Source organism: Rhodococcus sp. AW25M09, from assembly GCF_000333955.1.
Taxonomy (GTDB): domain Bacteria; phylum Actinomycetota; class Actinomycetes; order Mycobacteriales; family Mycobacteriaceae; genus Rhodococcoides.
This window is the reverse complement of sequence record NZ_CAPS01000112.1, coordinates 1-57,671: the sequence shown is the minus strand read 5'-3', so window position 1 is coordinate 57,671 and position 57,671 is coordinate 1. Positions and strand designations below refer to the sequence as shown.

At 64.0% G+C, this 57,671-nt stretch carries 50 protein-coding genes (1 of these 50 running past the window's edge); 22 read left to right on the top strand and 28 right to left on the bottom strand.

Annotated features, from left to right (window positions below):
- From RHODMAR_RS21320 to aztB, 10 genes are all read right to left on the bottom strand, one after another.
- Positions 1 to 1,538: the 5' portion of a thiamine pyrophosphate-binding protein gene (locus RHODMAR_RS21320; RefSeq protein WP_008718711.1), read on the bottom strand. Its footprint begins 127 nt before the window's first position; 1,538 of the gene's 1,665 nt are visible here — the first part of the coding sequence; it begins with the start codon at positions 1,536 to 1,538; its stop codon lies off the left edge, out of view.
- On the bottom strand, positions 1,535 to 2,323 hold the full coding sequence (locus RHODMAR_RS21315) for a cyclase family protein (RefSeq protein WP_008718709.1): 789 nt from the start codon (positions 2,321 to 2,323) through the stop codon (positions 1,535 to 1,537). Before RHODMAR_RS21315 ends, RHODMAR_RS21320 begins: the two co-directional genes overlap by 4 nt.
- A 55-nt stretch (positions 2,324 to 2,378) precedes the next feature.
- Positions 2,379 to 3,467 (bottom strand): LLM class flavin-dependent oxidoreductase, encoded by a 1,089-nt coding sequence (locus RHODMAR_RS21310; RefSeq protein WP_008718708.1) that lies wholly within the window; start codon positions 3,465 to 3,467, stop codon positions 2,379 to 2,381.
- 71 nt (positions 3,468 to 3,538) lie between these two features.
- Positions 3,539 to 5,173, bottom strand: a complete 1,635-nt coding sequence (locus RHODMAR_RS21305; RefSeq protein ID WP_008718705.1) for a phytoene desaturase family protein — start codon at positions 5,171 to 5,173, stop codon at positions 3,539 to 3,541.
- A complete protein-coding gene (locus RHODMAR_RS21300) occupies positions 5,170 to 6,696 on the bottom strand; it encodes a flavin-containing monooxygenase (RefSeq protein WP_008718704.1) in 1,527 nt (508 codons plus the stop codon). The genes RHODMAR_RS21305 and RHODMAR_RS21300 overlap by 4 nt, the downstream gene beginning before the upstream one ends.
- On the bottom strand, positions 6,693 to 7,508 hold the full coding sequence (locus RHODMAR_RS21295; RefSeq protein ID WP_008718701.1) for an SDR family oxidoreductase: 816 nt from the start codon (positions 7,506 to 7,508) through the stop codon (positions 6,693 to 6,695). Before RHODMAR_RS21295 ends, RHODMAR_RS21300 begins: the two co-directional genes overlap by 4 nt.
- A gap of 223 nt (positions 7,509 to 7,731) precedes the next feature.
- Entirely contained in the window at positions 7,732 to 8,937 is a 1,206-nt protein-coding gene (gene aztD, locus RHODMAR_RS21290) for a zinc metallochaperone AztD (RefSeq protein ID WP_008718700.1), read from the bottom strand.
- Between the two features lie 32 nt (positions 8,938 to 8,969).
- Entirely contained in the window at positions 8,970 to 9,905 is a 936-nt protein-coding gene (gene aztC, locus RHODMAR_RS21285) for a zinc ABC transporter substrate-binding protein AztC (RefSeq protein ID WP_008718698.1), read from the bottom strand.
- Between the two features lie 2 nt (positions 9,906 to 9,907).
- Positions 9,908 to 11,116: a hypothetical protein gene (locus RHODMAR_RS29210; RefSeq protein WP_051048218.1), complete on the bottom strand. Its 1,209-nt coding sequence runs from the start codon at positions 11,114 to 11,116 to the stop codon at positions 9,908 to 9,910.
- Entirely contained in the window at positions 11,113 to 12,003 is an 891-nt protein-coding gene (gene aztB / locus RHODMAR_RS21275; protein WP_008718693.1) for a zinc ABC transporter permease AztB, read from the bottom strand. Before aztB ends, RHODMAR_RS29210 begins: the two co-directional genes overlap by 4 nt.
- Before the next feature lie 52 nt (positions 12,004 to 12,055).
- On the opposite strand from aztB, the gene aztA reads away from it, so the two are divergent.
- Both aztA and RHODMAR_RS21265 read left to right on the top strand, forming a co-directional pair.
- A complete protein-coding gene (gene aztA, locus RHODMAR_RS21270; protein WP_008718691.1) occupies positions 12,056 to 12,703 on the top strand; it encodes a zinc ABC transporter ATP-binding protein AztA in 648 nt (215 codons plus the stop codon).
- A gap of 148 nt (positions 12,704 to 12,851) precedes the next feature.
- Positions 12,852 to 14,027 (top strand): epoxide hydrolase family protein, encoded by a 1,176-nt coding sequence (locus RHODMAR_RS21265; protein ID WP_008718689.1) that lies wholly within the window; start codon positions 12,852 to 12,854, stop codon positions 14,025 to 14,027.
- Between the two features lie 54 nt (positions 14,028 to 14,081).
- Here the strand turns inward: RHODMAR_RS21265 and RHODMAR_RS21260 are convergent, their stop codons facing one another.
- Both RHODMAR_RS21260 and RHODMAR_RS21255 read right to left on the bottom strand, forming a co-directional pair.
- A complete protein-coding gene (locus tag RHODMAR_RS21260; protein WP_008718687.1) occupies positions 14,082 to 15,395 on the bottom strand; it encodes a lipase family protein in 1,314 nt (437 codons plus the stop codon).
- Complete coding sequence (locus RHODMAR_RS21255) at positions 15,392 to 15,955, bottom strand: TetR/AcrR family transcriptional regulator (RefSeq protein WP_042940027.1); 564 nt, start codon at positions 15,953 to 15,955, stop codon at positions 15,392 to 15,394. The genes RHODMAR_RS21260 and RHODMAR_RS21255 overlap by 4 nt, the downstream gene beginning before the upstream one ends.
- Before the next feature lie 77 nt (positions 15,956 to 16,032).
- Between RHODMAR_RS21255 and RHODMAR_RS21250 the strand changes: the two genes are divergently transcribed.
- The 5 genes from RHODMAR_RS21250 (at position 16,033) to RHODMAR_RS21230 (ending at position 21,422) form a co-directional block, all read left to right on the top strand.
- Entirely contained in the window at positions 16,033 to 16,830 is a 798-nt protein-coding gene (locus RHODMAR_RS21250) for an SDR family NAD(P)-dependent oxidoreductase (protein WP_008718683.1), read from the top strand.
- A 41-nt stretch (positions 16,831 to 16,871) separates the two neighbouring features.
- Positions 16,872 to 17,822, top strand: coding sequence for an alpha/beta hydrolase (locus tag RHODMAR_RS21245; RefSeq protein ID WP_008718681.1), 951 nt, complete (start codon positions 16,872 to 16,874; stop codon positions 17,820 to 17,822).
- A 42-nt stretch (positions 17,823 to 17,864) separates the two neighbouring features.
- Entirely contained in the window at positions 17,865 to 18,410 is a 546-nt protein-coding gene (locus tag RHODMAR_RS21240) for a DUF6924 domain-containing protein (RefSeq protein WP_042940026.1), read from the top strand.
- Positions 18,403 to 18,873 (top strand): hypothetical protein, encoded by a 471-nt coding sequence (locus RHODMAR_RS21235; protein WP_008718675.1) that lies wholly within the window; start codon positions 18,403 to 18,405, stop codon positions 18,871 to 18,873. Before RHODMAR_RS21240 ends, RHODMAR_RS21235 begins: the two co-directional genes overlap by 8 nt.
- Positions 18,874 to 18,947: 74 nt before the next feature.
- A complete protein-coding gene (locus RHODMAR_RS21230; protein ID WP_008718673.1) occupies positions 18,948 to 21,422 on the top strand; it encodes an excinuclease ABC subunit UvrA in 2,475 nt (824 codons plus the stop codon).
- Between the two features lie 52 nt (positions 21,423 to 21,474).
- Here the strand turns inward: RHODMAR_RS21230 and RHODMAR_RS21225 are convergent, their stop codons facing one another.
- From RHODMAR_RS21225 to RHODMAR_RS21215, 3 genes are read right to left on the bottom strand one after another with little or no spacing between them, the layout of a single operon-like run.
- A complete protein-coding gene (locus tag RHODMAR_RS21225) occupies positions 21,475 to 22,884 on the bottom strand; it encodes a phytoene desaturase family protein (protein ID WP_008718671.1) in 1,410 nt (469 codons plus the stop codon).
- A complete protein-coding gene (locus tag RHODMAR_RS21220) occupies positions 22,881 to 24,623 on the bottom strand; it encodes a DUF3556 domain-containing protein (RefSeq protein WP_008718669.1) in 1,743 nt (580 codons plus the stop codon). The genes RHODMAR_RS21225 and RHODMAR_RS21220 overlap by 4 nt, the downstream gene beginning before the upstream one ends.
- A 33-nt stretch (positions 24,624 to 24,656) precedes the next feature.
- Positions 24,657 to 26,135 carry a class I adenylate-forming enzyme family protein gene (locus RHODMAR_RS21215; RefSeq protein WP_008718667.1) on the bottom strand — a complete coding sequence of 493 codons (1,479 nt, stop codon included), beginning with the start codon at positions 26,133 to 26,135 and terminating at the stop codon, positions 24,657 to 24,659.
- 168 nt (positions 26,136 to 26,303) lie between these two features.
- Between RHODMAR_RS21215 and RHODMAR_RS21210 the strand changes: the two genes are divergently transcribed.
- The 3 genes from RHODMAR_RS21210 (at position 26,304) to RHODMAR_RS21200 (ending at position 29,435) form a co-directional block, all read left to right on the top strand.
- Positions 26,304 to 27,599 carry a PucR family transcriptional regulator gene (locus RHODMAR_RS21210; RefSeq protein WP_008718665.1) on the top strand — a complete coding sequence of 432 codons (1,296 nt, stop codon included), beginning with the start codon at positions 26,304 to 26,306 and terminating at the stop codon, positions 27,597 to 27,599.
- A gap of 335 nt (positions 27,600 to 27,934) precedes the next feature.
- The gene (locus tag RHODMAR_RS21205; protein ID WP_042940025.1) at positions 27,935 to 28,525 is read left to right on the top strand and encodes a TetR/AcrR family transcriptional regulator; all 591 of its coding nucleotides are present in this window, start codon (positions 27,935 to 27,937) and stop codon (positions 28,523 to 28,525) included.
- Positions 28,526 to 28,643: 118 nt separating this feature from the next.
- Positions 28,644 to 29,435, top strand: a complete 792-nt coding sequence (locus RHODMAR_RS21200; RefSeq protein WP_008718661.1) for an SDR family NAD(P)-dependent oxidoreductase — start codon at positions 28,644 to 28,646, stop codon at positions 29,433 to 29,435.
- A 54-nt stretch (positions 29,436 to 29,489) separates the two neighbouring features.
- Here RHODMAR_RS21200 and RHODMAR_RS21195 read toward each other — a convergent pair whose 3' ends face one another.
- Complete coding sequence (locus tag RHODMAR_RS21195) at positions 29,490 to 30,311, bottom strand: alpha/beta hydrolase (protein ID WP_008718658.1); 822 nt, start codon at positions 30,309 to 30,311, stop codon at positions 29,490 to 29,492.
- 64 nt (positions 30,312 to 30,375) lie between these two features.
- On the opposite strand from RHODMAR_RS21195, the gene RHODMAR_RS27115 reads away from it, so the two are divergent.
- The 3 genes from RHODMAR_RS27115 (at position 30,376) to RHODMAR_RS27110 (ending at position 32,904) form a co-directional block, all read left to right on the top strand.
- Entirely contained in the window at positions 30,376 to 30,873 is a 498-nt protein-coding gene (locus RHODMAR_RS27115; RefSeq protein ID WP_008718656.1) for a MarR family winged helix-turn-helix transcriptional regulator, read from the top strand.
- Positions 30,874 to 31,015: 142 nt separating this feature from the next.
- Entirely contained in the window at positions 31,016 to 31,507 is a 492-nt protein-coding gene (locus RHODMAR_RS21185) for a nucleoside deaminase (protein ID WP_008718654.1), read from the top strand.
- An 8-nt stretch (positions 31,508 to 31,515) separates the two neighbouring features.
- Entirely contained in the window at positions 31,516 to 32,904 is a 1,389-nt protein-coding gene (locus tag RHODMAR_RS27110; RefSeq protein ID WP_198289503.1) for an alpha/beta hydrolase, read from the top strand.
- 10 nt (positions 32,905 to 32,914) lie between these two features.
- On the opposite strand, the gene RHODMAR_RS21175 is transcribed toward RHODMAR_RS27110, so the two are convergent.
- From RHODMAR_RS21175 to RHODMAR_RS21165, 4 genes are all read right to left on the bottom strand, one after another.
- Positions 32,915 to 33,667, bottom strand: coding sequence for a ferredoxin reductase (locus RHODMAR_RS21175; protein WP_008718649.1), 753 nt, complete (start codon positions 33,665 to 33,667; stop codon positions 32,915 to 32,917).
- A gap of 1 nt (position 33,668) precedes the next feature.
- Positions 33,669 to 34,268 (bottom strand): sulfite oxidase-like oxidoreductase, encoded by a 600-nt coding sequence (locus RHODMAR_RS21170; protein WP_008718647.1) that lies wholly within the window; start codon positions 34,266 to 34,268, stop codon positions 33,669 to 33,671.
- A 104-nt stretch (positions 34,269 to 34,372) separates the two neighbouring features.
- A complete protein-coding gene (locus RHODMAR_RS28750) occupies positions 34,373 to 34,528 on the bottom strand; it encodes a hypothetical protein (RefSeq protein ID WP_198289502.1) in 156 nt (51 codons plus the stop codon).
- Positions 34,529 to 34,771: 243 nt separating this feature from the next.
- Positions 34,772 to 36,058, bottom strand: a complete 1,287-nt coding sequence (locus RHODMAR_RS21165; RefSeq protein ID WP_008718645.1) for a competence/damage-inducible protein A — start codon at positions 36,056 to 36,058, stop codon at positions 34,772 to 34,774.
- 278 nt (positions 36,059 to 36,336) lie between these two features.
- On the opposite strand from RHODMAR_RS21165, the gene RHODMAR_RS27105 reads away from it, so the two are divergent.
- Together RHODMAR_RS27105 and RHODMAR_RS21155 are read left to right on the top strand one after the other, a co-directional pair.
- A complete protein-coding gene (locus RHODMAR_RS27105; protein WP_008718643.1) occupies positions 36,337 to 37,551 on the top strand; it encodes a hypothetical protein in 1,215 nt (404 codons plus the stop codon).
- A 582-nt stretch (positions 37,552 to 38,133) separates the two neighbouring features.
- Positions 38,134 to 38,781, top strand: coding sequence for a hypothetical protein (locus RHODMAR_RS21155; protein WP_008718641.1), 648 nt, complete (start codon positions 38,134 to 38,136; stop codon positions 38,779 to 38,781).
- A 277-nt stretch (positions 38,782 to 39,058) separates the two neighbouring features.
- Here RHODMAR_RS21155 and RHODMAR_RS21150 read toward each other — a convergent pair whose 3' ends face one another.
- Positions 39,059 to 40,780 (bottom strand): cholesterol oxidase substrate-binding domain-containing protein, encoded by a 1,722-nt coding sequence (locus tag RHODMAR_RS21150; RefSeq protein WP_008718639.1) that lies wholly within the window; start codon positions 40,778 to 40,780, stop codon positions 39,059 to 39,061.
- 208 nt (positions 40,781 to 40,988) lie between these two features.
- Between RHODMAR_RS21150 and RHODMAR_RS21145 the strand changes: the two genes are divergently transcribed.
- The 4 genes from RHODMAR_RS21145 to RHODMAR_RS21130 all read left to right on the top strand — a co-directional run bounded on the left by RHODMAR_RS21145 (position 40,989) and on the right by RHODMAR_RS21130 (position 45,517).
- Positions 40,989 to 41,648, top strand: a complete 660-nt coding sequence (locus RHODMAR_RS21145) for a response regulator transcription factor (protein ID WP_008718637.1) — start codon at positions 40,989 to 40,991, stop codon at positions 41,646 to 41,648.
- A gap of 1 nt (position 41,649) precedes the next feature.
- Positions 41,650 to 43,050, top strand: coding sequence for a sensor histidine kinase (locus tag RHODMAR_RS21140; RefSeq protein WP_008718636.1), 1,401 nt, complete (start codon positions 41,650 to 41,652; stop codon positions 43,048 to 43,050).
- Positions 43,051 to 43,188: 138 nt separating this feature from the next.
- The gene (locus tag RHODMAR_RS21135; RefSeq protein ID WP_008718634.1) at positions 43,189 to 44,568 is read left to right on the top strand and encodes an MFS transporter; all 1,380 of its coding nucleotides are present in this window, start codon (positions 43,189 to 43,191) and stop codon (positions 44,566 to 44,568) included.
- 10 nt (positions 44,569 to 44,578) lie between these two features.
- Complete coding sequence (locus RHODMAR_RS21130) at positions 44,579 to 45,517, top strand: TAXI family TRAP transporter solute-binding subunit (protein WP_042940044.1); 939 nt, start codon at positions 44,579 to 44,581, stop codon at positions 45,515 to 45,517.
- A 19-nt stretch (positions 45,518 to 45,536) separates the two neighbouring features.
- On the opposite strand, the gene araA is transcribed toward RHODMAR_RS21130, so the two are convergent.
- The 3 genes from araA to araB are packed head-to-tail and all read right to left on the bottom strand — an operon-like array spanning position 45,537 to position 49,405.
- Positions 45,537 to 47,021 carry an L-arabinose isomerase gene (araA, locus tag RHODMAR_RS21125; RefSeq protein ID WP_008718630.1) on the bottom strand — a complete coding sequence of 495 codons (1,485 nt, stop codon included), beginning with the start codon at positions 47,019 to 47,021 and terminating at the stop codon, positions 45,537 to 45,539.
- Positions 47,022 to 47,057: 36 nt separating this feature from the next.
- A complete protein-coding gene (locus tag RHODMAR_RS21120) occupies positions 47,058 to 47,735 on the bottom strand; it encodes an L-ribulose-5-phosphate 4-epimerase (protein ID WP_008718628.1) in 678 nt (225 codons plus the stop codon).
- A complete protein-coding gene (gene araB / locus RHODMAR_RS21115; protein WP_008718626.1) occupies positions 47,735 to 49,405 on the bottom strand; it encodes a ribulokinase in 1,671 nt (556 codons plus the stop codon). Before araB ends, RHODMAR_RS21120 begins: the two co-directional genes overlap by 1 nt.
- Before the next feature lie 286 nt (positions 49,406 to 49,691).
- Here araB and fdhA point away from each other — a divergent pair, with 286 nt between their 5' ends.
- Positions 49,692 to 50,909, top strand: a complete 1,218-nt coding sequence (gene fdhA / locus RHODMAR_RS21110) for a formaldehyde dehydrogenase, glutathione-independent (protein WP_008718625.1) — start codon at positions 49,692 to 49,694, stop codon at positions 50,907 to 50,909.
- 134 nt (positions 50,910 to 51,043) lie between these two features.
- Here the strand turns inward: fdhA and RHODMAR_RS21105 are convergent, their stop codons facing one another.
- On the bottom strand, positions 51,044 to 52,201 hold the full coding sequence (locus RHODMAR_RS21105) for a beta-ketoacyl synthase N-terminal-like domain-containing protein (protein ID WP_042940043.1): 1,158 nt from the start codon (positions 52,199 to 52,201) through the stop codon (positions 51,044 to 51,046).
- 191 nt (positions 52,202 to 52,392) lie between these two features.
- On the opposite strand from RHODMAR_RS21105, the gene RHODMAR_RS21100 reads away from it, so the two are divergent.
- The gene (locus RHODMAR_RS21100; protein ID WP_008718622.1) at positions 52,393 to 54,000 is read left to right on the top strand and encodes a sensor domain-containing protein; all 1,608 of its coding nucleotides are present in this window, start codon (positions 52,393 to 52,395) and stop codon (positions 53,998 to 54,000) included.
- Positions 54,001 to 54,091: 91 nt separating this feature from the next.
- Here RHODMAR_RS21100 and RHODMAR_RS21095 read toward each other — a convergent pair whose 3' ends face one another.
- The 3 genes from RHODMAR_RS21095 to RHODMAR_RS21085 all read right to left on the bottom strand — a co-directional run bounded on the left by RHODMAR_RS21095 (position 54,092) and on the right by RHODMAR_RS21085 (position 57,033).
- A complete protein-coding gene (locus RHODMAR_RS21095; protein WP_008718619.1) occupies positions 54,092 to 55,117 on the bottom strand; it encodes a phosphotransferase family protein in 1,026 nt (341 codons plus the stop codon).
- On the bottom strand, positions 55,114 to 56,325 hold the full coding sequence (locus RHODMAR_RS21090) for an acyl-CoA dehydrogenase family protein (protein WP_008718617.1): 1,212 nt from the start codon (positions 56,323 to 56,325) through the stop codon (positions 55,114 to 55,116). The genes RHODMAR_RS21095 and RHODMAR_RS21090 overlap by 4 nt, the downstream gene beginning before the upstream one ends.
- Positions 56,326 to 56,415: 90 nt before the next feature.
- On the bottom strand, positions 56,416 to 57,033 hold the full coding sequence (locus tag RHODMAR_RS21085; protein ID WP_008718616.1) for a TetR/AcrR family transcriptional regulator: 618 nt from the start codon (positions 57,031 to 57,033) through the stop codon (positions 56,416 to 56,418).
- Positions 57,034 to 57,110: 77 nt separating this feature from the next.
- On the opposite strand from RHODMAR_RS21085, the gene RHODMAR_RS27100 reads away from it, so the two are divergent.
- Positions 57,111 to 57,671: helix-turn-helix domain-containing protein (locus RHODMAR_RS27100; RefSeq protein WP_008718614.1), on the top strand; the 561-nt coding region annotated here is incomplete at its 3' end.

Sequence of the window (57,671 nt, the reverse complement as noted above, 5' to 3'; positions counted from 1 at the left end):
CGTACCGTCACGCCGCGGGCACCGAGTCCTCGTGCTGCAGCGGCGATATCGACGTCAGGGAAGGTGACGGTGGTCAGGTCTGCAGGCGCTCCGTCGTCTGGCAGGTGTTGGAAGTGGTGCACCTCCGCGCCGTAGGCCGCGTCGTTGTACACCGCTACCAACATCGGCCGTCCCAGTCGGACCGCGGTCTCGAGTTCCGAGATGCCCATCATGAAGCCGCCGTCGCCCGTACCCACCACCGCAAGACGATCGGGCTGAGCCAACGCTGCTCCGATGCCACTGGACAGCCCGAGGCCGATGGATTGAAACGCCTGCGTGAAACAGAAACCCATGTGATCGGGGACGCGGAGGTACGTCGACGGATACCCCATGAAATTTCCCGAGTCGATGGCCACGACGCGGTCCGTGGGCAGCATCTCGTCCAAGGCGTTCGTGAACGGACGCGGGTCGATGGTCTCGGACGTGGACAGGTCCGGAGTCTCGGTATCGTTCCACCATCGACGGGCAGCGAGCTGTGTCGACACGCGGGGCGTCCGGTAACCGGTGCGCGCCGCGGAGTGTCGACTCAGTTCGGTGCGAACGTCGATCGCGGTCGATGAGCAGTCGCCGTGAATTCCGAGGTCCACCGGGCGATGCGCGCCCAGCGCGGAGGCGGTGTCGTCGATCTGGACCACTCGGGCGTCTGCTCCGATCAACGATCCGTGCCGCATCGTCCACATGTTCAGTGCGCAACCCCACCCCACGACGAGGTCTGCGTCCGAAATCAATTGTGCGGTCAGCGGAGCCGAGAATCCGCCGGAGATTCCCAGATCGAATTCTTCGCCCCGAAACAGGCCGTTTGCCACTGCAGAGGTCGCCACGAGAGCCCCGGCGTGGTCGGCCAGGGCCGAGATCTCCGGGCCCGCACCGCGGCCGCCACGGCCGGTGACGAACACCGGTCGCGACGACCCCGCGAGCAGGGCCGCGAACTGCTCGACCGCCGACTGCGCCGGACGCACCGGTTCGGGAGCCGAGGGGCGCGCAAGCGTGCCGGCGTATTCCGGTGCGGGAGCGGACTGGACGTCGAGCGGCAGGTTGAGCACCACGGTGCGACGGTCGTGCACGGCGGTCTGCCACGCTCGGGTCACGTCGGCGATGGCGGTCGCCGCCGAGTGCACACGCTCGGAGACAGCGCCGACGCTGCGGGCCAGTGCGTCTTGGTCGATGCGGAAGTTCGACAATCGCGACGATGCCGCGACGTCTGCGGCCAACACGATGACGGGGGTGCGGCTCTTGGCGGCCTCGCCGATGCCGGTCATCGCGTTCGTCAGCCCGCAACCCTGGTGCACGCTGACGATTGCGGGTAGCGCTGCAAGGCGGGCGAATCCATCGGCCATCGACGCAGCGCCTCCTTCGTGGCGTGCCGCTGTGTAGGGGATGCCGCGTGCGATCAGGGCATTGGTGACGTCGAAGTTACCGCTACCGACGACACCGAAGATGTGGCCGACGCCGAGATCGGCGAGCACGTCCGCCACCAGGTGTGCAACCGTGCGCGTCATGCCGGGACGAATGCGAGAACGCGTGCAGGAGCACCGGTTCCGCCGACGATGGGTAGGGGTGACACCACGAGTACTGCACCCGTGACGGGGAGTTGGTCGAGGTTCTGCAGTTGGGTGACCCCGTACTTGTCCGCACCGAGCAAATGGTGGTGCACGGGAAACATCGGCTCCATCGCTGCCGCTTGGCCTGCGTCCACGCCCACGGTCTCGACGGCGAATCCGGAGATGGCCGACTGAGCCAGCCACTGCGCACCTGCCGTCGACACGCCGGGACTGTGCGGGCCGCTGTCGTCTGCGTTCAAGAACGCTTCTGCGTCCTGGTTACGAGCACTCCATCCGGTGCGGAAGACCAACCAGGCGTTGTCCGGAAGCGGACCGTTCTGTGCCACGAACTCGTCCAGATGGGCGGGCTCGAGCAGGAAATTCGGGTCCGACGCGACCTCGGCGGTGAAGTCCAGCACGACGGCTGGACCGACGAGTCGTGACGGAGGAATCGTATCGACGGTGTGACCGTACCGGCCGGTCGCCCAGTGGGCGGGCGCATCGACATGTGTTCCGGTGTGCTCGCCGGTGTGGATGTTGTTCCATCCCCAGCCGGGGCCTGCATCGTCGAAGTCGCTGACCGGCTCCAGTGACAACGAGATCGTGTTCGCGAACGGTGCGGGCAGTTGCAATACCGGAGTCGTGGAGGACAGGGGAGCCGTCAAGTCGACGACGCGTATCGCGCCGTTCGCCAGCTCGGTCAACAGGCTGGTGAGTGTCGCGGTTGTCGCTGGAGTGGTCATCGGTCGAGCCTTTCGTCGGTTCTGTGGAAGTTACTGTTCGGGCTGCGTCGGTAGCTCATACCCGCAGGCCGCGCTGTCGCAGACGTGGCAGAACCTGGTCGACGAAGTACGGCAATTCTGCTGCATAGTCGACGAATGCCAGTGTGGTCCCGGCCAGCCCGCTCGCTGCCAGCTTCTCGATGCTGTCGGCAATCTGGTCGGGAGTGCCGACCAGGGGGTAACTTCCGTGGCCTGCGGCGAATCGAGGACGGAAGTTGGCGAGCATCTCGGGTGAGAACGATTGAGCATGAAGGCCTTGAAGTGCCATGAGATTGTCGACGGCCTGCCAGTCTGCGTTGGTGTCCGCGTAGTACTCCAGGTAGTCCAGGGCCTCCTGCTCGGTCGGACGACACACAACATGTGACAGCGTCAACACGCCGATCGACCGGTCGTTCGTCTTGGCGGCGGCACGGACATCGGTCACCGTCGCGGCAGCATTGTCGAAGTCCTGCACCGGGGTGAACAGGAAGTCTGCATTTCTCGCCGCGAACGCGCGCCCCTGCGGTGAGGCACCCGCGTTGAGAACCGGCACCCGTCCCTTCAGCGGCTTCGGATCGGAGTGGACGCCTTCCAGATGGAAGAAGTCGCCGTCGAAATCGAACGGACCTACTTCGGTCCACAGCTTCGTCACGACGTCGAGCCACTCCTGCCCGAATGCGTACCGGTCGTCGTGGTTGGACGGTAGTTCCATCCCGAATGCGCGGTACTCGGGTTCGTTCCACCCGGCGACGATGTTCAGCCCCGCCCTACCGCCTCCGATTCGGTCGAGGGTGGCGATCTGCTTCGCGGTGACGATCGGGTGGTTGAACGCGGTATGCACGGTGGCGAACACAGTGATGTTCGACGTCCGGGCGAGCAACGCAGCTGCCCATGCAATGGGTTCGAGAACGCCTTCGTGGAAGTTGGTCTCGCCGCCGTAACCGATCCACCGGGCGATAGGAAGGAGGAAGTCCAGGCCTGCCTCATCGGCGATCTGCGCGGCTGCCAGATTGTCCTCCCACGACCCCGACCACCGTTCGGGAACCTTGGTCACGGCCAGACCGCTACTGCAATTCGCCGAGAACAAACCGAGCGCGAAGTGCCTGGAATCGGAAAGAGAGAGCATCGCTTCGTCCTATCGTTCGTGGGTGCTCGGTGACCGAGCAACATGACGATATAGCGGCTTGGTGACTGTCGTCATGTTTTCGATGTAAATTTCTCGATAGCGCTGCGAACGCGATCGACACCGCGTGTGCGACGAGTTGGCGCGAGCAGTTGTTGAGCAACCAGGTGGCCCGAGCCGCCGCCGAGTCCGGGTCCGGGGTGCGTGAAGGCACCGATGTGGAACAGTCCGTCGATTCCGGTTCGGTGGCCGGTGCCGGTGCCGGGGCGCCAGAGCAGCGATTGGTCGATTTCGGCCGCACCGCCGTAAGGATCGCCTGCGACGGCGTTTGCGTTCGCAGCCGTCAGCGCGGTCGGCGGGATGGAGTACGAATCCAACACGGTCGAACGCAGGCCCGGTGCGTAGCGCTCGATCGAGTCCAGGACGCGATCGACATATGCCGCCGTCGTCCCGGTACTCCACGTGCCGTCCGTCGAAATCGAGCCCGCGGCATCGCCTTCGGGCGCACACGGCAATTCTTGCAATTGCACCCACAGAGTGGCTTTTCCCGCTGGAGCTCGGCTCGGGTCCAGAACGCACTGTTGGCCGACCACGATCGTCGGATTCGCTGGAAGCAGGCCTGATTCAGCTTGCGCACAGGCGATCCCGGTGCTCGAAGCGCCGCTTCCGATGTGCACCAGCGGCACATCGTCCAGTCGCGAATCCGACCACCGAACGGGACGGTCCAGCGCAAAATGCAGTTGCATCGCAGCCCGCCCAGGACGATGCCGATCGGCCGCACGCCTGCCTGCAGCAGGTACGACCGCTGGATCGAGCAGGTTGTCGTACAGTCTGGGCGTTGCTGTCGACGCCACTACGGCCCGTGTCGCCGACAGTCGCTCGTCGGCCAGATGCACGGCAACGGCGCGACCGGACCGAATCTCGATGTGCGCCGCGGATTCACCGAGTATCACCGTCACCCCGCGCTCGCTCAGCACGCGATCGAACGCGGTGACGAAATTGTCCGCTCCGCCGGTCACCACCGGGAGTCCGGCCGCGTGCATGGTGAAGGCCATGATCGGCAGCATCAGCCCGCCGGTCGCGTGGTCGGGCGACAGGCCGGCATGCAGAAGCCACGGAGACCACAGGTGATCGACCTCGAAACCACGAAAGCGCTCTCGGATCAGCGCGCGTCCGCTCTGCGCCGAGACGCGCAGCATGTCGATGCTGCCGTCCTTGCCCAGCCCGCGCATCATCGATGCGCCCAGGCGAGCGAGATCGAACGGTCGCAGTTCCGAGCCCAAGGCACCGAACACATGGGGGGACCAGGACTCCAGCTCGGCCAGCATCGCTGCGTACGCCGCTCGATCGTGCTCGTGCTCGAAGCTTTGGGCGGTTTTCGCTGGGTCGCGATGTGCCACTGCGACGCCGCGATCCGACACCGCGCCCGTGACAGCTCCGGCGGAGTTGGAATACGTGAGGCCATGACGGTGCAGGTCGTCCCCGAGCGCCGCGTACGCGCCACCGGTGACGAAAAGGGGGTGCCAGGAACTGAAGGTGTCGTGTACGAAACCGGGACGAGTCAACGAGTCGGAGGCGATGAACCCGCCCAACCTGTCGCGCTCGTCGACGAGCGCGACCGACCATCCCGCGCCGGCAAGCTCTGCGGCAGCGACCATTCCATTGATCCCTGCACCGACCACAACGGCGTCGAACGTCCGGGTGGTCACCCGTGGATCCGCTTCTTCAGTGTCTGCACGATTCCACGGTAGTCACTCGGGTTCACCGGAAACAGCCATTGCTTCGCCCGCGTCAGCATCGACACGTTGATTCCGATGTCCGTGAGCGTTTCGTCGATGTTGTGCACCGAGAACGGAATGATGTTGGTCCCGCGCGCGTGATTGCCGTTGGTTCGTTCGCGCATCCAGGCAAGGCGTTTGGCAACGGACGCTCGCATGTCGTCATCCGAGGGAAGCGTGTGGTTGCCACCGAGCAGTGAACCGATCCACAACGCCGACGTCTCTGCCGACAGCGGCGAGAAGAACGAGGAGTTGTATCCGGCGAAGCTCAGGTCCGACACCCCGACGGGATGGATTTGCTGATGCAGAACGTAGTCACCGTTGGCGTCGGTGAATCGGCTCAGCACATCCGGGGACAGGAACGGGATGTTCTGCTTCCAGCCGGTCGCTGCGAGGACGACATCGGCTCGGATCACCGTGCCGTCCGACAATTCGGCTTGCGGGTGTCCGTCCTTTTCGAGCAGACGCACGATGGTGGTTTCGCGGCGCACGTCGATGGTTCCGTCCGCGATCCCCTCGAAGAATCCTTCCGAGACGAGTGAGACCGTCGAGCGGGCGATGTCGGCGAACGAACCTTGCGGGATCAGGCCGAGCTTCTTCAGTCCGAGCTGTTTGGTGGTGACGCTTCCCACGCTGGACACCATCGAGTCGGCGATCGTGGAATCGGCTGCATGGAGCAGTCTTTCGACACCATTTACCGAGTTGTATCGAAACAGACCCTCGCCGAGTCGAGTCAACATGATGAACTTGTAGTTGACGATGTTGCGAATCTTTCGAGGCAGCTTCCACAACAGTTCGCGTGCGACCACGGTCGTGGAGGACGCGACTTTCGACACCTCGACGGTGATGTCGCACGCCGACTTGCCGTATCCGACGACGATCGCGTGCTTGCCGTCCACCTGATCCAGGCTGTGTAGGTCCCCAGCGGGGAAAATCTGGCCTCCTGCAGCGAGAAAGACGTCTGCACCCTCGAATGCCGGCACGAAAGGCTCGGAGAAGATGCCGCTGGCGAGAATCAGATGGTCGACGTGTTCGGTGCTGGTGACCGGCTCGTCTCCGTGAACGGATGCATCCGTACGTTTCGTGGTGACGTCCCAGCCACCGGTGGGAGTCGGTGCGGCATCGATCACCTCGGTATCGCAGTGCACGCGATCCATGAGATCGAATGTGCGAGCGTAGTTCTCGAGGTACGACTGGACCTGCTCGCCCGAGGGCCATTCAGGGTAGTGCTTGGGCATCGGCATCTCGGACAACGCGTAGGTGCCCTTGTTGTTCTGCGTCTTCAGTCCCGGGTAACGACGCGTCGCGCTCCACACACCGCCGACGTCGGGGGCCTTTTCGTACACGACGACGTCGTGCCCCAATTCGCTCAGTACCCGTGCCGAGGACAGTCCGGCGAACCCGGCACCGACTATTGCGATGGTCTTGCTGGGATGGATGCTATGAACACTCATGAGGGATCCTGTTCGGCGAGAAGGGGAATGGCTGGAGTGGCTTGCTCGGGACCCATCGCGGAGTACCCGCCGTCCGCGGCCCAATCGGCTCCGGTGACGACCGAGGCCGCGTCGGATGCGAGGAAGGCGACGACGTTGCCGACTTCGCTGGGGTCACCGACGCGTCCGGTGAGGTGGAACGGCGCGGCAACCCGGTCGGTCTTGACCCGATCGCCGCCGGAGAGGTCGTCCATGATCGCGGACCACGTCCATCCCGGGCTCACCGAGTTGACCCGAATTCCGTCGGGGGCAAGGTCCATGGCCATCGATCGGGTGAGCTGAGCGATCGCAGCCTTGCCTGCTGGGTAGACCCAGCGACCGGTCTGCGCGACCGAGCTCGAGATCGACGTGAAGTTGACGACAGACGCGTGTCGGCTCGCCTTCAGATGGGGGTGCGCGGCTTGTACCAGGGCAACCATGCTCACGACGTTGACGTTCAGAGCCGTGAGCCAATCCGCTCGCGTGGTTGCGAATCCGTCGTCGATGTAGACGGCCGCCAGGTTGACCACGATGTCGAGGCCGCCGTTCTCGGCGACCGTCTCGGCGACGAGAGTCGCCAAGGCCGCATCGTCGGTGACGTCGACCCGACGAAAGGTGACAGTGGCCCCTGAGCTCGAAGCCTCCTGTGCGACGCGTCTGCCGTTCTCTTCGTCGATGTCGGCGATGACGACGGACGCGCCGTGATCGGCGAGCACCTGTACGACGCCGCGCCCGAGCAGCGTGGCTCCGCCGGTGACGATGGCCGTGCGTCCTGTCAGGTCTGCGGTTGTCACGGGGCCCTCCCTTGCGATCGGAGAGCCGCATCTGGTGGGCCCTCGGTAGCGAGAGACGTTACGGAGAGCGTGGGGGCTCGAATATCCGAAATACGCACCGATAGTCCCGATGACGCAGTGGCTCGATTCCGCAGCCGAGCAGTCGATGCTGGACGCAGAAGAGGGGATACGGACCGCCGTAACGCGGCGGTCCGTATCCCCTCTCGGCTCGGTAGTGCTGTTACTACTTCGAGAGCGCCACAGCAACAAACTCATTGGGAGTGATGTCGAGTTGCTTGCTTTCGGTGACGTCTCCGGTTGTCAGGTCAACGGCGTGGATGCTGTTCGTCGCCGGTTCGGTGACGTAGGCGGTGTTGCCCGCGATCGAAATTCCGGGGTGGGCGTCCTGGCTCTCTGCGGGGCTCTCCCAGGCACCGATGACGGGGTACGAGGCAGTGACGGCTTTCGTCTCGGGGTCGAAGACATGGACTGCGCCGTCGGAGGCGATGATGTACGCCAGGTCACCGGGCCCTCGCGCGACGCCGCGCCAGGTGTATTCGGCACCGTCCGGCAGCTTGACGACGTCGAGAGTCTTGGCTACGGGGTCGATCACCGTGACGGCACCGAGCAAGTAGCCTTCGGCGTCGGCGTCGTCCTTGTAGTCGCCGACGATGAGCGGGCTGGACTCGCTGACGTACGCATTGCCCATGCGCCCGTACGGTTGATCCGGGGCATCGAGCTTGGTCATCTCGCCCTTGTCGTAGATCAAAGCACCGTTCTCGCAGCCGAAGACAACGATCTCACCTTCCACGGTTCCTTCGCCGTGGACGCCGGGGCACTGGTCGTTCTTGTCGAGTACCGCGCCGGACGCGTCGCGGACCTCGATGCCGCTGCGGCCGTTCGAGTTTCCCACCGTGGTGAGGAACGTGCCGTCTTCGAGAACGATCGAGACGCCGTGATGAGCGTCGACGCCGGGGATGCTGTCGGTCTCGGGGAGCCCGTCTGCAGGTTCGAGTGCTGCGGTATCGAAGATCGTGGTGTCGCTGGTGCCGTCGGCGTACAGGATGGTCTTGCCCGCATGTCGTACGACATGGCCCGGCTTGTCTGCCGAGAAGACCGTGTCGGTCAGTTCCGGTTCTTCGGTCGTCCCGGCCGCGGTGTCCAGTACTCGGAAGCCCTCGCTCGTGGTGACCATGACGTTGCGGCTGTCGCCGGAGAGGTTGAGCCGCGTGTACTCCTCCGAATCGAAGTCTGCGACGGTTTCGAAAGTGCCGGCGTCGAGCACCCGGAGGCCGCCTGCGTAGGACACGGCGATGCGTGGCCCGGCTGCGATCGCTGCTGAGGAGGTGGTCGTGTCGGGGGTGGTGCCGGACGAGCAGGCAGCCGAGGCCGCAACGGCGGCGAGCGCGAGAGCTGTGATGCTAGTTCGGCGAACATGGTTGTAACGCATGGAGATTCCTTTTCTGTGTGAGATGCTGGATATCAGTTGGTGAGCCCGTCGGAGATGCGCTCGGTGTTGGTGCGCATCATGGTCAGGTAGTCGGGGGCGCCGCCGTCGGGTGCGGTGAGCGATTCGGTGAACAGTTCCACCACATCGACGCGAATGTCTGCTTCGCTCGCCAAGGCCTGGACGAGGCGGTCGGGCGAGGATGATTCTGCGAATATTGCAGGTACACCGGTTTTTTCGACAGCATCGACGAGATCGGCCAGATCGGAGGCGGACGGGGCGGCCAGAGTGGTGCCGCCGGGAATGACGGCTCCAACGACTCGGAAGTCGAAACGGTCTGCGAGATAGCCGAATACGTGGTGATTGGTGACGAGTGCGCGGCGCTGCTCCGGGATGGCCACGAAGATGTCGGTCATCTCGGCGTCGAGGCTCTGCAGCTGCATGCGGTACTGCGTCGTGTGCTCGGTTACGGCGGCAGAATCGACGCCGTCCAGTTCGGCCAGGATCGGTTCCAGTGCGTCGACCACTGTGATCATGCGCGCCGGGTCGGTCCAGAAGTGCGAGTCGGGGTTCCCTTTCGCGTCGCCCTCGCTGTAGTCGAGGACGTCGATGGCGTCACCCGCGACGAAGGTGGGTACTTTCTCGGCCGATGCTTCGTCGAGGTGTTGTTGGAGACCTTCCTCGAGACCGAGACCGTTGGAGACGATCAGGTCGGCCGAGCGCAGGCGGGCAGCTTCCTGAGCGGAGATCTCGAACGAGTGCGGGTCTGCATTGGGCTTCATCAGCGTGACCACTTCGGCCTCGTCGCCGACGAGCTCCTCCACTACGTCGCCGAGGATGTTGGTGGACACGATCACGAGCGGACGGTCCTCGGCGGATGTCGAGCAGGCGGTGAGGAATAAACCGATCGCCGCTACTGCTGTCGCCGCCGCGGCCGCGGCCGCAGACGAGCGGATGCGGGTGACCTGCACGATCAGCGTCCCGTCTCGGCAGTGAAGGCGGGTTCGGTACCCGTGTCGAATGTTCGCGCGACGCGCGCACCGTCCGCAAAGTCGATCTCGAACAGCGTCCGCTCGGCCGGGCCGCTGAGGTAGGCGCGTTGCTGGTCGGCCACGAGTGTCGGTGTCTTGCCGGTGGCGACGCTCTCGGTCACGAGTGGATCCGTCTCGGAGATGACTGCTCCGTTGTTGCCGTCGAGAACGAGGACGCGTCCGTCGTCCGTGAGAGCCAGAACGTGCTCGTCCGCATCGTCGACGGCGGTGACGTGCACCAGGGGCGCCGGCGCGGGGAGTAGGGACCATGATCGCTCGCGGGTGTCCAACATCCAGATACCCTCTGTCCCTGCCGAACCCGCCACTGTGGGGCGTCCTTCGCGGTTGTCGAACGATGTCGCGGCAGGAGCGGTGGTCCCCGTGGGGTACGGAATCCTCTCGACAGCCAGTGAGTCACCGGTGGCGGAGGCGAGTAGTGCGCCGTCGGCGCAACCGATGACTGCGCCGACTCTGGTGGTGATCGTGCCGCGGGCCTCGGGGCAGGATTCGACGAGTCCGGTGCGTTCTCCGTCCGAGGTATAGCCGACGACCGAGGCCGACGGTCCGGAGCCCTCGGTGACGAGCGCGAACGTTCCGACGGGAACGACCATTCCGGCACCGGGAGCGGTGACCTTTCGGAATTGTTCGGTCACAGTGCCTTCGGCCAAAGCTTCGGTGTCGAGCAACACTGCTTCGCCGGATTCCGGGAAGAACAATCCGGTACCGCCTGAGGTCGAAAGGTTGGACGTGGCAACGGTTGCCGGGCCTGCGCCGGCGACCGTGCCGAGGAGGCGAGGCTCCGCCCGGTAGTAGTGGAAATGATCCACGTGGTCCCAGGTCCAGACACCGCTGTCGACGATCTCGACGCCCGCATCCGTCTGCGCGAACAGGTAGCGGCCGTCGGTATGCAATGCCGTCGGGGCTCCGATCGTGCCGAGTTCGCTGACGGTCTCGTCGAGGAGATCGAGATGGGACACCTTTCCCGACGGGTCGATGGATGTCAGCCCGAGTCGCGGTTCGGCGAGTTCGGCGGCGCCGGCTACGGCTCCGTGGCCTTCTCCGGTGGGTTGCTCGGCCTCGGTTGTCGGCTGTTCGGATGTGCAGGCGGTCGATGCGAGGACGAGGGCACCGAGCGCGAGCGCGGTGGTCATGATGCGGGAGCGCACGTGTTCCTTTCGGATGAGGGAGAGAGATTACGGTGAGGTCGAATGGCGGTGAGGGCAGCGCGTAGTGCCCACGACAGGCCTGAGACAGCAATGGCGGTTGCCGCGACGGAGGCTCCGGCTGCGGTGGCTGCATGCCAGGAGATCAGCAGGCCCACGAACACCGAGAGCACGCCGAGGAAGGCCGCCAGCAGCATCCGAGTGGGAATGCGAGTGGTCCATTGACCGGCAGCGACGGCGGGGGCGAGCAGCAGTCCGACGACCAGGAGTGAGCCGACAGCTTGGTACGACGCGACGACCGCCAGGGTTACGAGCGCGACGAGAAGTGCTTGGGCCGAACGTGGTCCGAGTCCGAGCACTGCGGCGATTCGAGGATCCAGCGCGAGTGCGACGAGTGGGCGGTGAAACGCGACCGCGACGGTGATTCCGAGCGCCGTTGCTGCTGCCAGCAGATACAGGTCCACCGACGTGATGGCGAGAATGTCGCCGAACAGTATGGACGTGGCGTCGGTGGCGAAGCTGCCGGAGTGGGAAATGATGATGACGCCGAGGGCCAGCATCGACACGAACAACATTCCGATGCTCGTGTCGTACGACAGTGTTCCGCGCCGTTGCAGCGCGGCGATCCCGAGGCTCATCGCGGTCGCGCTCAGTGCACCGCCGATCAACACCGGAACTCCGAGAACCGTCGCCAATGCGACGCCGGGCAGCATTCCGTGTGCAAGTGCCTCGCCCAGAAATGCCATTCCGCGGATCACCACCCACGTTCCGACGATCCCGCACAGCACCGCAACCAGGGCGCCGCCGAAGAGGGCACGTTGTAGAAACCCGAGAGCGAAGGGCTCGACGAGAACATCGAAAATCGAAAGAGGCACAGCGGAACCTTAATGAGATTGATAACGATATTCAAAATCGTATGATGGCAACATGAACATTCCGGTCAGCAGTGCATCGTCCGTCCCAGCCAGGCTCCGCGGAGTGTGCGTCGAGTTCTCCGGGCGCGCAGCACTCAGCGATGTCGATGTCGACCTCCTGCACGGGCAGTTGACGACCATCGCGGGGCCGAACGGTGCGGGCAAGTCGACGCTGCTCGAAGTTGTTGCCGGCACCCGGCCGCTGTCGAGCGGTACTCGACGTGCAACCCGCGCAATTGCTTTCGTGCCGCAGCGCACTGCCGTATCGGATCGGCTCCCGCTGACCGTGCGAGACGTGGTGTCGGTGGGTGTGTGGGGGCGCATCGGCCGATGGCGTCCGATGGGCTCCGAGGCCCTGCGGATGGTGGACGAGGCTCTCGAGCGCCTGGACATCACCGGCCTGGCGGCTATGTCCTTCTCGGCCCTGTCCGGAGGGCAGCGTCAACGCACTCTGTTGGCCCAAGGGTTGGCCCGTCGAGCCGAGCTGCTGTTGCTCGACGAGCCCACGACAGGTCTCGACGTCGACAGCGGAAAGCGCATCCGAGCCGTCATGCGCGAGGAGGCGCTGCGCGGGGTATCCGTTGCCTGTGTGTCTCATGACCCGGCGGTGTTGGACGAAGCCGACCGCATCGTGCGACTCGAGGACGGTCGAATCGTCTGACACGGCCCGAGCGCCGAGACGGTTGCTGTCGCCTACGGCGCAATCTGCGGATCGATCGCTCCCGCAGCTGGTCTCGTACCGACGGGACTGCCCCCCAATTCATTGATTCAGGACCGTCGTTGTCCGCGATGAGATGCACGATCGAATCATGACAATCACTGCGCCTGCCATCCCGTTCGTCGTCGACTTCCCGCAGTCGGAGCTCGACGACCTGACCCGTCGTGTTCGCAATGCGCGTCTGCCCGAACCCCTCGGTGCCGACGACTGGACTGCCGGAGTCCCGATCGCGGTCCTGCGGTCGATGTCCAGTACGTGGGTGGACGACTTCAGCTGGCGAGTCGTGGAGAAGCAGCTCGCGGCGTTCCCTCAATACGTGGTGGAGATCGACGGGCAGCGCATCCACTACCTGCACGTACGGTCGTCGCGCGCTGACTCGACTCCGGTGTTGCTGTGCCACGGATGGCCGGGGTCGTACCTCGAGTTCCTCGATCTCATTCCACTGCTCACCGAGCCGGAGAACGCCGACCTCCAAGCCTTCGACGTGATCGTGCCATCCGTCCCCGGATTCGCCTTCTCCACACCGCTGGTCGGGGACGGGTGGAGTACCGATCGTGTCGCGCAGGCTTTCGTGGAGTTGATGAGTTTCCTCGGATACGGCTCCTATGTGGTTCAGGGCGGTGATTACGGTGCTGGAGTCGCACCGGCGATGGGTCGTCTCGATCCCGGCCACTGCGCCGCCATACATGTCAACGGGTCCATCGGTGCGCCCTACCGAGAACCCGACGAGGCCGAGCAGAAGCGTTGCACAGAAACCGAATTGGACCGTTACCGGAGGGTGGGGGAGTTCATGAAGTCGGAGTTCGGATACATCTCTATCCAGTCGACGCGTCCGCAACTGATCGGTGTCGCCCTGACCGATAGTCCGATCGGTCAGCTGTCATGGATGCTGGACAAATTTCGGGCGTGGACCTACCCGTTCGACGCGGAACCGGACGGTGCACTCGGCCGCAACCGGATACTCGCCCACGTCACCTTGTACTGGCTGACCCGAAGCGCAGGTAGCGCCGCGCACACCGTGTACGCGGCCGAGGGTGGGGCTTGGGCCGGTCCGCAGGCAAAGCCGTCGCAACCGGTCGGTGCCATCATGTTCGCGCACGACATCGGCATCAGACACCTTGCGGAACAGGAGTTCGACATCGCGCACTGGACCGAGGTCCCGGACCACGGTGGTCACTTCGCGGCGATGGAGGAGCCGGTGCGTCTTGCCGCGGATCTGCGGTTGTTTCTGTCTGCGGTAGCCGTCTCGCTCTCTTCATCGGGGTAGTGCCTACCGAACCGTCTTGTGCAGGGCGCTCTTCGGGCCCGATGCCTTTGTGTATCAACCGATCCGGCCGGCGAATGCGCGTCCGGTGGACACAGCGAGTCCGAGCAATCCGCGCAACCCCGGCAGTGATCCCGCCAGGGACCACACGGTGTTCGTCGACGATTCCTCGATCGGCTTGCCCGCGAAGCGATCCGAGAGCCAATCCAGAGTGACGGGGGCTGCGATCGGGTGCAGCGACAGGTGTTCGCTGAGGCGATCACGGAGGTACGTGACGTTCGCTCCCGCAGCGCGGTATCGGCGCACTTGCCCGTCCACATCGTCGACGTCGATCATCGGATCATGCACCGCCTGCACCACGAGAAGAGGAAACTGGGGTGCCGACTTGCCGGGCTGAATATCCTGAAAAACCTGCACCATCTCGGGTGTCGCCAGGAGGTCGGCCATCGGGATGTCGAGGTGCCGCTCCAGATCGTGCATCAGCATGGACATGACGGCGTGCACGGTCGTCTTGCGGTGCAGGGATGAGAGGGTCTCGAGCCCCGCTGCAGCGACGTGTTCGCGAACGAGGTGGTCGAGCACAGGGTAGGTGCGACGTAAGCCCTCCACCACCATCGCGGGCAGCGCCGCGAAAATAGTGCCGTTGAGGCGGGAAAATGCGGACCCGGGATCGCCGACGGGCGATCCGAGTGCAGCGCCGACGATGTCTAGTTCAGGGGCGTAGTCGGCCGCAACCTCGGCGGCCCACGACGTCGCCAATCCGCCGCCCGAATACCCCCACAGCGCGACAGCGGTAGTAGCGGCGAGGTCGAGCGGCTCGAAAGTCAGTGCTGCGCGGATGCCGTCGAGTGTGCAGTAACCGGGCTCGACGGGTGCTCCCCACTGCCCGTTCATGCCCTCGTGGTCGGGAAGAGACAGAACCCATCCGCGGCGCAGTGCATACAGGATGATCATGAACTCGAACTGCGGTACGGAACCGACAGCTCGGGCACCCGCCCGCAGGACATACGACGGGAAACACCGATCCGACACGGCATCGATCGCGCACTGATAGGACAGCAGAGCGCGCTGTGGTCGCTGTCGGCCTCCGACCGGAAGTATCACCGTCGTGACCGCTACCCGCGCTGCCCCGTCGAGGCCGGTGGTCCGATACAGAAGTTGCCACGCCGACACCTTCTGCCGGATGAGGCCGAACAACGCGAGGGTCACCTCGCGGGACCGCAGTACGGTTCCCGGCTCCGCGGTCTCGAAACCGGCAGGGGCCCGGTAGAACGGGTCCATGCTGGGAATCGTGATGATCGATTCCGAGTCGGTGTGGTCGGCCGCGGCTCGCGGACGACCGGTCGACGCGGAATGGGGTTCGATACTCATGGTGGATCACTTCCAGGTGCGGGTGCGATGGTGTCGACGAGTTGGTCGATGACTGCGCGAGAGTCTGCCGGCGAGGCTGCGTGAGTCAGCAGTCCCTCGACGACGAACGTACCGATGCGGAGCATGGCGGCGGCCGCCGCACCGGACAGGCCGGCAGCGTCGATATCGGCGGCGAACAGCGATTCCGCGAAGGCATGAAACCCGTTGTGCCATTGATCGATGGCCTCGGACTCGGTCACCCGATCGTGCACGGTGGAGACCAATGGACCGACTTTCCGTAGCCGCTCCACCAGCCAGAACAGCCGGTCGGCCAGTGGTAGATCGACGACGTCGAGATAGTCCGTGGCGTCCTCGGCGGCGATGGCCGTCAGAACGGCGACCAGGATGTCGTCTTTGTCGCCGAAGTACCAGTACAGCGTGTTGGCGGTGACGCCCGCTGCTTTCGCGAGACGGCTGATCGAGGTGCGATCGAAGCCGTCGGACACGAACATGTCGCGGGCGGCGACCACGATGTCCTCTCGCTTGCTCGCCCGGTCGTGAAGTCCGCGGTTCCTGGGCATATGACCAACTATATCTTGAATGGTCTTCAAGAGCCTGCTACCGTCCTTGAATACCGTTCAAGAGTGGAGGCCCGTCGATGCCGAAGACCGTAAGAACCGCCCTGATCACCGGAGCATCAGCGGGCATAGGCGCGGCCTTTGCTCGACACCTCGCGGCCGAGGGGCACAACCTCGTTCTCGTCGCGCGGCGCGAAGACCGACTCATCGCACTGGCGGACGAGCTGTCGGCCCAGCACGGTGTGCAATGCAACATCGTTCCGGCGGACCTCGCCGATCGCTCTGCGCCCCGTGCCATCCTCGACGAAACGAAATCCCTCGGTATCGACGTCGATATCCTCGTCAACAATGCGGGAATGTCGGGGAACTCCACGTTCGCAGATGCGCCGTTCGACGCACTCGCCGCGGAGATACAGGTGATGATCACTGCCGTCACCGAACTCGCTCATCTCACGGTGCCCGGCATGAAAGAACGCGGATACGGCCGGATCGTGAATCTGTCGTCGTTGGCGGCATTGCTGCCACCTGGTGCAAGTCTGCTGTACACCGGGATCAAGTCCTATGTGCTCGACATGTCGCAAGCACTCGATATGGAGTTGCGGCCGCACGGCATCCACGTGACTGCGCTCTGCCCGGGTTTCACCCACAGTGAGTTCCACGACGTCATGGGAACCCGAGATGCAGCGACCTCCAAGCTGCCCTCTCTTCTGTGGCAGACCCCTGAGGACGTCGTGCGAGAGGGATGGCGTGCAGTGAACAACGGCACGCCGGTGTGCGTGCCCGGGATGGTGAACAAGGTGACCGCTGCTGCCGCGAGGCCGATTCCGACTCGCATCGGCTACTTCCTCGGCAAAACCCTCAACCCTTTCAAGCTGTGAGATCCGATCACCACCCTGCTACAGAACAGAGAGACAAACGCATGACCACCGACGACCACTCCGGGTTCACCCGCACCGAAGCATCGTTCATGTCGGACGGAGTTCGTTGCGCGGCAACGGTATTTCGTCCCGCTGTGTCGGCCGACCAGGCCCGTCCGGCAATCGTCATGGCACACGGATTCGGCACTCCTCGGGCGATGCGTCTGTACGCGTACGCCGAGCGTTTCGTCGAGGCCGGGTACGTGGTCTGCGTCTTCGACTATCGGTACTTCGGGGACAGCGACGGCGAGCCGCGCCAACTGTTGGACGTGAGTTCGCAGCTTGCCGATTGGCGAAGCGCAGTCGACTTCGCTCGCTCGCTCGACGGCGTCGACGAGAACCGAATCGTCGGATGGGGCACCTCGTTCGCCGGCGGCCACGTACTCACGTTGGCGGGCACCGGTGTTCGGTTCGCAGCGGTCATAGCTCAGGTGCCCCACGTCGACGGCATCGCCGCCGTTCGCGCAAGCGGGTTCAGGCACACGTTGCGGTTGGCACCGGCCGCCATCAACGACGGCGTCCGCGCAGTCCTCGGACGATCGCCGCACTACGTCGACAGTGTCGGCCTCCCCGGCGCCCGAGCTGTGATGGTCTCACCCGACGCGATGACAGGGCGTGACCGCTTGGTCCTCGAATCGGGCCTGACCGACGGCGACTACCCCGAGACCGTGGCGGCGCGGATACTGCTGAAGATCTGGCGGTATTCCCCGGGCCGTACGATGTCCGCGATCGACTGCCCCACGCTGGTGCAGATCGCGTCCGACGATTCGGTCACCCCGGCGTCCGTCGCACAACGCGCCGCGGCACAAGTTCGCAAGGCCACGGTACGTACCTACGACGGTGGCCATTTCGATCCGTACGTCGAGCCACTGTTCACCTCGGTGATACGAGATCAGCTCACGTTTCTGTCCGAAAACGTGCCCCTGCAACTTCGGGCCGTTCCTTCCGCCTGACCGAACGGTTCGGCGCACCCACAGTTCTCGGATTGGATCGCCATGTCAGAAGGTGCAGGTAGCTCCGAACTCTGGCTGCTACGAACATATTTCGGCGGTAGCGACGATACCGCGTGGACGACTTTGACGGATCAGGCCCGACGGATGCGATCCCCGGTACCGGGTGCCGCGCTGGTCGTATCCTCCGACCGGACGCAGTGCCAGCAGCGCATCCGCAGGGTGCTCACGCGACTTGCCACGCGCGCCGAGGCGAACGACGGCCTGTACGTGGCAATCGCCGACAAGCAGACGTTCGCGCGCCACGATCGAATGCTGCTCACCATCGACTGTTCGGCAGTGCCACGAAACGCCGAACGCATTCCCACAATCCGTATGGCACCGCCCAGTGCCTTTCGGTTGGGAATCGAGGGCCGATCACCTGATACCGAGTGTTCGGTCGACCCGGCTTGTCGACCGTTGGCGGAAGTTACACCTGCACAGATCGATTCCGAGCGAATCGTGGCCGATCTCGCAGGAAGCGTCGGCGACGCAATCCGAGCCAGTCTGCGTTGGCGAACGGAGATGACGCGAGACGGTTCTTATGGGTAGACACCGGGAATCGCCGGCAAATCGTGCGCCCGGCGAAAGACCGTCGGGCGCGCTGACGGACGATGAAAAACCCGACCCGCGGCTGCGTATCGGGGTCGTCGTTCAAACTTTGCTGTTCGGTCTCGTCGGTATCGGCACGACGTTCACACAGGACGGCCCCACCGAGGGGCTCGGCACCGTGCTGACCTACGCCGTGTGCATCACCACGATTCCCGTTGCGTGGACCATGAGCAAGGCCGATTTCGGGATGGACTGGTGGTCCCGGCGCGCACCCGTCAACAACTGGTTCGTCGTGTATTGCGAACTCGGTGTCACTACCGTGACCGCAACACACGCCGACCCGCTGGCACTCTTCACCGCAAAACGCAACGGCCGCAACCGTATCGCTCTCGCTCGCCCACACATCGCAGAGAGTCCGAACCGAGAGTACGAGGGCGATCGCGGCGGAGGCGCTGGTCGTTGAAGTCACGGCATCCGATGCAACGCATCTCGCCACTTCAGCGCGCTCGGGCCGAGTACTCCCGTTAGTCTCTACAGGTGAGCGACTCAACGTGGGACGGGTATGTCCGTGTGCGCGGCGCTACCGAGCACAACCTGGCAGCAGTCGACGTCGACATACCTCGCAATGCATTCGTCGCGTTCACAGGGGTGTCGGGGTCCGGAAAGTCGTCATTGGCTTTCAGCACCCTGTACGCCGAAGCGCAGCGACGCTACTTCGAGTCGGTGGCCCCGTACGCCCGTCGGCTGCTTCAGCAGGTGGGCGCACCCCATGTCGCTTCCATCACCGGCCTTCCCCCGGCCGTCGCGCTGCAGCAACGCCGGGGTTCTCCCAGCTCACGCTCGAGCGTCGGCACCATCACCACCATGTCCAACCTGCTACGCATGCTGTACTCCCGGGCCGGCACTTATCCCGAAGGCGCGTCGCTGCTTGCGGCGGAGGCATTTTCACCCAACACCGTCGCCGGGGCCTGTCCGCGATGCGGCGGATTGGGTGACTTCCACGATGTGACAACGAAACTGCTCGTTCCCGACGCTTCGCTGAGTATTCGCGAGGGAGCGATCGCGGCGTGGCCGGGTGCCTGGCAGGGTGCAAACCTGCGCAGCATCGTCAGCGGCCTGGGTATCGACATCGACGCGCCATGGCGCGCATTGAAGAAGAAGGACCGGGACTGGCTTCTGTTCACCGAGGAGCACCCCAAGGTGTTCATCGAACCCGAAGCGGGCCGCGTCGACCACAGTTACGAGGGCAAGTTCTGGAGCGCCCGTAGCCACGTCATGCATGTTCTGTCGGACTCGAACAGCCAGCGGATGCGCGACCGCGCGCTGCAGTTCACCGAGAGCGTCCGCTGCCCGAAATGCTCGGGCAGCGGACTGCGCTCGGACGCGCTGGACGTCACCATCGCCGGCCACTCGATCGCCGAGATCAATGCGCTCTCGCTGACCGAACTTGCCGCAGTGCTGCGCCCGATATCCGAACAATCCGAGACGGCATCGTCGGGGGAGACCACGGAGGTGGCGGTACGCATCACCGCCGACCTACTGGCCAGGATCGATGTGCTGCTCGAGTTGGGCCTGGGATATTTGGCGCTCGGGCGTAGCTCGACGACGTTGTCGCCCGGCGAGACGCAGCGGCTAAGGATCGCCACCCAACTCCGTTCCGGACTGTTCGGGGTGGTGTACGTGTTGGACGAGCCCTCCGCGGGGCTGCATCCCGCGGATGCCGAGCCACTGCTCGACGTCCTGGATCAGCTGAAGGCGTCGGGAAACTCCTTGTTCGTCGTCGAACACGACATGGATGTGGTGCGGCGCGCCGACTGGGTGGTCGATATCGGTCCTGCGGCGGGTGAGGGCGGCGGCCGGGTCCTCTACAGCGGCCCTGTTTCCGGGTTGGAGGAGATCGAGGAGTCGGTCACCAGCAGGCACCTCTTCGGGCGGGTGGAATCCGAGCAGCGTGAGGCGCGCCCCACCCAGGGCTGGCTCACTCTGACCGGGGTCACCCGGCACAATCTTCGGGAGCTGACGGCGACGTTCCCACACGGGGTGCTGACAGCGGTGACGGGAGTGTCGGGCTCCGGTAAGTCGACACTCGTCAGTCAGGTCTTGTTCGAAGTGGCGCGCCACCGACTCGAAACCGCGGCAGAGGAGGACGATGACGCGCAGATCGCGATCGACGTGGCCGAGGTCTCCGGAATCGAGACCTTCACCCGCCTGGTCCGGGTGGATCAACGCCCCATCGGCCGGACCCCCCGATCGACACTGGCCACCTACGTCGGAATGTTCGACATCGTCCGCAAGCTGTTCGCCGGCACCGATGAAGCCAAGGCCCGAGGATGGGCACCCGGACGGTTCTCCTTCAACGTCGCCGACGGGCGATGCCCCACGTGCCAGGGCGACGGCTTCGTCGAGGTGGAGTTGTTGTTCCTTCCCGGCACCTACGGTCCTTGCCCCACCTGCCACGGTGCCCGGTACACCCCGGAAACCCTCGAAGTCACATGGCAGGACAAGACAATTGCCCAGGTGCTGCACATGTCGGTGGACGAGGCAGCGGTGTTCTTCGCCGACATCACGGGTGCGTCCCGCAGTCTGGAGACCTTGCGCGATATCGGGCTCGGCTACCTTCGGCTCGGTCAACCCGCCACCGAGCTGAGCGGCGGAGAAGCACAGCGCATCAAGATCGCCACCGAATTGCAGCGCACCCGCCGCGGCACCGCGCTCTATCTACTGGACGAGCCGACCGCCGGGTTGCATCCCTCCGACGTCGCCCTGCTGATGCGCCAACTGCACCTGCTTGTGGATGCGGGCAACACCGTGGTGATGGTGGAACACGACTTGGATGCCGTAGCCTCCGCCGACTGGGTCATCGATCTCGGTCCCGGCGGCGGTGACAACGGGGGCACCGTGATCGCCACCGGGACGCCCGCCGAAGTGGCAGTGTCCCCGGACAGCGTCACGGGACCGTATCTGGCCCGACGGCTACGGCTCCAACGCGATCTCTCAGCGGCCGCACTCTGACGGCGATCGGCGCGGTTCCACCCGACCGAGCCGAGCACGGGATCCAGGAGCGTCACAACCGACGCAGCGCCGCTCGCGCAGCGTTGTATCCGCCCATGCCGTGGACTCCTCCTCCCGGAGGTGTTGCCGCCGAACAGATGTAGACGCCGTCCATGCCGGTCCAGTACGGATCGACGCTCACGCGCGGACGCAGTGCCACCTGGCCCGGATCGTTCGAGCCGGTGATGATATCGCCGCCCACGTAGTTGGGGTTGTAGGTCGGCATCTGGGTGGTCGATCGGACAGCGCGGCCCACGATCCGCTTCCGAATTCCTGGGGCGAAGCGCTCGATCTGATCGATGATCACCTCACTGGCGTCACCGGTGTAGCCGTTGGGGACGTGGGCGTAGGTCCAGATCGGGTGGATGTTGCCCTGTGAGCGGCTGGGGTCGGCCAAGTACTGCTGGCCGAGCAGAACGAACGGCCGTCGCGGCATGATTCCGCGATGCACGTCACGTTCTGCGGCGGCTACCTCCTCGAAAGTTCCGCCGAGGTGGACGGTTCCGGCACGGCGGGCGTCCGCGTTGGTCCAGGGGATACCGTCCTCGACGGCGAGGTCGAGCTTGAAAGCGCCAGGGCCGTAACGCCATCGACGGTAGGGTCGTGCCACTCGCCGGGGGAGAGCGTCACCGGCGATGTCGGCGATCGCGGTCGGGGACAGATCGAACATCACGATGTCGCTCGGCGGAATCTGTTGCAGCCGAGTCACTCTGACGCCCGTCTCCACCTTCCCGCCATGTTCGGTCAATATCGAGACCAGTGCGTCGCTGATCGCCCGCGAGCCACCTTCGGCCACCGGCCAGCCGTACTTGTGGCCCGCAGCGATCATCATCACTCCGACAGCGGACGTGGTGGGCCGCGTGAGCGGATACAGCGCGTGGGCCGCGACGCCCGAGAACGCCGCGCGCGCTTCGGGTGTACGGAACCGACGGGCCGTCAGCGACGCGGGTGCGAGAGCATTGAGGCCGAACTTTGTCAACGTGATGGGGTGTTGCGGTACGTGCAGGAGCGGGCGGAAGAAGTCGGTCGCCAGGTCGTCGAATCGATCCGCCAACGGTCCGAAGAATCGTTGCCAGGCAGCGCCGTCGACGCCGAGCCTGGCCGAGGTGTCAGCGATGGATCGGTGGATCACCCCGGCGCGGCCGTTGTCGAGGGGTTGCACGGCGGCGATTTCCGGATGTTTCCACGTCAATCCGTGGGCTTCGAGGTCGAGGCTGTTGAAGAACGGTGATGCCGCCCCCACCGGGTGCACGGCCGAACAGTCGTCGTGCAGCACACCCGGCAACGTCAGTTCGGAGGTTCTGGTGCCGCCGCCGACCTTGTCGGCCATTTCCAGGACAGTGACCTCGACACCGGCCTTCGCCAGCGTCACTGCGGCCGCGAGACCGTTGGGCCCCGATCCGACGACGGTTGCCGTCGTCACCGTTGCCCCACCACGTCGATCGGTGCGGCCACCGTCACCGGGATGGAGCCCGTGTCGTCCAGCCACGACTGGCGAGTGATCATCTCGGACACCGCGACGGTTCCTTCCTCGATGAGACCGGTTGCTGCGTCGACGATGCGGTAGCTCTGGGTTTTTCGGTGCATCGGCTGCCCTTCGATCATGACGACACGGATGTCGCCGTCGGCGAAGTGGCATCTGCGCTGCAGTGCTTCCAACATCTGTTGATTGTGCAGGTGTCCTTCACCGAAGTTCCATCCGAGTACTGATCCGGCGATGAACTCGCCTTCCCGGATGACGTAGTCCTCACGATTGTCGACTGCTCGCGAGATCAGCCCCATGTGCGCCCGGCCGTGGCTGTGCATCGACCGCCAGGCGGTGAACTTCTGCATCATGAACTCGGCCGTGTCCTCGTCGTAGAGTTTGAGCAACTGGAATTTGGTCAGGGGGGCGGACTTGGTGATCTCCGCCTGCAAGCGCTCTTCGATGCCGGGCCGCAGAATCCACGTGTTCGTGGCCCAGTTTCCGGCGTAGTACCGCATGCCCATGAGAAACGATATCCACTGCGGCTTGGTGCCTCCGACGACGATGCCCGCGATCAGTGCCACGACGATCAGATACGGCCAGATGCTGGTGGCGTTCCACAGCGAGTAGTCGCTACCGGTGTAGTTGCCGAACAGGAACCACGCGGCACCGATGACGAAGAGGTTCCATTCCAGCGGCACTCCGGCCGGAAATGTGGACAGGATGAACAGATGAAAGATGGTCATTCCGATCAGCACCACGGTCGTCAGCGTCGAATTCATCGAGAAGATCAACACGGCGGGGAGAACGTATTCGATGACGGTTCCCTGATGGGCAGCGAATTTCGCGAAGGTCGACGGTCGCATGTCGTCGGGGAAGTTGCGGTACAGCTTTCGCTTGAGCCAGGTGCTGGGCAGCAACGGACTGTTGGAGATCATCACGGCCACCACGAAGGGAAAGTGATGGTTGAGTTTGGATGTCGCAGCACCCCACCAGATGGCCAGCATCACCAACTTCAACGCGATGATCATGTCGACGAAGGGAAACAGGAACGCGACGATCATGACGAAGTACTGATCCGAGCGGGCCGCCAGAAAGATTGTCTTGTCGCGTAGTCCGATGAGTACCAGAAGTACGAGCACGGCCATGGGCACGGCCGGTGCGAGCATTCCTGCGGTGCCGATACCGCCGGCCACGCCGTCCGATATCAGTCCCCAGATCAGGAGTGCGAGCAACCCGGCGTACATCACGACGTCGCCGACGGTGCGAGTGTCACCGGACGTGAGCGGAATCTTGTTGGGCCACGGTGCCAGTCGCACGGTTCCCGGGCGAAGCCAGTAGGTGAAGCCGCCGACGGGCGGGAAGAAGCGCATCGTCAACGGCCCTGAGCCGCAACCGAACCCCATGACCTCGAAGAGCACGGTGAACAGCACGACTTTCTGGAACACGATCGGTTGGGTCCACCACGATCCGATCTCCGACAGCGTGCCCAGGCCGGGCGTCGAGGACGAGATGACCCACAGCGGGATCAGGACGTACGCGACCATCTTGATCACGTAGAACAGATAAGCCCCGGCAGGGGTGCCGAAGCCGTGTTCACCCCAGTGTTGAACCTGAACTTTCAGCCGTTCGAGCTGAGGGAGGCGGCGCCACTGCCCGAGGTCGATATCGGGCAGGGTCGGAGACAGCAGGCCCATTGTGGGGTCCTTTCGAGGAAATCGGCGCGGTGGTTACGTGGTGGAGGCGGGCGCGACGAGTCGCCGACGCAGCGAGGGTTTGTCGATCTTGCCGACGGGGTTCTTGGGTACCTCGTCGACGACGATGACGTCGACGGGCCACTTGTACTTCGACAATTCGCGTCGAACGTGCGCATCGATGTCGGCTTCGGTGATGGTGGCTTCGGCGGTGAGCGAGACGAACAGGACCGGCTCTTCCCCCTTCACCTCGTGCGGCTGACCGACGACGGCTGCTTCGTAGACGCCGGGGAGTCGGTAGACGACGTTTTCGATTTCCTTGGGATAGATGTTCTCGCCACCGCGGATGATCATGTCCTTGGCGCGGTCGACCAATGTCAGGTAGCTGTCTTCGTCGAGTCGGCCGATGTCGCCGGTCCGCAACCAACCGTCCTGGACGGTCGCTGCCGTCTCCTCGGGTCGGCCGAGGTAGCCCCGCATCACGTTTGCTCCGTGAACGAGTACTTCACCGGGCCGACCGTCGTCGATGGTGTCGCCGTTCTCGTCGACGATGCGGATGCTCTGGCCGGGTAGCGGAAGTCCTACGGTTCCGGGCTTGCGGGGACCGTTGAGCGGATTGACCGTCGATGCGCAGGTGCCCTCGGACAGGCCGTAGCCCTCGACTACCGGTACGCCGTACCTGGTCTCGAATGCGTCGAGCAATGCCGGGCTCGCCGGTGCCGCGCCGCAGACGGCGTACCGCAGTGAGCTGGTATCGGGCACCACCGTCTCGGGAAGGTTGGCGAGCATGGCGTAGATGGTCGGCACACCCGAGAAGAAGGTCGGCCGGGCGGCTTCGACGCGGTCGAAGAACGTCGACGGGTCGAACCGGCCGGCGATCGTTGCGCGTCCACCGGCCACCAGGGGCGAAAGGATGCTCACGACAATGCCGTTGACGTGGAAAAGCGGAAGGATCAGCAGGCTGTGTACCTCGGCGTCGATGGAGAAGGCATCGACGCTCATGGACGTCATCGCGGTCAGGTTGCCGTGATCGAGCATGACGCCCTTCGGCTTTCCTGTGGTTCCGCTGGTGTAGATCAACAGGGCAAGATCGTTCGCGGTGGTCTGAACTGGGGTGTCGGTGAGCCGGGACACCTCTGGTCGGTCGGTCAGATCGGTCAGGCGGGCGACAGCGGATGGGGTATTCAGCTCCAGTTCCGGGGCGGTGACCACCAGCGCAGCCGAGCAATCGTCGAGCTGGAACTCGATCTCCTGAGCGGTCAACGACGGATTGACCGGTGTCGCAGCTGCGCCGAGACGCCATGCGGCGAAAAGGGCGACGACGAACTCGACCCGGTTCGGCAACATGATCGCCACTACGTCGCCGTGGGATATGCCGCGGGCGGACAGGAGTGCGGCCGCCGAGCGCACGGCGTCACGGAATTCGCGATTCGACAAAGACACTCGGTCGTCCGCGAGCGCCGGTGCCTCCGGAGCACTCGAAGCGCGGAGGTCGAGAAGATCAGGCAGGTGCATGGGGGTCCTTCGCTCGGGAGGCGGTCCGTACCACGGTATGGACCCCACTGTGATCCATGCCATATCTCTCGACGATGAACTTCGACACCGCGTTTGTCTCCAGGAGACAAGGTTCGAGTACCACTGAATCATCTACGGTGGGGTCTCGGACGGCCTATTGTCGATACCGTGCAACCGCCACCGATCGATGCCGGCACCGACTCGGCTGTCGACGCCGTCGTCGCGACCGTCATCGCCGACATGAGTGCGCACCTGCTCGAGGAGTCACGGAACATTCGCAACGTTCTCGAACGTGAGATTGCCGAGTTGGGTGGAGACAGTCAGCTGGTGGAGCTACTCGGCGCGAGTATCGAAGGCAATGTCGACACCGTCTTCCATGTTCTGCAGCACGGCATCACCGCAGATCATCTGCATGCACCCTCCGCGGCGATGGAATACGCACGCAGGCTCGCCCAGCATGCCATTCCCGTCACCGCGCTCGTGCGCGCCTATCGGCTCGGGCAGACCACCCTGCTGGATCGGGTCTTCGCGAGAATTCAGGCGTCGTCCATCGATCCTGTTCTCGGACTGAAGGTCTCGCATCGTATCGTCTCGGTCAGTTCGGTGTACATAGACTGGATCTCGGAGCAGGTGGTCACCGCGTATCAGGTCGAACACGAGCGGTGGCTCGCCAACCGAAACAACGTCAGGGTTACCCAGATTCGAGAACTGTTGTCCACCGAAGGGCCCACAGACGATCGTCGAGCGACGGCGCAGATCGGTTACCAACTTGCGCAACACCATTGCGCTGCGGTTCTGTGGATCGGTGAGCCCGAGTCGGAGCGAGACGGGCTACCCGTACTCGAGCAACTGGCGGGCCGGATGTGTGAGTCGATGGACAACCGCCCGGTGCCACTGTTCGTGGCCGCCGACAGGCTCAGTGCTTGGGTATGGATCCCATTGGGTAGTCGACCGGATCGGTTGGACATCAGTAGTATTCGCACCTCGCTGCGCGCAGACCAACTCGGCGACGCTCGGGTGGCACTGGGCACCGCACAATACGGCAGGGCAGGATTCAGGACCTCCCATCTCCAGGCGCAGCGCACCAGGTCGATTGCACTTCTCGCCGAGGACGCCCGACGAACTGTCACCTGCTACGCCGATCCGGGTGTGGCCGTCAGTTCGCTCGTCAGCTCGGACCTGGTTCGGGCGCACGAGTGGATCAGGAGCACCCTCGGAAATTTGGCGGACAATACCGAAGCGGCGCAACGACTTCGGGATACCCTGCGCACGTACTTCGATTGTCGATCCAGTCACAAGGCCACCGCGACGGAGCTCCACCTGCACTACAACACCGTGAAATACCGCGTCAAGAGCGCCGAGCAGATGCTAGGTCATCCAATCAGTGAGAACAGATTCGACATCGAACAGGCCCTCGTCATGCAGTCCTGGCTTGGCAGCTCCGCAACGTCGATGGACCCGTAATTCTGCATTCGATTGCAGTGAACAGTGAATCTCCGATGTGTTCGTAATCGATGAATCACCGCAATGCATTGTTCTGACGCCTTTCGTGGCGTTGGACGATGGAGGCATTCGATGCCGTTTCCCGTCAAGCGTGGTCTTCGAAGTGAACGGCGCTGCGGGCCTGTCGCGAATAGCGCCGGTAATGCCGATGATCGGACGAACTGCCGATCATCGGACCGCTGATGGCCCTGATCGCCTTGATGCTCGGTGCCGCGCTGACCGGCCTGGTGCTGCGCTCAGCGGCACCGGGGTCAGAATTATGGACTGATCGGTATTTAACGTCTAGACTCGAAGGCATGCCCCGCCCACGTGAGTTCAGTGAAGACGCAGTCCTCGAGTCGGCTCGAAACCAGTTCTGGGAGACAGGTTATGCCGGAACGTCTCTCGCGGACTTGACGGCCGCGACAGGGCTGGGCAAGGGAAGCTTGTACGGTGCATTCGGCGACAAGCACGCGCTGTTCCTGCGGACGCTCGAAGGGTACTGCTCGGATGTCGTATCGGACGCGCACAAGGAACTCGCCCGGGGTGGGCGTGCGATCGATGACCTTGCCGACCATCTGCGGATTTCGGCCCGTGTAGGTGTCGAGGGCTCTCGGACTCGCGGTTGCATGATGGCCAAAGCTGCGGCCGAGCTCGGTTCGCGCGATGCAGCGGTGCAGGCCATCGTCTCATCGTCTTTCGACGGATGGCACGACGAACTGGCGTCGTGCATTGCGCGCGCGCAGGACGAGGGTGACATCGCAGTCGGAGTCGACGCCGACACCCTGGCGTGGACGCTGCTGACACTGTTGCGTGGGTTCGAAGCTCTGAGAAAAGGTGGGGTAGCAACCGACCATCTCAAAGCCGCCCTCGATCAGGTGTTGGAAACCATTCCCCGCTCGGTGTGACGACGATGATCTTGCCGGGTTGATCCACAGCAGACGCCGTCACGGGGAATGGACCTACACTTCGACACGATCGTCGGCGACCGAATCGACCTGTGGACCACCACGTAGGAGACTCGCAATGAATGCAGATCGCAGAACGGCTCTCATCACAGGGGCCTCGGCCGGGATCGGCGCCAGCTTCGCTCGCTACCTGGCGGGTCGGAACTACGACGTCGTACTCGTTGCGCGACGCGCGCAGCGTCTGGAGGAGCTCGCAGCGTCCTTGCGAGAGCAATACGGTGTACGCGCCGAAGTCATCGCGGCCGATCTGAGCACACCTGCCGGGCCGGCGAAGATCGTCGCCCGCGCAGCCGAACTGGGCATGCCGATCGACATCTTGATCAACAATGCCGGCCTGTCGTCGAGCACGAAGTTCTCGGTCACACCCTGGGACAAGGTCGCCGCCGAACTGCAGCTGATGGTGACCTCGGTGACCGAGCTGACCCATCTTGTGATCCCAGGAATGAAGAGTCGTCGGTGGGGCCGCATAGTCAACCTCTCGTCCCTGGCCGCAGTGTCTCCACCCGGCGAGGGACTGCTGTACACGGGGATTAAGTCCTACGTGCTGAACATGTCTCAATCGCTCGACATGGAACTCAAACCGTCCGGAATCAACGTGACCGCACTGTGTCCCGGCTTCACCCACAGCGAATTCCACGATGTGATGGGGACAAGAGAGGCTGCGGACCAACTGCCGGGAATCATGTGGCAGCAGCCCGAAGACGTCGTCGCCGAAGGGTGGGCGGCAGTGATGGCAGGCAAGCCGGTCTGCACACCCGGCTTTGTCAACAAAGTCTCTGCGGCGGCGATGCGACCGATTCCGCAGCGAATTCAATACTTCCTCGGTCGAACCTTCAATCCCTTCAAATAAAGACGCGTGGGAAGGTGCACGGCATCCGGCGCGGTTCGGGCCCGTAGTTCACGGCTACTGCCGAGTCGATTCGCTGTTCGTGGACAAGTCGAGGAATTCGAGAAGCCGCGTGAGGAGTTCTTCGCGCAACGAACGGGATGACCATGCGTGGTCGGCACCGGAGATCGCGGCGAACGTTGCATTCGGCAGCATCTCCGCGTAACGGCGACCGTATTCGAGCGGCACGATCTGGTCTTCGGTGCCGTGGGCGACCTCGACGGGGCCGCCGTATCCGGCCGCGGCCGCGTACACGTCGATACCATCGCGAATGTCGTCGATGAAGGCCTGCCCGAGCCACATACCGCCGAAGTCGAGGCCGCCGTTCTGCGCTACGGAGTCGAGAGACTGGCCCTGGATCTCGTTCTTCACAGTGATGTCGTCGACGACGACACCGGCGGGTGACCAGAGGGTGAGGCTGGCCACCCGGTCAGGTAATTGCGCGGCAACGATGGCCGACTCCACCGCACCGAGGCTGTGCGCCACGACGTGGACCGGTGTGGAGCGGTCGGCAGCGAACGTCCGGACCATGCTCGATATTTGCTCGACCTCATCGCGCAGGGTGATGTCCTCGAATTCGCCGTCGCTGACGCCCTGTCCGAGCCGGTCGTACGCGCGGACGATCGCTCCTGCCGCTACCAATCGACGGGCGATCTGCACGAAGAGACGCTGTGGCCCGACGCTGGAGTCACTGAAGCCGTGCACGATCAGAATGCACGGTGCTGCGCTGTCGGCGTCGACGGGCCGGTACTCGGTGCCGCGGATCACCTGACCGCCATGGGCGAGCGTGAGCGGGACGGTGTCCGGGTTCTGCGGGGCAGCGCTGGTGTGAATGCTCATGGTCCCATGATTGCCCAATAATACGTTTGTTGCAAACCTATATTCGCCTGCGTATTCTGACCCGGTGGACGATTCCGACAGTGCTTTCGGGCTCGCCTCCGTCGCACGCGGCCTGAGCGAGGAGATCGGTCCTTTCCGCCGCGTGCTGCTCAACACCTCCCGCTCGCGCGCGGGACTCAAATCCTTGCCCGACGCCCAGATCGAAATCCTGCGGCGGCTCTTCCCCGACAGGTGGGAGAGCCCGACCGTTCTCGGGCGTCAGCTGGGGTTGGCTCGCCCCACGATCAGTAACCTCGTCCGAACCATGGAGCGAGACGGCCTTGTCGTTCGACGACCCGACGACTCGGATGCTCGGAGCACGCGCGTCGGCCTCACCGACCTTGCCCGAGAACAACTGCACGTCTACGACATCGCTGCGGAGGGGGTTCTCGTGGAAATTCTCGACGACCTGACGTCGGACCAGCAACAGACCCTGCGTGACGCCATTGCATTGCTCGGCCGAATCCGCGCCGCACTCGAGAACAGCGAGAACGCCGCTCCTCGACCACCGCGAAAGGGCTGACCAGTCGATACCCTCGGGCGGGCTCCATCTTCATCGAAGCCCATAACAACAACTGCGCGCCATCGAGAGTGTGTCGGCGTGTCACGAACCGGTACGGTCGTGGCGTGGACACTTCGATCGTCGACGCACCCGGTGGTGCGATGTGAACATTTCCTCGAGCGACTGTGCATTCCTCGCCCGCGCTGTCGATTTGGCGGCGGACGCGGTGCGAACGGGCAATGATCCCTTCGGTTCGCTGCTCGTGTCGGAGAGCGGAGAAGTGTTGGCCGAGGACAGGAATCGGGTCGGCGACCGAGGCGATCCCACCCAGCACCCCGAGATCGCGCTGTCGCGGTGGGCTGCGACCAACCTGAGCGACAGTGAACGTCGATCAGCGACTGTGTATACCTCGGGTGAGCACTGTGTGATGTGCGCTGCGAGCCATGGAATAGTCGGGCTCGGTCGGATCGTGTACGCCACGTCGACGGCTCAATTGCTCACCTGGCTGGACGAATTCGGCGTGGCACCTCTCGCGATCACGCCGTCTCCGATCGAGCAGATCGTGCCGGGGATCGTGGTGGACGGGCCGGTCGCCGAGTTCAGTGACGCTGTTCGCGAACTGCACCGGCAACGTCACGCGTCCGAGCAGGAGTGAGGGAGACCGTGCCGGACGACAGCCGGCTCGGACAAGGGCACCGTACGACAGCGATGACTGCAGCGCTCGCAGTGACCGGCAGCGTCAGCGTGGCCCTGGCATGGCTCGAGTTCCTCCTCATCCGCCAGCAACTCGCGGTGGGATTATGGGTCCTCACCGTGGCAGTTGTGGCGATATGCATCGTCTCGTCCGAGGCCAGGAAGCATGTAGCCCTAGGCACATCGCTCGGGAGTGTTGCTGTCGTCAGTCAGGTGGCATGGCTGGTGACAGGCTTTCACGCACTGTGGGTCATGTGTTTGACAGCGGCGATTGCATTCGGGTTCTTTCTGCTCGCGTCGGCGTGGGCGGGCCGTTCGACGGGGTCGTCGGGTCGCGCGCGTCGGGCGGCAACCGCCGTACCGGCCGGCGTCGCTGCAGTGATCGCGTTGGTGATCTCCGCGCTTGTGATCACCACGGCGGCCAGTCCAGCACCGCTGGTTCGATCGCTACAAGCATTGGGGCACAGCAATTCCTTCGAGCCCGACGCGCCGACAGCGACGACGGTGGTCGACGGGGTAGGCCTGACCAGCAACATCGAATACGGCTCGACACTTCCCAATTCGTTTCTCGATGTCTATACCGCAGACAACGACCCGTCGGTCAGCCGTCCTACTTACATCATGGTTCACGGTGGTGGCTGGATCGTCGGGGACAAGACGGACGGTGCTCCCAGCGCAGATGGGACCGGCGCGTCGGGGGCCGGCCCGATGCTCGACGCCGGTTACAACGTGGTGTCGGTCAACTACGCATTCGCGCCGAGCTACCGTTTTCCCACGCAGACAATCCAACTGGGCCAAGCCATTCAGTTTCTGGAGACCAACGCCGACCGGTACGGACTGGACATGAGTCGCGTCGTGCTCGCCGGAACCAGCGCGGGTGGGCACATCGTGGGCAACTATGCCGCCGTGCAGACCAATCCCGATTACGCGCGAGTACTGGGGATCGAACCGACCATGGACCGGAGTGCATTGAAGGCGATCGTGTTCGACAGCGCTGCCCTCGATGTCGGGAGGGCGGGCTCACCGCAATCACCGAGCCCGTCGAACGGCTTCTTCTTCGACATCGCCGCCCGAAGCTACCTCGACACCACCGACCCCGCAGTGCTGGCGCAGGCGAACGTCACGGACAACGTCACCGCCGACTACCCACCGAGTTTCATCTCCGACGGCAACACCGGGACTTTCCCCGATCAGGCAGCCGCGCTGAGCGCCGAACTGGACAGAGTGGGCGTTGCCAATAACTTGAACCTGTACAGCAAGAACGAGGCGAGACTCGACCACGGATTCATGTCGGTGGATTCGAAGTGGACCGACGACCACAACCGGCTGAAGATCGAGTTCCTCCGCGGCATTGTCTGATTCGTACCCCTCAGCTCGGTCCGAAACGCTCCGTTCGGATGTTCGCTGCCGAGTGACCCCGCGCCACCAGCATGTCGGCCACAGTGTCGACGAAGCTCGAGGGGCCGCAGATGTAGCAGCGCGGCTCGAACTCTGCCGGCCATCCGTGGGCGTCGAGGTCCTCGACCGTGATGCGGCCGAGAGGCCGTGCGTTGCCGGCAGGAGCGCGCCGCGTGTGGATCATGGTGACGTCCACGCCGGCCGGCGGGCGAGTCCACTCGTCCGCGAAGTAGATCTCAGCGGGTTCGCGCACCGAGTACAGCACGCGGAAGGGCACTCGTCCGCCCGTCGCAGACGCCTGTGCGCGAACCATCGCGCGGAGCGGGACGATGCCGGAACCGCCACCCACCAACAGGATCGGCGGCGACGGGATCTCGGAGGGCTGGGACGGCCGCCAGACGAACCATCGACCCACCGGCCCGCGGAGCTCGATGCGATCACCGGCCTCGACGGCCTCGACCAGGTAGGGCGAGACCTCACCGTCCGCGACGTTCTGCACCGCGATCTCGATGCGCGACGTCCCGTCCGGTGCAGACGCCACGGAGTAGCTTCGTTGTGCGCTGTAGCCGTCCTCGGCGGTGAGCTTGACGTCCACATGCTGCCCGGCGAGATGGCCGGGCCATCCGTCGACGTCGAGAACGAGGGTGGATGCGGTGGGTGTCTCACGCCGCACGGTGTTGACCGTGGCAACGAGCCAGGGTTTCGCCCCAGCCGCCGATGTCACGTCAGTCGCCCTGGTACCGCTGCTCGCGCCACGGATCTCCGTAGTCGTGGTACCCACCGCGCTCCCAGAAGCCTTGCTCGTTCTCCACGGTGAGTTCGATGCGTGAGATCCACTTCGCCGATTTCCAGAAATACAGGTGCGGAACGAGAAGCCTTGCGGGGCCACCGTGTTCGCGAGCCAGGGGCGCGCCGTCGAATTCGGTGACCAGCCAGGCCTTCCCATCCCTGAGGTCCTCGAGGGGAAGGTTGGTGGTGTAGCCGTCGAAGCCGTGCACCACGACGTACCCGGCATCGGTATCGAGACCGTCCAGCAGAACGTCCAGGCTGACTCCCTTCCAGGTGGTATCGAGCTTCGACCACTTGGTGACGCAGTGGATGTCCACGGTCGGAGTGTCGTGCGGAAGTGCGGCCAGTTCGTCCCAATTCCAAGTGCGGGTGTCGCCGCGTTCGGTAGTGATCGAGAACGACCACGTGTCGGTCGCGACGACAGGCGCGGGCCCGATCGCGAGGACGGGAAAATCCTTCGTCAGATACTGACCGGGGGGAGTGCGCCCGTCGTCGCCGCGCCGTCGGCCCACGAAGCCTCTCGAGATCAATGCCATAGCAAATTGTGCGCTCGTGGTCGGGAGTCTGACAAGTCGGACCTATCTCGTAGGACTACCCCTACGCTTCCTTGATCGCCACCCGGTACAACTCGGACGGCCGGTCAGTACTGGGTATTCCCCTCCTCTGGAGGGTGCGGCACATTCTCTTCGTCGACGTGCGCACCTTCGGCTGCATCGGTCTCGGCGGTGTGTTCCCGCGGACCGTCATTGCTCCCGTGGGAGGGAACTGCTTCGCTTGCATCGCTCGGCATGGTCATGGAATCTCCTATGGGTCGAGGCGACTGGTCGCCGGTGGCAAGACCTCTGGGGAGTGCCCCACCCAACGAAGAACTACACCTCGGACGACCATGCTGTCGCCGCCGGCGATCAAATGACTGGTCCGCTGAATGCCCCGATGTAGCTCGCGGGATGCGTCGCTCAGTCCTGGCGCTGCACTCCGACATCGGGCCTCGAAGTGATGGTGGTCGATAGGGCTCTCTTCCTGCGCACCAACTCGAAAGTCACACGGCTTCTTCCAACGCGTCGGCGATCATGTGCATTGCCGCTGTGGTGGACAGCGCCCGCACGCTTGCTCGGTCGCCCGGAAGCAGGAGTGTGCGGGTGACGGTCGGTTGCCCGGCTACAGCGATCCCGAAGCAGACGGTGCCGACCGGTTTGAGTTCCGTGCCACCACCCGGCCCGGCGATGCCACTGGTCGATACCGCGATATCGACGCCCAGTCGGTTCAGTGCGCCTTCGGCCATCAGCGCAGCCACCGGTTCGCTGACGGCTCCGTGCTTGTCGATGGTCTCCGCAGGGACGTCGAGCAAGCCCGTCTTTGCCTCGTTCGCGTACGACACCACCGCCCCGATGACGTAGGCCGAGGAGCCTGCGCGATCGGTGAGGCGCGCGGCGATCATGCCTCCCGTGCACGATTCCGCGGTGGCGATTCTTCTGCCGGTCAACCGATTCGCCACGATGTCGTCGATGGTGGATCCATCGGTCGAAAAGACCTGCGAGCCATGATGTTCGTCGATGAGACGTTCGAGATCCGTGTATGCAGTTCGCGCTGATTCTGCGTAGCGTGTCACCATTTCGAGCTCTCCGAGACTCAGGCACGTGGTGATCTCGAGATCGCCGAATCCCGCGATCTCGCGCTCCGCCGTCCGCAACGTCGCCGCGAGATCGGCTTCGGACAGCCGGTATCCGCGGATGGTGTCCTGACGTACCTCCGAGCGTCGGGTCAGGACCTCGGCGACCGGCGCGCTGTCGAGGGCCTCCGGCCACATTGCCTGCAGTTCGCGTGGTGGGCCCGGCAAAATCAATACAACAGGCAGCGTCCCGGAGTCGTTGGCGGGTATCGCCACACCAGGGGCGGTGCCCGTCGGTGAAATGGACTGCGCGCCTTGCGGAACCATCGCCTGTTTTCGAATCCCTGCCTGCAGCGGCTCGGAGTCGGCCGCAGAGCTCATTCGGCTTCGCCAACGCTGCACGATCGCGTGGATGCGTTCCTCGAGTTCGACATCGAGATGCAATTCGCGGCCGTACAGAGCGGCAACGGTGGCCACGGTGAGATCGTCGGCGGTGGGGCCCAATCCTCCGGTGGTCACGATCAAGTCGACGCGTTGGTCCGCGAGAAACTGCACTTGTGCCGTCAGGTCATCGGGACGGTCGCCGCAGACGGTGATGTGGGCAACGTCGACTCCCAGCTCGAGAAGACGTTGGGCCACCCACGGGCCGTTTCGGTCGGTGACCCTGCCGGCCAGAACTTCGGTTCCCGTGACCACTACACCCGCTCGTACCGTCATTCTTCGACCTTACTGACTGGGAGCGCCCGTGAGTTTCCCGGTCGGCCCGGGTCCGAGAAGTGACATCGATCGCAACCGCGCCGGGGAAGAGCGCCCCGCGGATCGGCCACGATCTGCAGATCTTCGCGATCGTCTTTCTCCTGTTCTCCACACGCGCGCGCGTGTGGAGAATGCTCGCGGAATCATCGACGAACACGAGGGGCGTCTGACGAATACGTTCGCGTTTGCCGCGAATTCGTTGTTCACGTACGTCCCGATCCGGAGGCTAAGCTCCATGGGTGCGAACCGATATGCGACGCGGTGGGGTGTTGCTGGACGTCGCGGTAGTCGTAGCGATTGTGGCCGTCGGAACCGTGGTTGCCGGAGTCCTCGAAGATCAGCCGCCCTCCGTCGAGCCCATACCCGGCTGCGACGTCGTTCTTCCTGCCGAGGAAGGCTTTTCTTTCACGATCGGTTCTTACGGGGGGCGGTACGACAACCCCGACTATCCGTGGCTGACGGCAACGAAGGCATCGGCAATGTCGACTGCGTTGATCGAATCCTTGCCCACCGATGTGGAATTGGAGTTCGCTTCGCCGTCGAATTCTCTGGTGTTCCAACCGATGGACATCTATCCCGAAGGCGTGGATATTGCGGAGGGAGTCACGGTCGAGGACATCAGCGGTGACAGTACGGCCTCCGGCGGCGTCGGTCGAGGAGATGCGCGGGCGCCCCTTCGAGTTTCGGTCGAAGAGTGGGACGGTGAGATACCGCCATGCGTCGAAGAGCGGATCGATGAACGAACAACCCTGCCCGACGGCACTGTCGTCGACACGTTGGATGCGGTATCCGTCTATGACGGAGTCTCGACGCATCGCCGCACGGCGGTCGCGTACTTCGCCGATACCGTCGCCAGCGCGAGAACTTCGAACGAAGGTAGCGACGCGCTGCTCCCGCTGGAGGTCGACGAGCTCAGCAACATCGTTGCGAACCCTCAATTGCGTGTCACCGCAGAGGTTCCCGAGGGAACGCCGCCGCCTCCTCGCGACTGCGGCTCGTACCGAGAGAATCCGACGCTCCCACTGTCCAGAGATGTGGTCGAACGCATCGGCGCGTCATTGGCCGATCAGTGGGCAGTCGTCTTTCCCGAAGCGCAATCCGATCGGCCCATCGGCGATCTGGTTCTTGGGTCGTTCGGAAGCGGAAGTGCGTGCACTGTCGTGAACGTATCCACACCGACCGGTTCCACGGAATTGAGTATCGAAATATCGATCAGGGACACCACCGAGTGGCGCAGTACCGACGCGCAGGACAGCTCCAGTGTGAGCCGATCGACTCTGCCTGACGGCACCGTCGTGACCAGTCGGTCCGACGAAACTCAGCGAGGCGGGCAACCGAGCGAGTGGCTGAGCGTGCTCCGGCCCTCGAACACGCTCGTGCAGTTCAGCTTTGGAGACGAAATCGACGCCGACTCACTCGTCGAGCTCGCGTCGGCTCCAGGATTGGATCTGTGAGTCCCCACGATCGAAGGGTGAGTCGCTCGATCCGGGCAACGGTCAGATCGGCTCTCGTCGACGGCCACCATGCACGAACAGGTGGTCGTCAACAGGGGTGCCGACGGCAAGGATCGTCACGTCCATTTTCGGTCCGTCGTGACGACAGTCGCCTGTCAGGCAGTCGACCGCGATGCTCGACTGCCCTCACGTCGGATAGTTCCGTGACCGACTCCGTGGACGAATTATGCCCACGAATGGAGTTCCAGCGCAGACGCTTCCGATGACCTTGCCGTTGGCGTTCTCCATGCGCATGTTTCCGGACGACGGATCCGTGTGCGTACTGCGACAGAGTGACGAGGAGCTAGGACCTCGAATTCGACGGACGTCCAGTGCCAGGGCGACGACTGGGCCAACCGGCGAAATTTGCTAGACGGATGGGTGCGTGATCATGTACCGATCATGCCGTCGACCCGTGGTTCAGTTCTGCACGTTCCCGTTCTCGGGAGGGTGTGGCACGTTCGTTGCTGCCGCTGAGCACAGAACTACACCTCCGAGATGCCAGAATGACGACACGCCCCATCCCGAGACGGCAAGGACTGTATGAAATCGACAGGCGCACGAGGCTCGGTATGGTCGACGGTTGCGGTGATCGTGGGGATTGTTGCTGTCGGCACGGTTGTGGCCGGCCTGGTGCACGAACCGCAGCCTGACCCCGTTGCAATTCCAGGCTGCGAGGAGGTCATTCAGCCAGAGGACTTGGTGCGAGTGAACTACGCATTTGTCAGCGAGGGTGACGCCGACGTTTCCGAGGTGCCGTGGAGGTTCGAGGCCAAAGCACAATCGATGACAGATGCCCTGATCGCGGCACTACCCACCGGGTCAGTAGTCGAACCCGAACCGTTCGCACCGACCTTCGGCTTCGACGCGGTCGCGATCCGGCAGTCGTTGGACGGCGAGGCCGACGCGCTCGGAACCATCACCGTCGGCGATCGGACCGGCACGCTGACAGTCACCGTCGGGCTTTCCGATCAGCCCGCCGGTCCGTGCTTCGCGGGAGTCGTCGACGAGCGCTCGACGCAAGCAGACGGGACAGTGCTCGACTTCGCGGAGCGCCCAGGCTCGCGCCGCGTCATTGCGCGAACGACCGACGGCACCCGAATCGATGTGAATGCCAGCGGCGTGTTGACGCGCGAGCAAATGGTCGATATCGCGGTGGCACCGGGCCTGCGCGCAAGTACACCCGCCTGACGGGCAGCAAGGCTGTCGATCGGCGCTGATCATCTTCGGTGATCCACTCCGCACCTGAGCGTTCACTACCGTCGCCCGCCGGTGGCATCCCGCGCATGGCACCCGATCGTGAACACTCACGTCCGCGCGACTGCCCCGACCCGTCGCCAGCAGCGCGCCCCGCACCTGCTGCGTCTGGTGGCCATCTCGAAGCAGACGCGATTTTCGAGTCCGCAGTGCGTTCCATATTCGCGCAGACCACCGCTCATCCTGCCGCGCGACGGTGGCCGAACCCGGCCTACGGAAGTAGTCGATCGATCATCGAGTTGCTGTAGATACGGTGCGGGTCGAGTCGGTTGTACACCGACAGCGCGGTGTCCCAGTTGTCCTCGGCAGGAAGGCCTTCGCGGTAGGTATCGGGCAAGGTGGTGTCGATGACAGTCGAATCCTTGTACGGCAGCTCGGTACTGAACGCCCATCCCTTGGACCATTCGGGTCTGAAGGTTGCCCACGCGCCGCTGTAGTGGCTACGCATCCACTGTTCCATTTCGCGATAGAAGGCGAACATCCCTGGTGTTCCAGGGATACCGAGAACATTGAGCCACACTGCGGTGTTCCACTCGGGATGATCGGGACGCGGGCGCATTGCCGAGATCGTCGGTGCTCCGGCGGAGTCCACGAGCACATCTGAGGGGTCGTCCATTCCGCAGCAACGGATTTCGACCGGTCCATTCAGTGGATATTGCCCGATGGACAGGTGGTGCGAGATACGTTCGTGGAACCACTGGGTGAAATCGTGGACCACCTGACCGACGTGCTCGCGAGAGGTGATGACGGCACCGCCGCCTTCGGTGAGCAGCAGGGTGCTCGGTTTGATGTAGAACTGCACATTCTTGGACCAACCCCATATGTCCTGTGCGGCTGTCGCTGCCAGTCCGGCAACCGTGGTGCCGTAGAAGAACTGGCCGAAAGCCGGTGCAATGGAGGTGTGTCCGCGGGTCAATTGTCCGATGAAATCGGATGCCGCCTCGGGTAGGTTGTCGGAGAACGTGTAGTTGTACGGTCCGGTCACTTCGCGGGCGGTGGGTGGCTTGTCGGGGCATACCGACCACACCTTGAGCCACGGGTTGTCGGTGAACGGGTACCAGATCGCCTCCACGCGTCCGGATTCGTCGAGGTACCTCGCGAAGGTGCGTCCCGACGCTGTCGATGCACCGAACAATTCGCGCCAGTCGATGTCGGTGTAGCTCTGGCACCGCATGCGAGAGTTGGCGCTGGCCTGCAAGGTGACCGAGGTGACGAAGGTTCTGCCGAGATGTGTCAGGAGCGGTGTGATCCGAGGATCGGACCTGTCGAATGTGCGAAGTGCGTAGTGTGAGCCGGTCCAGACGACGGCGGTCAGGGACGTCACGAGGTTGCTCAGCGAACCGTACGTGGTCCCGGGCGCGGGTGTCTCACCCACGGCGGGAACTGCGGCACCGTGCGCTCCCACGGCAAGTGCGCCGGCGATGGACAACACTCCGGGTGCTGGGACACTCGCCCATCCCAGTCCGTGATTCTCCAACTGTTGCAGGATGGCTTCGAGGGTGGCACCGGCACCAGCGGTCACCGTCGAACCCTCGGGGTCTACGGTGACACCGTCGAGGTGGACCATTGTGTCGACGAGAACGGTGCGGTCGATGTTTTCGCCGTTTTCGATCGTCAGTGGCGTCCATCCGTGCATCGCTCCGCGGGGACGAATACGGTAGTCGTTCTCCGAAGCCCAATTAGCCAATCGCACAACATCTTCCGGTGTCGACGGTGAGCAGGTCCAGATGGCATCGAGCATTATTTCCTTGGACCAGTTCTGGTAACGCTGCTGGTACAACGGAATCCCGGGCGGAAAGTTCAGGGGGCTGTCGAGAGTGCTGTTCGCGCTGCCGAACGGCACTGCTCCGACGGGTGCAGCACGCAGGACCGAAGCCGCGGCTATTGCTCCTGCGCCGCCGGCCAGAAACGCGCGGCGGTTCAATTCGGACACTGGGCCTCCACGTCGAGGGTATTGCTGGATTGGACCGACAGTCGATACCCGACTGGGGCGCGGTCTCGTCGCAGACCTGGTCGGGCCCCATCTCGACAACTCGCGGCGAACTGGATCGGTTCGCGACCGGTTCGGTTGGTGACCGTTTCGGACCCGATGACAATGGCACACGCGGTGATTTGCCACAAAACGGCCTATCTTGAGGTCGATGCGTATAGCTGTGGTGGAAGACGACGACGGAGTCGGCGATGCGTTGGTCGACGCGTTGACCGAGGTGGGGCACGCACCTGTCCGCATGAGCCGGGGAGCCGACCTACTGCTCGGCTATCACGCGATGGACGTCGTCCTACTCGATCTCGGGCTACCGGACATGGATGGCCTCGAGGTGCTGCGCAAACTTCGGACCCTGAGTTCGGTTCCGGTGGTGGTATTGACCGCACGGGACGACGAACGTTCGGTGGTTCGTGCTCTGCGCGGCGGCGCGGACGACTACGTCGTCAAACCCGCTCGGCTGGGGGAGTTGCACGCGAGACTCGAAGTGGCCGCGCGGCGTCGGAGCGCGACGAGCGACACCGGCACGGACCGGCTGGTTCTCGAAGACATCGTCGTCGATCTCGTCGGTCGGGGTGTCGAGGTCGACGGCCGCGACATCGCGCTGACGACCAAGGAGTTCGACCTGCTGGCTCATCTCGTGACGCGCCGCGGCGAAGCGGTCAGTCGAGAACAACTGATGGACGCCATCTGGGGTAACGCCTACGTCGCGATTTCACGGACGCTGGACGTGCACATGACGGCGTTGCGTTCCAAGCTCGATCGACCGGGCACCATCGTCACCATCCGCGGCTTCGGCTACCGCTGGGACACCTGACGTGCGACGCCGTGTCCTGGTGGTGCTGATGATCTACTCCACCATCGTCGTGCTCGCACTGTCGGTGCCCTTGGCCGTGTTGGTCGGCCGCGAACGTGCCCAACGATTCGGTGAGAACCGGGCCGCAGCCGCAACGTTCTTCGCCGAACTCAGCTCCCGTGAGGACGAATCCGGTGTACCTCGTCTTCGAGAGTCCGTGCAGCGCTACGACAATCTGTACGACGAGGGAATTGCCGTCCTCGATCGCACCGGTCGGGCACGTGCATCATCGGGTCTGGACCTCGAGCGACCCGACGTACAGCAGGCGATCGCAGGAGCGTTGCGCAACCAACGCGGTGACGTTCCTTCGCATGTGCTGCCCTGGTCGCAGTCCTCGGTGCTGATTGCCGCTCCGGTCGGCGGGGGAACGCAGGTCGACGGCGCAGTGATCATCGACGCGTCCACCGCGACCGCACGCCAGGACGTCGCGGTGGCCTGGTCGATCATTACCGTCGGCGCATTGTTGATTCTCGCCACCGTCGCCGCGATCGCTGCAGCGTTGTCGCGATGGGTTGTTCGTCCACTGACCGCATTGTCGACGCGTGTGCATTCGTTCGGCGATACGTTCCACGATCGGCTACCGGTCGAAGCGGCCCCATCGACTACGAGGGCGGCCTCTGTCGGGCCACCGGAGGTTCGCGAGCTGTCCAGCGCGTTCGACGCGATGGCCCGCGACGTCGAGGCGGCCACGACCGCGCAGCGTCGACTCGTGGCCGATACCGCGCATGCGCTGCGCAATCCACTGGCGGCATTGAGAATTCGTTTGGATGTGTTGGGGATGCGGGTGCCGGACGCGGCGACCGAATCTCATCTCAGGACCACAGCGGAAGTCGACCGCCTCAGTGCCGTCGTCGACGATCTGCTTGTGCTCGCCGCTGCCGAAATGCCAACGAGACAAGACACAACCGGATGTGACGTGGGTGCGACCATTGTCGACAGAGTCGAATTCTGGTCGAGCACGATCGCGGTGGCCGGAATCGATGCGCAGGTCGAAGAACCCGATGATGCCGACAACCACGTCGCTGCCCTGCCCGAGGACGACCTGATTCGCATCCTCGATGCGCTGTTGAGTAATACAACGAAGTATGCCGGTACCGGCTCGGTCGTCCAGATAGGTCACCGAGCGAGCGAGGACGGCATCACGATCTGGGTGTCGGATACCGGACCGGGCGTCCCGGCCGACGAGCTGCCGATGATCGCGGATCGGTTCTTCCGCGCATCGAGCGCCCAGGGTGCCGGTACCGGTCTCGGATTGGCGATCGTGCACGCACTGACCGAACGGGCCGGCGGGCACCTGCAGGTCAGCGTGCGTCGACCCTCGGGCTTGCGGATCGAACTTCGATTACCCCGAATCGTTTCCTAAGGGAGTGTTAGGAAATCCGAAACGGCTTGGTTCGGGGCTGTGCTTGCGGTCACAGTAGGGGGACTTCGGTGGCCGAGTCGCACTCGGCAACCCACCCACCAGCTACCCGTCACCAGCCACACCTGGAAGGACCAGCCCATGGCCAACGAGGCCACCTCCACTCCCGGTTCGTCGCTCGCGCCCCCGCCCGTCTCGTCTCCCGCCGCTACCCGTCGTGCCGTGTTGAACACGCTGCGGGGGTCGTCGGGCAATCTCGTCGAGTGGTACGACGTGTACGTCTACACCGTGTTCGCGACGTACTTCGAGAACCAGTTCTTCGACTCGGCAGACAAGAACTCGACCATCTACGTGTACGCGATCTTCGCAGTCACGTTCTTGATGCGACCGGTCGGATCGTGGTTCTTCGGACGCTACGCCGATCGGAACGGTCGTCGCGCAGCACTGACGTTCAGCGTCTCGCTGATGGCCGCATGCTCGCTGGTCATCGCGTTCACTCCGGGACGGGAGAGCATCGGCGTCTGGGCGGCGGTCATCCTCGTCCTGAGCCGTCTCGTCCAGGGCTTCGCCACCGGTGGTGAATACGGCGCGTCGGCGACGTACATGTCCGAGGCCGCCACTCGCGAACGGCGCGGCTTCTTCTCCTCGTTCCAGTACGTCACGCTCATCGGCGGGCACGTGCTCGCGCAGGTGACCCTGTTGCTGATGCAGACGTTCCTCGACCGCGCGCAGATCGAGGACTTCGGTTGGCGCATCGCCTTCTTCATCGGCGGCGTCGCGGCGGTGGTCGTCTTCTGGCTGCGTCGCAGCATGGACGAATCGCTGACCAAGGATCAACTCGACGCGGTGCGCAGTGGTGCCGACAAGTCCTCCGGATCCTTGAAAGAACTGGTCCGCAACCACGGTCGCGCATTGCTGATCTGCTTCTTGGTGACGGCCGGTGGCACCATCGCGTTCTACACCTACAGCGTCAACGCCCCCTCGATGATCAAGACCGCGTACGAGGACCGGGGGATGACCGGAACGTGGATCAACCTCTTCAGCCTGATCTTCCTCATGCTGCTGCAGCCCATCGGCGGACTGATCAGCGACAAGGTCGGCCGCAAGCCGCTGCTGATCTTCTTCGGCATCGGCGGCGTGCTGTACACCTACGTGCTCATCACCTACCTGCCGACGGCAACCTCGGTGGTGCAGTCGCTCGCCCTGGTATGCGTGGGTTACGTGATCCTGACCGGGTACACCTCGATCAATGCGATCGTCAAAGCCGAGCTGTTCCCGTCTCACGTGCGCGCACTCGGTGTCGGTCTGGGGTATGCGCTTGCGAACTCCGCTTTCGGTGGCACCGCACCGTTGATCTACCAGGCGGCGAAGAACGGTGGCAACGTTCCGTGGTTCATCCTCTACGTGACGGTCGTGATCGCCGTCTCGCTCCTGGTCTACGTCTTCGTTCTGCGGAACAAGACCGAGACCGTGCTGGATCGCGAGCAGGGCCGAGCGTTCGAGCGACACGCCACGTCCTAGGGTGACTGACATGACCCGGCCCGCAGCATCGTTCTCTCGTAGAACTGTGCTGCGGGCCGGTCTTCTTTCGGTGACCGCGGCCGGGTTGGGAGCTTGTGCGTCGGATCCGCCGACACGATTGCGACTCGCGGCGGGCGAGGTCGGCGGCTTCTTCTGGGAGTTCGCCGGACTGTTGTCCGACGCCGCCGCGGACACCGATGCCGCCCAGATCGTTCCATTCACCACCGCCGGTTCCGTCGACAACCTCGAGGCGCTCGATTCCCGACGGGCCGAGCTCGGATTGACACTGATGGACGCCGCCTACAGCCATTCGGGAGTGGACATTGCAGCGGTGGGTGTGGTGTACGAGAACTACTTCCAGGTAGCCGTGCGGGCCGATTCGGATATCGAGAACGTGGGTGATCTGCGGGGGCGGACCGTCAGTATCGGTGCACCCGGGTCGGGGGCGACCGAGGTGTCGCAGCGGCTGCTCCGCGCAGCGGGCCTGTCGGAACCCGGTGCTGTCGAACAGGTTCAGCTCTCGATGAGTGCCGCGGCAGACGCACTGGCGCGCGACGAAGTCGACGCCGTGATGTGGGCGGGCGGGTTACCGACCCCGGCGTTCGCCAACCCTCGTTCGCCGATCCGCTTACTCGATCTGGGCGCTGTCGTCGCGGATCTGCGGCGTGAATTCGGCACCGCATACGAGGCAGTTCCGGTGCCGTCGAACGTGTACGGCGAACACCCGGCAGTCACCACCGTCGGAATCCCGAACATACTTCTGGCACACCCCGACGTACCGGACCGCGTGGTCGCGGCAGTGGCGCGCGTATTGCTCGATCAGTCGTCCGCGTTGGTCCCTCAGCAGGCTATCGGCAGCCAATTCCTCGACGCCCGGTCGCTGGTCATGACCGGAAGCATTCCCCTTCATCCAGGAGCCGAAGAGGAATACCGCCGACGACACGGATGAGTCGGCTTCGGTGGCTACCTCACAACCTCGCTGCGAGTCGGTGATAGGCCGCGTTCCATCGCAGTGTCTGCTGGAAGCCTCGGGTCGAGGTGTCGGAGTCGATAGCCAGCAGCTCGACGCCGATCATGTCCGAGAATGCCTCCAACACAGGCAGGCCGATGGCAGTACTGAGAACCGTGTGATGAGGCGCACCGGCCGTGAGCCACGACTCTGCCGATACCGCGAGCGAGGGCTGCGGCTCCCACACTGCGCACGCGACGGGCAGCTTCGGCAGCGCCTCGTCGGGTTCGACGACGTCGATGACGTTGGCGGTAACACGGAATCGGTCACCGGCATCCGAGAGTCCGACGACGACGCCGTGGCCGGGATCGGCGGTGAAGCGAAGCCGCACCGGGTCTTCGCGGCCGCCGATGGACAGGGGATGGATCTCGAGGGTCGGCCGAGAAGTGGTGATCGACGGGCACACTTCGAGCATGTGTGCGCCGAGGATCTTCTCCTCACCGGGAACCAGGTGGTAGGTGTAGTCCTCCATGAACGACGTTCCGCCGTCGAGGCCCTCGGCCATCACCTTCATGCCGCGCAACAACATCGACGTCTTCCAGTCGCCCTCGCCGCCGAAGCCGTATCCGTCGGCCATCAGTCGCTGTACCGCGAGACCTGGCAACTGACGAAGCCCACCGAGGTCTTCGAAGTTGGTGGTGAAAGCCTTGAATCCACCGTCGGTGAGGAACTGCCGCAGGCCGGCTTCGACGCGCGCGCCGTAGCGCAGAGAGTCGTGGCGATCGCCGCCCTTGTCGAGGCTGGGTGCGATGTCGTACAACGCCCGATACTCGTCGATCAGCTCCGAGACAGCGGACTCGCTCACGCTGTCGACGACCTCGACGAGATCGTTGACACCGTAGGTGTTGACGGAGACTCCGAATCGCAGCTGAGCTTCGACCTTGTCGCCCTCGGTCACCGCGACATCGCGCATGTTGTCGCCGAAACGCGCCAGACACAGCGACCTCAGTTCCGCGCGACCGAGCGCGGCGCGCGCCCAATGTTCCACGCGCCCCAGGACGGTCGGGTTGTCGACGTGTCCGGCCACGATGGTGCGCAGCACGCCGACCCGAGATTCGACGTGTCCGAACTCGCGATCACCGTGAGCAGCCTGATTGAGATTCATGAACTCCATGTCGATCGTCGACCACGGCAACGACATTCCGGCCTGCGTGTGCAGATGAAGCAGCGGGACGTCCAGTGCGTCGAGGCCGGCGATCCACATCTTGGCGGGGGAGAAGGTGTGCATCCACGTCACGACGCCGACGCACTCGTCGGCGGCGTTGGCTTCACGCATACAGCGCAGAATGGACGACGCGTCGAGCAGCACCGGCTTCCAGACGACCGAGACAGGAAGTGCCGCATCGAGTTTGTCTGCGATCTCGCGGGACTGGACGGCTACTTGCTCGAGAGTCTCGGGGCCGTAGAGGCCTTGGCTGCCGGTGAGAAACCATACTTCGGACATGGGTGTGCCTTCCGTGGGAAGAGTGTGGCGCGCCGGTCAGCGCTGGCCGTAGACGTTCTGGTAGCGGTCGTAGAGTGCGTCGACCGAGGAGCTGGGGATGGGGATCGGTTGTCCCAGTTGATAGGACAGATGCACCGATCTGGCGACGTCCTCGCACATGACGGCCGCCTTGACCGCGGACCGAGCGGACGGCCCCACTGCGAACACCCCGTGGTTCTTCATCAGAACTGCAGGAGATCGACTCCCCGCCAGGGTGTCGACGATGCCTCTACCGATCGAATCGTCGCCGATCGTGGCGAACGGTCCGACCGGGATGTCTCCGCCGAACTCGTCCGCACACATCGTGGTGACGACCGGGATGGGTTCTCCTCGTGCCGCCCATGCCACTGCGTACGGCGAATGTGTATGCACCACACCGCCGATGTGTTCGAGCTTCCGATACACGTACGCCTGCGCCTCGGTGTCCGAGGACGGTGCATGCTCACCCTCGACCACCTTGCCGTGGAGATCGCACACCACCATGTTGCTCGGCGTCAGGTCGTCGTACGAGACGCCACTGGGTTTGATGACCATCAGGTCCCGTCCGGGAACCCGGGCCGAGACGTTGCCTGCCGTCCACACGACCAGGCCGTACCGAACCAGCTCGGAATGCAGCGTGCTCACCTCGCGGCGAACTTCCTCGATGACCTCGCGGACATCGTCGACGACCGTCATCACGCATCCACCTTCTCGGTGAGGGCCGCACGTCGAAGTGCGCGCAGACGGCGCATGGTCGTGGTGTCTCGTCCGAACCGGTCGTGCAATTCCAGGTAGATCTCGAACAGCGCGTCGTAGGCCCTCGATCGTGATTCGTCCGGCACGAACGCGCCGGAGCGCACCTTGCCCATCGACTTCGACGCAACGGGCACGTCGGAGTAGCACCCGGCTGCCACCGCGGCGTGGATAGCGGATCCCAGCGCCGGTCCTTGCGCAGATGTGATGACCGACAACGGCATTCGCAATACGTCGGCGTAGATCTGCATGAGCAGCGGGTTGCGTGCCAGCCCGCCTGCCACGACGAACTCCTCGACCGGAACACCGCTGTCGCGGAACGTCTCCACGATGACGCGGGTTCCGAATGCCGTTGCCTCGAGCAGGGCGCGATAGGTGTCCTCGGGACGGGTCGCCAGCGTTGTTCCGACCACGAGTCCGGAGAGCTCGTGGTCCACCAGAACGGATCGGTTACCGCTGTGCCAGTCGAGTGCGACGAGCCCGTGCTCGCCCACCTCCTGTACTTCGGCGAGCCGAGTGAGGTACTCGTGCACCGACTCACCGGCCGCCGCCGCGGCCTCGGAGTACGACGCGGGAACCGAAGTGCGCGTGAACCATCCGAAGATATCGCCGACGCCACTCTGACCGGCCTCGTATCCGAAGGAGCCGGCCACGATGCCGCCGTCGACCACCCCGCACATTCCCGGGACTTCCTTCAGTACCGTCGAACTCATCACGTGACACGTCGAGGTCCCCATGATGGCGACCATTCGTCCTGGTTCCACCGCGCCGGCTGCAGGTGCCGTTACATGCGCATCGACGTTGCCGACCGCGACTGCAATTCCTTCCGGCAGTCCCGTCCACCCGGCCGCCTCGGCGGTCAACGACCCTGCACGCGAGCCCAAGTCGCCCAGTGGTTGGTCGAGCTTGTCGGTGACGAAGGGCCCGAATCCCGGTGCGAGCTCGGTGAGGAAGTCCGCCGACGGGTACTGCCCGTCCTGATAGATGCCCTTGTATCCGGCGGTGCACGCGTTGCGCACGTAGTTTCCGCACAGCTGCCAGACGATCCAGTCGGCCGCCTCCACCCATCGGTCCATCGCGTCGTAGATCTCCGGGTCTTCCTCGTGGATCTGCAGGGCCTTGGCGAATTCCCATTCCGAGGAGATCAGTCCGCCGTAGCGGGGCAGCCAGCTCTCTCCGCGGCGCGCAGCCAGGTCGTTGATCCGATCGGCCTGCCCCTGGGCCGCATGGTGTTTCCACAGCTTCACGTAGCCGTGCGGCCGATCGACGAATTGCGGGTCCTCGCACAGCGGAGTGCCGTCGGCGTAGGTGGGCACCATGGTGCAGGCAGTGAAGTCGGTACCGATGCCGACGACCTGCTCGGGTGCGATGCCTGCGGCGGCCAGGGCGGCAGGCACCGCATGGCGCAGGACGTCCCGATAGTCGTCGGGCACTTGCAGTGCCCATGCGTCGGGCAACCGGACCGTGCCGCCGGGGAGCGCCTCTTCGAGCACTGCGTGACGGTAATCGTGTACGGCGGAGGCTATCTCGACACCGTCCGAGACCCGGACGACGACGGCTCGGCCGGAAAGGGTGCCGAAATCAACTCCCACTGTGTAGTGGTCAACCGGCATGCAGATCTCCTTGACGTGGCCACTCGCTGTGACGTGTGCAACACAGTGTGAGCGCTAACATCGGGTCGCGTCAAGTACGTATCGAACATTGCTCGAAGGACCTCGGATCCGTCCGGCACGACGCGGTGACCGCAACCGACGGCGCTCACATTCGGAACCGTGCATACTGGGATGTGATGCGGGCCACATCAGAGTTCGTACGTCGTGGACGGTCTACGGAAGATTCGATCGCACCGATGTTCTCGGCCTGCTTGTCACATCACTCACTCAACGACGAGGAGAACTCATGGCAGACAATCGCGCAGTCACGTACGCCGGTGCCGGCAAGGTGGAGGTCCAGGACATCGCCTATCCCGGGTTGGAGTTGACCGATGGTCCCGGGGTCAATCCGGCAAACGTCGGCCGCAAGTGCGAGCACGGAGTGATTCTGAAGGTCGTCTCGACCAACATCTGCGGCAGCGATCAGCACATGGTCCGCGGCCGAACCACTGCGCCCGAGGGGCTGGTCCTCGGCCACGAGATCACCGGTGAGATCGTCGAGGTGGGACGTGACGTCGAATTCCTGAAGGTCGGAGACATCTGTTCCGTGCCGTTCAACATCGCGTGTGGTCGGTGTCGAAACTGCAAGGAGCGCAAGACCGGAATCTGCCTCAACGTCAATCCCGATCGGCCGGGTTCGGCGTTCGGCTACGTCGACATGGGCGGTTGGGTCGGCGGCCAGGCAGAGTACGTCATGGCACCCTACGCAGACTTCAACCTGCTGAAGTTTCCGGACAAGGACCAGGCTCTCGAGAAGATCCTGGATCTGACGATGCTCTCGGACATCTTTCCCACCGGATATCACGGCGCAGTTACTGCTGGAGTGAAGCCCGGGTCCACGGTGTACATCGCAGGTGCGGGTCCGGTCGGTCTCGCTGCCGCGGTCGGCGCACAATTGCTGGGAGCGTCGGTGGTGATCGTCGGCGACATGAACGCCGACAGGTTGGCCCAAGCTCGAACGTTCGGTTGCGAGACCGTCGACGTCGGCAAGGGAGCACCGCAGGATCAGATCGAACAGATTCTCGGAATCCCCGAGGTCGATGCCGCCGTGGATGCGGTGGGATTCGAAGCTCGTGGCCACGGTGGAGATTCGTCCCACGAAGCACCGGCCACGGTACTGAATTCGTTGATGGACATCACCACGGCGGGTGGCGGAATCGGTATTCCCGGGCTGTACGTGACCGGCGATCCGGGTGGCGTGGACGAGGCCGCTCAGCGCGGCGCGTTGTCGCTGAGTCTCGGCACCGGTTGGGCTAAGTCGCTGTCCTTCGCCACCGGCCAGTGCCCTGTGATGAGCTATCACCGCGAACTGATGAATGCGATTCTGAAGGAACGTGTTTCGATCGCCAAGGCGGTGAACGCAACGGTCATCTCCCTCGACGACGCTCCGCGTGGCTACCGTGAATTCGACAGCGGAGTGGCACAGAAATTTGTCATCGACCCACACGGCATGATCGCGAGCTGAGAGCGCATCGATAGGACGGTCACCCTCGTCGAGACCGACGCGAGGGTGACCGTGCTGCGCCGACCTCCTCTGTTCGGCATTTTCTTTCTCCGACCGCCCGGCTCAGCGCGTGCGGTCGGAGCGCAGACGTCACGTCATGCCGGAGCCAACACCACCACCGAGTTGTGTCCTCCCATTCCCAGTGAAGATTTCATCGTCAATCCTGGCTCCGCGGTGGTGAAGCCGTCGAGCAACAGGGGATGAGCATCCGAGACCTGTGGGGCGGCGGGAACCATTCCGTGCTCGAATCCCATCACCGCAGAAAGGGTTTCGATTGCCGACGCCGCACCCTGGCAATGCCCGGTCAACGGTTTCACGGAGTACACCTGCGCGTGGGAATCGAGCACCGTCTCCAACATCGCAGTTTCTGCTGCATCGCATTGCGCAGTACCGGGCCCGTGAGCGTTGAGATACCGCACTTGCGCGGCAGTGACGCCGGCGTCGACCAATGCTTCCTCGAAGCAGGCGCGCACCTGAGTGAGGGCCGGGTCGATGGAGGTCGCGTGGAAGGCGTCGTGCGTCATCGAGCCACCCAAGACCCGGGCGTACGAGGCCGAGCTTCGAGCCGACAACACGAATGCCGTTGCAGCTTCTCCCATTCCGAAACCGCGGCTGCCTTCTTGGAACGGTCGGCAACCGTCTCGAGGCTCCACGTCAACGATACCGACACCGAGCTTGACGAAATGATCGATGTTCTCCGGCGTCAGCGACAGATCGGTCGCGACGAAGACGACATCGTCGACGAAGCCGGTATCGAGCCACATCTTGGCGGTGAGCAGGCCGGCGTTGCCCGACGCGCACATCGCCGAGACATTCATGGCCGGGCCGTGAAACCCGTATTCCTGCATCAGCAGTGACACCGGTGTCGATGGCATGAGGGTCAGATAGTCACCTACGCGGCGAACTCCGCCGTCTTCCAGGTAGAAATTGCGCCACTCGTCCACCTCGCCCAGGACGACGGCATGAACCAGACCGACCCGTCGTCCCGGCTGCCAACCTCTGGCCACCGCGTCGTCGATGGCTTCGCGTGCTGCACCGCGGAGCGCCCGTCCGAATCGGCTGGTGCCGTCGCGTTGGTCCCCACCATCAGGGACTTTCGCAAGCCACACTGGGTATCGGTCGGGTCGGCTGAGGTCGTGGTGCAGCGTGGCTGCGGCCTTGCCTGTGGCCAGACCGTTCCACAGGGCGTCCGTGCCCCAGCCGTAGCCGGACACTGCGCCGATGCCACTGATGTCGATGCCATGGAGGCTCATCGTCGAAATCCGTTTCTTGTCGAGGTATGCGAACCGGATTCGGCTCACTCCTCGATTTAGCATGTGAAACCGGCAGAGGGTCCAGTCGAGAGATGGACATACATCGCAAATCGGGCAGGAGTCTGCATCGACCTCTCCGCGAGTGGTTCAATCGGATGTCGAACGTCCGTCTACGAACGCGAGGACCGAGCATGGCCCCAGGGGACCGCGAAAGCGTCGGCGACCCTGAATCACGTTCGGCGTCGACCGGACTCGCAGATCGTTACCGGGTGCTCGTAGAGCACTCACCGGACGCGATCGTCGTCCACAGACATGGCACCCTCGTCTATCTGAACCCCGCGGCGATGCGGTTTTTGCGCGCCGAAAGCGCCGACCACGTCGTGGGGCATTCGATCACAGAATTCATAGCCCCCGAATCGATCGGGCCCATGCTCGAGCGGATCACCGCTCTCGGTACTCACGGAACCGCCAGCGCAGCGTCCGAGGCCACAGTGCTGGCCCTCGACGGGACGACGCTGACCATGGAAGCGGTGTCGGTGCGCACGGTGTGGAACGGCGAGCCGGCGTTCCAGGTGATTCTTCGCGATCTCACCGAGCACAAAGCCGCACAGAAAGCGTTGCAGTACCAAGCCGCTCTGGTCGAGCATGTCAGTGATGCCATCGTCGGTGTGTCGTCCGACGGCCTGGTGTCGAGCTGGAACCCCGCCGCCGAGTCGGTGTACGGCAGATCTGCGGAGGACGTGCTCGGGCGCAGCGTCTCGTACGCGGTCGGGGTGCCGTGCAATCCGGCCTCGATTCTTTCGGCTGGTGGCCGCCTGTGCGAGTCGCATCGCCGCGCGGACGGAACGGCACTTGCGGTGGTGGTGTCCGCGGCCAAGATGCCCGACGGCTGGGTGTTGGTGTGTGCTGACCGAAGCGCGGTACGACGAGCCGAGGAACACTTCACTGCGGTCGTGGAATCGCTCGAGTCCGGAGTCGTCGTCCTCGACCACGGTGGCCGCATCGAATCGGCAAACCTCGCGGCGAAGACGATTCTCGGCATCGAAGTCGGATCGGACACCACAGGAGAGGGGTCGGCCCTTCCGTTTCGGGTCTACGGCACCGACGAGGCCCCGATACACCCGTTCGAGCACCCGGTCGCCGTCACCAGAAAGACCGGCAAGCCCAGTCAGGCAGTGATCGGAATCGAGCGTCGCCGGGACAGTCGGAAGTTCTGGTTGTCGTTGACGGCGACGATGCTCAGTGCGGGCGACTCGGCTCTGTCGATCGTTGCGACCTTCGTCGACATCACCGACGCTTACCGGATGAGCATGAAGCTCGAACACGCGGCCACGCACGACGATCTGACCGGGCTACCCAACAGACCGTTGATCCTGGCGCGCCTCGACGAAGAACTGACGCGGCCGGCGCGCGTCGACGCGATGGCAGTGTTGTTCATCGATCTCGACAACTTCAAGACCATCAACGACCTACACGGTCACACCGTCGGCGACGCAGTACTCGGCGTGGTCGCCGCGCGGCTCACGCGAGCACTTCCGTCCGACGCCTTCGTCGGCCGAATCGGCGGTGACGAGTTCGTGGCAGTGGTGCCCCGTTGTGTGGGTAGCGAGGCAGACGACGTGCGCGCCGAATTTGCTACACCCATCACGATCGCGGGACGGGTGTTGTCGGTGTCCGCGAGCATCGGCGGTGTCACCGTCGACAGCGATGACACCCGCAGTGCGCTGGACATCCTCGATGACGCCGACCACGAGATGTATCAGTCCAAGCCGGTAGCTCAGTATCTTTCGCATCCATAACAGAATCGGTCATGATCTGTCGTGTCTGGTCCGAGCCGACGGACTTCTCGGGCTCGTCGGTGAGAGATTCGGCCCCACAATGGCCTTTGCCTCAGTCGGTGGTGCCCGACAGTGCTCGGAGACCGGCCGCAATGAACTCCCCGGTGGCGTCCGCGGCATTGCGAGCACCGGCTCCGGTATCGGAACCCGACAGCGCACGGTGCGTGATTCCCTCACCGATCACCCCGAGCTTGAAGTTGGCCAACGCCAGGTAGAAGCCCCAATTGTCCAGTGCTCGGCCGGATTCGATTGCGTACTGCTGCGCGAGGTCCGACGCGGACGGGTACCGGTCGCTCGTCCAGGCAGCGTCCGCGCCGAGGACCGCGTCGAACACGGGTTGACGGTAGATGCACATCAAAGCGACATCGGTGAGGGGGTCGCCGAGTGTGGACATCTCCCAATCGACCACCGCAACTACGGAACCCACGTTGTTCGCGTCGAGAATGGTGTTGTCGACGCGATAGTCCCCGTGCACTATCGACGATGCCGAACGCGTCGGTATCGCTGCCTCGAGCGCACGGTGGAGTCGGTCGACATCGGGTAGATCGCGAGTCTTGACGGTCTGCCATTGTCGAGCCCATGTCGCGACCTGGCGGGCTACGAACCCGTCGGGACGCCCGAAGCTTTCGAGACCGACGGATGCAGGGTCGACGGCATGCAGCCCGGCGAGGACCCGAACGAGCTCCGCTGCATTTGCGGTGACCTGCGCGTCCGTCAGATCGCGCAGATCCTCACGGCTACGAACGACTCGGCCGGGCACGAAGTCGACCACTGTCATGGGTGCGCCGAGGGTCGAGCCGTCACGATCGAACGCGACCGTTCGAGCAACCGGAACATCGGTGGATGCCAGTGCATCCGTGACGGCCCATTCGCGGGCCATGTCGTGTGCCGAGGGGGTGAGCCCGCTGGTGGGAGGACGACGAACAACCCACGTCGACGTGTCGTCGTACGCCTTGTAGGTGAGATTGGAACGACCGCCGCTGATCATCTCGACCGTCAACGTACCGTCGACAGCAATGCCGCTGTTTCTCAGAAACTGTTCCAGTGCTTCGCGATTCATGCCCGGTAGTTCGCTCATGACTGTTCCTCCCGTGCTGCGCGCCTGGCCGCGCCGATCGTCCGTTTGGCGATGGCCCAGCGGTGTACCTCGGATGGGCCGTCGTACACGCGGAACGGTCGCACTTCACGCGAGAGCCGGGCGAGTGGGAGGTCGTCGGACACCCCGAGTCCTCCACACATCTGGATGCTGCGGTCGACGATTCTGAAGATGGCTTCGGCGGCGTAGGTCTTCGCGATCGAAGTCTCGTTGCCCGCGTGCCCGCCCCGATCCAACTCGAAGCACGCCACGGTCAGCAGCGCCCGCGTGGCAGCGATATCGATCTCGTTGTCTGCCACCATCTTCTGCACCATGCCGAGATCGCCGAGCTTGCCGCCGAATCCTTCACGCCGGGCGACCTGTGCGACGGCGATGTCGTGGGCCCGGCGCGAGGCTCCGAGCCAGCGCATCACGTGGGTCATGCGGGCGGGTCCCAAACGAACCTGCGCATAGGCGAATCCCTCGTCGACTGCCCCGAGCACGTTCTCGTCGGGTACGAATACGTTCTCGAAGTACACCTCGCAGTGCCCGCCGATCATGGCCTTGTCCAGGGTGCCGATATGACGTCCGACCGTGATGCCCGCGGTGTCGGCGGGTGCCAGGAACATCGTTGCTCCGCCTCGGTCGCCGGGCTTGCCGGAGGTGCGGGCCATGATGATGAAGAAGCCTGCACCATCGGCACCGGTGATGAACCACTTGTGCCCGTTGATCTTCCAGCCGCCGTCGACCCGCTCGGCGGCGGTGGTCAAGGCCGAGGGATCGGAGCCGGCACCCGGTGCTGGTTCGGTCATGGCGAAAGCCGAGCGCACATCACCGCGCGCAAGGGGCGCGAGAAACTGCTCCTTCTGCGCTGTCGATGCAATATGAGCGAGCATGTGAACGTTGCCCTCGTCGGGCGCACCGAGGTTCAGCGCTATCGGTCCGAACAGTGAATAGCCGGCCTCCTCGAACACCGGAGCCCGGTCGCTCATCGACAGCCCGTGGCCCCCGTATTCGACCGGTGCATGCGGCGCGAACACGCCGACATCTTTGGCGGCCGCCTGCATCTCGACACGCAGTCGATCGCCTCCGGCGTCGGCGACGTTTCCCAGGAACCGGTCCTCGATGGGAAGCACGTGCTCGCGGGTGAACGTGCGCGTCCGCTCGATCAGTTTCTCGATGTCGGGGTCGAACGTCAGATCGATGGCCACCACGCACTCCCTGTCTACCGACCGAACGCTCGCTCGGTTCCTCGAAGGTTCGCACAATCACTCGGCCGGGTCAAGGATCCGTCGCAACTGTCAAAAGCTCATGCCGGTCACGGCACCGACCGTCCGTCGCGCGATGTCGAGATAGACAGCGACCAATTCGTTGGGCGTCATCGGGCCTTCGGGGCGGTACCAGGTGGCGAGTCCGACGCACATCGTGGTCACGGCCCGGCTGGCATCCTTCGGATGCGGACTGTGGAAGAGACCGGATTCGACACCGTCGGCGACAATGGCGTCGAGCAACCGTTGTTCGTCGTCGCGCTTGGCGATGTACGCATCGCGATTGGCAGGGGAGAGGCTACGAATTTCCGTCGAGCACACGAAAGCGGCGTCGCGCCGGTGAATGTGGAACAGCAGCAGCGCTTCGACCACGGCGTCGAAACGATCGCTCGGCGACGAGCCCGCCCCGGCCTCCGCCGCTCGAGACCGATCCAACAACTCGTCCATCGACGCATCCATGATGCCGACCAAGAGGGCCTGCTTCGACGGAAAGTGATGGTAGAGGCCGGGAACCGATAGACCGGCACCGGCGGCGATCTGCCGCACCGACGTGCCGTGATAGCCCTGCTCCACGAACATGCTCAGCGCAGCCGCCAGCGCCGGAGGAAGGCTCGGTCCCTCGTACCGTCGCCAGTTCTGGTTCGCGGTCATTCGCTCACCGTAGATGGCGCCGAGCCTCGGGCCGAGAGTTTGCTCCTGACGTGGCGTGAGGTTCTACCGTTGCGTGCATGAACAGCAGCGATTCCACCACCTGGGGCATCGGTGACGTTGCCCGTCGAACCGGCGTCACCGAGCGCACGTTGCGCTACTACGAAGAATTGGGTTTGCTCGCTCCCGACCGAGACGGAGGGGGAAGGCGCCGGTACGGCGGGGGAGATCTCGACCGGCTGTACCGCATCCGGCTGCTCCGAGAATTGGGTACCCCGCTTGCCGACGTCGATCCGGATTCAGGCGATCTCCAGCATCTGACTCGGCAGCATCTGACCGAGTTGGACGAACGGATGGCCGAGCTCGCCCGTGTGCGAGAACGGGTTCGGGCCGTAGAGGATCGACTACTGCACGGTGTGCTTCCAGGCGACGACGCCTTGTTGGACCTGCTCTCCGGCCTGGCCACAGACGAGCCTTCGGTGACTCGCCGAACCACGCTGCTGGTCTACCGCGACATCGCGGCAGCACACTCCTATCTCGTCGACGTACTGGGACTGGCTCCCGGGCCGATCGAATACGACGGTGAGAGGGCGGTGCACGGGGAAGTGCACGCCGGTGACGGTGTCGTCTGGCTCCACCGC

Excerpts from the sequence above, each read along its gene's own strand:
- RHODMAR_RS21315 (WP_008718709.1), bottom strand. The coding sequence starts at position 2,323 with ATGACCACTCCAGCGACAACCGCGACACTCACCAGCCTGTTGACCGAG.
- RHODMAR_RS21310 (WP_008718708.1), bottom strand. The coding sequence starts at position 3,467 with ATGCTCTCTCTTTCCGATTCCAGGCACTTCGCGCTCGGTTTGTTCTCG.
- RHODMAR_RS21300 (WP_008718704.1), bottom strand. The coding sequence starts at position 6,696 with ATGAGTGTTCATAGCATCCATCCCAGCAAGACCATCGCAATAGTCGGT.
- aztD (WP_008718700.1), bottom strand. The coding sequence starts at position 8,937 with ATGCGTTACAACCATGTTCGCCGAACTAGCATCACAGCTCTCGCGCTC.
- RHODMAR_RS29210 (WP_051048218.1), bottom strand. The coding sequence starts at position 11,116 with ATGACCACCGCGCTCGCGCTCGGTGCCCTCGTCCTCGCATCGACCGCC.
- aztA (WP_008718691.1), top strand. The coding sequence starts at position 12,056 with ATGAACATTCCGGTCAGCAGTGCATCGTCCGTCCCAGCCAGGCTCCGC.
- RHODMAR_RS21265 (WP_008718689.1), top strand. The coding sequence starts at position 12,852 with ATGACAATCACTGCGCCTGCCATCCCGTTCGTCGTCGACTTCCCGCAG.
- RHODMAR_RS21260 (WP_008718687.1), bottom strand. The coding sequence starts at position 15,395 with ATGAGTATCGAACCCCATTCCGCGTCGACCGGTCGTCCGCGAGCCGCG.
- RHODMAR_RS21255 (WP_042940027.1), bottom strand. The coding sequence starts at position 15,955 with ATGCCCAGGAACCGCGGACTTCACGACCGGGCGAGCAAGCGAGAGGAC.
- RHODMAR_RS21250 (WP_008718683.1), top strand. The coding sequence starts at position 16,033 with ATGCCGAAGACCGTAAGAACCGCCCTGATCACCGGAGCATCAGCGGGC.
- RHODMAR_RS21245 (WP_008718681.1), top strand. The coding sequence starts at position 16,872 with ATGACCACCGACGACCACTCCGGGTTCACCCGCACCGAAGCATCGTTC.
- RHODMAR_RS21240 (WP_042940026.1), top strand. The coding sequence starts at position 17,865 with ATGTCAGAAGGTGCAGGTAGCTCCGAACTCTGGCTGCTACGAACATAT.
- RHODMAR_RS21235 (WP_008718675.1), top strand. The coding sequence starts at position 18,403 with ATGGGTAGACACCGGGAATCGCCGGCAAATCGTGCGCCCGGCGAAAGA.
- RHODMAR_RS21220 (WP_008718669.1), bottom strand. The coding sequence starts at position 24,623 with ATGGGCCTGCTGTCTCCGACCCTGCCCGATATCGACCTCGGGCAGTGG.
- RHODMAR_RS21215 (WP_008718667.1), bottom strand. The coding sequence starts at position 26,135 with ATGCACCTGCCTGATCTTCTCGACCTCCGCGCTTCGAGTGCTCCGGAG.
- RHODMAR_RS21205 (WP_042940025.1), top strand. The coding sequence starts at position 27,935 with ATGCCCCGCCCACGTGAGTTCAGTGAAGACGCAGTCCTCGAGTCGGCT.
- RHODMAR_RS21200 (WP_008718661.1), top strand. The coding sequence starts at position 28,644 with ATGAATGCAGATCGCAGAACGGCTCTCATCACAGGGGCCTCGGCCGGG.
- RHODMAR_RS21195 (WP_008718658.1), bottom strand. The coding sequence starts at position 30,311 with ATGAGCATTCACACCAGCGCTGCCCCGCAGAACCCGGACACCGTCCCG.
- RHODMAR_RS21170 (WP_008718647.1), bottom strand. The coding sequence starts at position 34,268 with ATGGCATTGATCTCGAGAGGCTTCGTGGGCCGACGGCGCGGCGACGAC.
- RHODMAR_RS28750 (WP_198289502.1), bottom strand. The coding sequence starts at position 34,528 with ATGACCATGCCGAGCGATGCAAGCGAAGCAGTTCCCTCCCACGGGAGC.
- RHODMAR_RS21165 (WP_008718645.1), bottom strand. The coding sequence starts at position 36,058 with ATGACGGTACGAGCGGGTGTAGTGGTCACGGGAACCGAAGTTCTGGCC.
- RHODMAR_RS21155 (WP_008718641.1), top strand. The coding sequence starts at position 38,134 with ATGAAATCGACAGGCGCACGAGGCTCGGTATGGTCGACGGTTGCGGTG.
- RHODMAR_RS21145 (WP_008718637.1), top strand. The coding sequence starts at position 40,989 with ATGCGTATAGCTGTGGTGGAAGACGACGACGGAGTCGGCGATGCGTTG.
- RHODMAR_RS21135 (WP_008718634.1), top strand. The coding sequence starts at position 43,189 with ATGGCCAACGAGGCCACCTCCACTCCCGGTTCGTCGCTCGCGCCCCCG.
- RHODMAR_RS21130 (WP_042940044.1), top strand. The coding sequence starts at position 44,579 with ATGACCCGGCCCGCAGCATCGTTCTCTCGTAGAACTGTGCTGCGGGCC.
- araA (WP_008718630.1), bottom strand. The coding sequence starts at position 47,021 with ATGTCCGAAGTATGGTTTCTCACCGGCAGCCAAGGCCTCTACGGCCCC.
- RHODMAR_RS21120 (WP_008718628.1), bottom strand. The coding sequence starts at position 47,735 with ATGACGGTCGTCGACGATGTCCGCGAGGTCATCGAGGAAGTTCGCCGC.
- araB (WP_008718626.1), bottom strand. The coding sequence starts at position 49,405 with ATGCCGGTTGACCACTACACAGTGGGAGTTGATTTCGGCACCCTTTCC.
- fdhA (WP_008718625.1), top strand. The coding sequence starts at position 49,692 with ATGGCAGACAATCGCGCAGTCACGTACGCCGGTGCCGGCAAGGTGGAG.
- RHODMAR_RS21105 (WP_042940043.1), bottom strand. The coding sequence starts at position 52,201 with ATGAGCCTCCATGGCATCGACATCAGTGGCATCGGCGCAGTGTCCGGC.
- RHODMAR_RS21100 (WP_008718622.1), top strand. The coding sequence starts at position 52,393 with ATGGCCCCAGGGGACCGCGAAAGCGTCGGCGACCCTGAATCACGTTCG.
- RHODMAR_RS21095 (WP_008718619.1), bottom strand. The coding sequence starts at position 55,117 with ATGAGCGAACTACCGGGCATGAATCGCGAAGCACTGGAACAGTTTCTG.
- RHODMAR_RS21085 (WP_008718616.1), bottom strand. The coding sequence starts at position 57,033 with ATGACCGCGAACCAGAACTGGCGACGGTACGAGGGACCGAGCCTTCCT.